Annotated in this window: 40 protein-coding genes; 6 read left to right on the top strand and 34 right to left on the bottom strand. The window is 67.7% G+C overall.

From position 1 onward, the window contains the following. The 3 genes from DBR20_RS19270 to DBR20_RS19260 all read right to left on the bottom strand — a co-directional run. Window positions 1-280 (bottom strand): pseudouridine synthase (locus DBR20_RS19270; protein WP_258223428.1); only part of this gene is annotated, 280 nt, incomplete at its 3' end. Between the two features lie 66 nt (window positions 281-346). Further along, window positions 347-610 carry a hypothetical protein gene (locus DBR20_RS19265; protein ID WP_108267750.1) on the bottom strand — a complete coding sequence of 88 codons (264 nt, stop codon included), beginning with the start codon at window positions 608-610 and terminating at the stop codon, window positions 347-349. Between the two features lie 66 nt (window positions 611-676). Further along, window positions 677-1,534: a class I SAM-dependent methyltransferase gene (locus DBR20_RS19260; RefSeq protein WP_089237702.1), complete on the bottom strand. Its 858-nt coding sequence runs from the start codon at window positions 1,532-1,534 to the stop codon at window positions 677-679. Window positions 1,535-1,703: 169 nt separating this feature from the next. On the opposite strand from DBR20_RS19260, the gene DBR20_RS19255 reads away from it, so the two are divergent. Continuing rightward, complete coding sequence (locus DBR20_RS19255) at window positions 1,704-2,660, top strand: aldo/keto reductase (protein WP_108267748.1); 957 nt, start codon at window positions 1,704-1,706, stop codon at window positions 2,658-2,660. Window positions 2,661-2,726: 66 nt separating this feature from the next. On the opposite strand, the gene DBR20_RS19250 is transcribed toward DBR20_RS19255, so the two are convergent. Together DBR20_RS19250 and DBR20_RS19245 are read right to left on the bottom strand one after the other, a co-directional pair. Further along, a complete protein-coding gene (locus DBR20_RS19250) occupies window positions 2,727-3,632 on the bottom strand; it encodes an NAD(P)/FAD-dependent oxidoreductase (protein WP_108267746.1) in 906 nt (301 codons plus the stop codon). After that, the gene (locus DBR20_RS19245; protein ID WP_108267744.1) at window positions 3,622-4,077 is read right to left on the bottom strand and encodes an Rrf2 family transcriptional regulator; all 456 of its coding nucleotides are present in this window, start codon (window positions 4,075-4,077) and stop codon (window positions 3,622-3,624) included. The genes DBR20_RS19250 and DBR20_RS19245 overlap by 11 nt, the downstream gene beginning before the upstream one ends. A gap of 183 nt (window positions 4,078-4,260) precedes the next feature. On the opposite strand from DBR20_RS19245, the gene DBR20_RS19240 reads away from it, so the two are divergent. Continuing rightward, on the top strand, window positions 4,261-6,381 hold the full coding sequence (locus tag DBR20_RS19240) for a methyl-accepting chemotaxis protein (RefSeq protein WP_108267742.1): 2,121 nt from the start codon (window positions 4,261-4,263) through the stop codon (window positions 6,379-6,381). Window positions 6,382-6,472: 91 nt separating this feature from the next. Here the strand turns inward: DBR20_RS19240 and DBR20_RS19235 are convergent, their stop codons facing one another. After that, a complete protein-coding gene (locus DBR20_RS19235) occupies window positions 6,473-7,375 on the bottom strand; it encodes a LysR family transcriptional regulator (protein ID WP_108267740.1) in 903 nt (300 codons plus the stop codon). A gap of 105 nt (window positions 7,376-7,480) precedes the next feature. Here DBR20_RS19235 and DBR20_RS19230 point away from each other — a divergent pair, with 105 nt between their 5' ends. Continuing rightward, window positions 7,481-8,695, top strand: a complete 1,215-nt coding sequence (locus DBR20_RS19230) for an MFS transporter (RefSeq protein ID WP_108267738.1) — start codon at window positions 7,481-7,483, stop codon at window positions 8,693-8,695. Window positions 8,696-8,780: 85 nt separating this feature from the next. Then, window positions 8,781-9,590, top strand: a complete 810-nt coding sequence (gene dkgB, locus DBR20_RS19225) for a 2,5-didehydrogluconate reductase DkgB (protein ID WP_099819865.1) — start codon at window positions 8,781-8,783, stop codon at window positions 9,588-9,590. 116 nt (window positions 9,591-9,706) lie between these two features. Here the strand turns inward: dkgB and DBR20_RS19220 are convergent, their stop codons facing one another. Then, window positions 9,707-10,414: an alpha/beta hydrolase gene (locus DBR20_RS19220; protein ID WP_108267736.1), complete on the bottom strand. Its 708-nt coding sequence runs from the start codon at window positions 10,412-10,414 to the stop codon at window positions 9,707-9,709. Window positions 10,415-10,459: 45 nt separating this feature from the next. On the opposite strand from DBR20_RS19220, the gene DBR20_RS19215 reads away from it, so the two are divergent. After that, on the top strand, window positions 10,460-10,840 hold the full coding sequence (locus DBR20_RS19215; RefSeq protein ID WP_089237720.1) for a YbjQ family protein: 381 nt from the start codon (window positions 10,460-10,462) through the stop codon (window positions 10,838-10,840). A gap of 48 nt (window positions 10,841-10,888) precedes the next feature. Here the strand turns inward: DBR20_RS19215 and DBR20_RS19210 are convergent, their stop codons facing one another. Both DBR20_RS19210 and mgtE read right to left on the bottom strand, forming a co-directional pair. Next, window positions 10,889-13,615 carry a bifunctional acetate--CoA ligase family protein/GNAT family N-acetyltransferase gene (locus DBR20_RS19210; protein ID WP_108267734.1) on the bottom strand — a complete coding sequence of 909 codons (2,727 nt, stop codon included), beginning with the start codon at window positions 13,613-13,615 and terminating at the stop codon, window positions 10,889-10,891. Window positions 13,616-13,750: 135 nt separating this feature from the next. Beyond that, window positions 13,751-15,121: a magnesium transporter gene (gene mgtE / locus DBR20_RS19205; RefSeq protein ID WP_108267732.1), complete on the bottom strand. Its 1,371-nt coding sequence runs from the start codon at window positions 15,119-15,121 to the stop codon at window positions 13,751-13,753. Between the two features lie 342 nt (window positions 15,122-15,463). Between mgtE and DBR20_RS19200 the strand changes: the two genes are divergently transcribed. Beyond that, a complete protein-coding gene (locus tag DBR20_RS19200) occupies window positions 15,464-17,242 on the top strand; it encodes a monovalent cation:proton antiporter-2 (CPA2) family protein (RefSeq protein WP_108267730.1) in 1,779 nt (592 codons plus the stop codon). A 118-nt stretch (window positions 17,243-17,360) separates the two neighbouring features. Here DBR20_RS19200 and DBR20_RS19195 read toward each other — a convergent pair whose 3' ends face one another. The 25 genes from DBR20_RS19195 to DBR20_RS23475 form a co-directional block, all read right to left on the bottom strand. Continuing rightward, on the bottom strand, window positions 17,361-20,699 hold the full coding sequence (locus DBR20_RS19195; protein ID WP_108267728.1) for an ankyrin repeat domain-containing protein: 3,339 nt from the start codon (window positions 20,697-20,699) through the stop codon (window positions 17,361-17,363). Then, window positions 20,692-20,952 (bottom strand): YcgL domain-containing protein, encoded by a 261-nt coding sequence (locus DBR20_RS19190; protein WP_100462022.1) that lies wholly within the window; start codon window positions 20,950-20,952, stop codon window positions 20,692-20,694. The genes DBR20_RS19195 and DBR20_RS19190 overlap by 8 nt, the downstream gene beginning before the upstream one ends. Window positions 20,953-21,111: 159 nt before the next feature. Further along, window positions 21,112-21,552: a hypothetical protein gene (locus tag DBR20_RS19185; protein WP_025877987.1), complete on the bottom strand. Its 441-nt coding sequence runs from the start codon at window positions 21,550-21,552 to the stop codon at window positions 21,112-21,114. A gap of 37 nt (window positions 21,553-21,589) precedes the next feature. Beyond that, window positions 21,590-22,828: a beta-ketoacyl-ACP synthase gene (locus tag DBR20_RS19180; RefSeq protein ID WP_108267726.1), complete on the bottom strand. Its 1,239-nt coding sequence runs from the start codon at window positions 22,826-22,828 to the stop codon at window positions 21,590-21,592. Further along, window positions 22,828-23,559, bottom strand: coding sequence for a 3-ketoacyl-ACP reductase FabG2 (locus DBR20_RS19175; protein WP_108267724.1), 732 nt, complete (start codon window positions 23,557-23,559; stop codon window positions 22,828-22,830). Before DBR20_RS19175 ends, DBR20_RS19180 begins: the two co-directional genes overlap by 1 nt. Next, on the bottom strand, window positions 23,556-24,014 hold the full coding sequence (locus DBR20_RS19170) for a hotdog family protein (RefSeq protein WP_108267722.1): 459 nt from the start codon (window positions 24,012-24,014) through the stop codon (window positions 23,556-23,558). The genes DBR20_RS19175 and DBR20_RS19170 overlap by 4 nt, the downstream gene beginning before the upstream one ends. Beyond that, complete coding sequence (locus DBR20_RS19165; protein ID WP_108267720.1) at window positions 24,011-25,198, bottom strand: beta-ketoacyl-[acyl-carrier-protein] synthase family protein; 1,188 nt, start codon at window positions 25,196-25,198, stop codon at window positions 24,011-24,013. The genes DBR20_RS19170 and DBR20_RS19165 overlap by 4 nt, the downstream gene beginning before the upstream one ends. Then, window positions 25,195-25,749 (bottom strand): DUF3261 domain-containing protein, encoded by a 555-nt coding sequence (locus DBR20_RS19160; RefSeq protein ID WP_108267718.1) that lies wholly within the window; start codon window positions 25,747-25,749, stop codon window positions 25,195-25,197. The genes DBR20_RS19165 and DBR20_RS19160 overlap by 4 nt, the downstream gene beginning before the upstream one ends. Continuing rightward, complete coding sequence (locus DBR20_RS19155) at window positions 25,737-27,011, bottom strand: NAD(P)/FAD-dependent oxidoreductase (RefSeq protein ID WP_108267716.1); 1,275 nt, start codon at window positions 27,009-27,011, stop codon at window positions 25,737-25,739. The genes DBR20_RS19160 and DBR20_RS19155 overlap by 13 nt, the downstream gene beginning before the upstream one ends. A gap of 62 nt (window positions 27,012-27,073) precedes the next feature. Further along, on the bottom strand, window positions 27,074-29,419 hold the full coding sequence (locus DBR20_RS19150; protein WP_108267714.1) for a hypothetical protein: 2,346 nt from the start codon (window positions 29,417-29,419) through the stop codon (window positions 27,074-27,076). Further along, the gene (locus DBR20_RS19145) at window positions 29,412-30,041 is read right to left on the bottom strand and encodes an outer membrane lipoprotein carrier protein LolA (protein WP_108267712.1); all 630 of its coding nucleotides are present in this window, start codon (window positions 30,039-30,041) and stop codon (window positions 29,412-29,414) included. Before DBR20_RS19145 ends, DBR20_RS19150 begins: the two co-directional genes overlap by 8 nt. Then, window positions 30,038-30,469 carry an acyl-CoA thioesterase gene (locus DBR20_RS19140; protein ID WP_100553989.1) on the bottom strand — a complete coding sequence of 144 codons (432 nt, stop codon included), beginning with the start codon at window positions 30,467-30,469 and terminating at the stop codon, window positions 30,038-30,040. Before DBR20_RS19140 ends, DBR20_RS19145 begins: the two co-directional genes overlap by 4 nt. Beyond that, the gene (locus DBR20_RS19135) at window positions 30,456-32,006 is read right to left on the bottom strand and encodes an aromatic amino acid ammonia-lyase (RefSeq protein ID WP_108267710.1); all 1,551 of its coding nucleotides are present in this window, start codon (window positions 32,004-32,006) and stop codon (window positions 30,456-30,458) included. Before DBR20_RS19135 ends, DBR20_RS19140 begins: the two co-directional genes overlap by 14 nt. Further along, window positions 31,996-32,937 (bottom strand): acyltransferase, encoded by a 942-nt coding sequence (locus DBR20_RS19130; RefSeq protein ID WP_108267708.1) that lies wholly within the window; start codon window positions 32,935-32,937, stop codon window positions 31,996-31,998. Before DBR20_RS19130 ends, DBR20_RS19135 begins: the two co-directional genes overlap by 11 nt. Window position 32,938: 1 nt before the next feature. Next, window positions 32,939-33,709, bottom strand: a complete 771-nt coding sequence (locus DBR20_RS19125; RefSeq protein WP_108267706.1) for a glycosyltransferase family 2 protein — start codon at window positions 33,707-33,709, stop codon at window positions 32,939-32,941. Further along, window positions 33,699-35,384 carry an AMP-binding protein gene (locus DBR20_RS19120; RefSeq protein ID WP_108267704.1) on the bottom strand — a complete coding sequence of 562 codons (1,686 nt, stop codon included), beginning with the start codon at window positions 35,382-35,384 and terminating at the stop codon, window positions 33,699-33,701. Before DBR20_RS19120 ends, DBR20_RS19125 begins: the two co-directional genes overlap by 11 nt. Continuing rightward, complete coding sequence (locus tag DBR20_RS19115) at window positions 35,377-35,928, bottom strand: hypothetical protein (RefSeq protein ID WP_089238175.1); 552 nt, start codon at window positions 35,926-35,928, stop codon at window positions 35,377-35,379. The genes DBR20_RS19120 and DBR20_RS19115 overlap by 8 nt, the downstream gene beginning before the upstream one ends. Window positions 35,929-35,950: 22 nt before the next feature. Then, window positions 35,951-36,208, bottom strand: a complete 258-nt coding sequence (locus DBR20_RS19110; protein ID WP_025878014.1) for an acyl carrier protein — start codon at window positions 36,206-36,208, stop codon at window positions 35,951-35,953. 16 nt (window positions 36,209-36,224) lie between these two features. Beyond that, the gene (locus tag DBR20_RS19105; RefSeq protein WP_005411610.1) at window positions 36,225-36,482 is read right to left on the bottom strand and encodes a phosphopantetheine-binding protein; all 258 of its coding nucleotides are present in this window, start codon (window positions 36,480-36,482) and stop codon (window positions 36,225-36,227) included. Then, entirely contained in the window at window positions 36,469-37,266 is a 798-nt protein-coding gene (locus tag DBR20_RS19100) for a lysophospholipid acyltransferase family protein (protein ID WP_108267702.1), read from the bottom strand. The genes DBR20_RS19105 and DBR20_RS19100 overlap by 14 nt, the downstream gene beginning before the upstream one ends. Continuing rightward, the gene (locus tag DBR20_RS19095; RefSeq protein WP_108267700.1) at window positions 37,259-38,005 is read right to left on the bottom strand and encodes a beta-ketoacyl synthase chain length factor; all 747 of its coding nucleotides are present in this window, start codon (window positions 38,003-38,005) and stop codon (window positions 37,259-37,261) included. The genes DBR20_RS19100 and DBR20_RS19095 overlap by 8 nt, the downstream gene beginning before the upstream one ends. Window positions 38,006-38,234: 229 nt before the next feature. Beyond that, a complete protein-coding gene (cydB, locus tag DBR20_RS19090) occupies window positions 38,235-39,248 on the bottom strand; it encodes a cytochrome d ubiquinol oxidase subunit II (RefSeq protein ID WP_089237760.1) in 1,014 nt (337 codons plus the stop codon). Between the two features lies 1 nt (window position 39,249). Continuing rightward, a complete protein-coding gene (locus tag DBR20_RS19085; RefSeq protein WP_108267698.1) occupies window positions 39,250-40,647 on the bottom strand; it encodes a cytochrome ubiquinol oxidase subunit I in 1,398 nt (465 codons plus the stop codon). Between the two features lie 246 nt (window positions 40,648-40,893). Beyond that, a complete protein-coding gene (locus DBR20_RS19080) occupies window positions 40,894-41,109 on the bottom strand; it encodes a hypothetical protein (protein ID WP_108267696.1) in 216 nt (71 codons plus the stop codon). After that, on the bottom strand, window positions 41,106-41,463 hold a 358-nt coding region (locus tag DBR20_RS23475; RefSeq protein WP_258223427.1), incomplete at its 5' end, for an RNA polymerase sigma factor. The genes DBR20_RS19080 and DBR20_RS23475, both read right to left, overlap by 4 nt.

Here is a 41,463-nt window from a genome sequence, read left to right as displayed (position 1 = left end):
GCACCACACCATCACGCAGCTGCTGCAGCTGCTCGTCGCTGGGCGTGCCTTCCACCTGCACCCAGTAGAGCTTGTCCGCCTTGTGCTTCGGGTCGGTCAGTTTGTGCGCCAGCGTGCCGTTGTCGGTCAGCAGCAGCAGGCCTTCGCTGTCATGGTCGAGGCGGCCGGCAGCGTAGACGCGCGGCGGCAATCCGAAGCCGGCCAATGTAGGCCGCGGCGGCATGCTGCGGTCGGTGAATTGGCAGAGCACGTTGAACGGCTTGTTGAAGGCAATCAGCATCGCGGGGACGGCGGATGGGGTGGTGCATTGTCCCATTCCCGCGCAGCGGCCGCGATCATCGGCGTGTCAGCCGAATACCTGCCACTTCAGCATGAAGGACACCAGCACCAGGGCGATGCCACAGGCACTGACGATGTTCGCCCGGCGCCGTCCAGTGCCCTGCGTAGGAAGGGCCTGCTTGGCGGCACGCTGCTCCAGCACGATGCCCAGCGCCAGTAGACCGAAACCTGCGGCACCCGCCAGGTCATAGGCATTGCCACCGTAGAAGATGTAGTCGATCAGGCGGATCGCCACCAGCACCGCGACAATGACCAGCAACAGCTTTTTCAAGATTCCGCTCCATGGAAGTGCGACCGGGTGGCGCCGGGCATCAGCCGACGCCACCGCTGCGATACGTTACGGCTTCACGAAACGCAGGGTCATGCGGTCGCTTTCACCGATGGCCTGGTACTTGGCGTCGTCCGCCTTGTCATGCTGGTTGGTCGGCGGCAGGGTCCACACGCCATTCGGATGGTCCTTGGTATCGCGCGGATTGGCATTGACCTCGGTGCGCGCGTCCAGCTTGAAACCGGCGGCCTCGGCCATCGCGATCACCTGCTGCTGGCCCACATAGCCGGTGTCGTCAGCGTCAGCCACGTCGGCCTTGGCGCGGTGCTCGACCACGCCGAGCACGCCGCCCGGCTTGAGCACGTTGAAGAAGCCCTGGAACATGCCCTGCGCCTGGCCGGCCTTGCGCCAGTTGTGCACGTTGCGGAAGGTCAGCACCACATCGGCCGAGTTGGCTGCACCGAACACCGGCTTGGCCGGGTCGTAGGCAACCACGGCGGTCTTGTCGAACTGTGCCGGTGCGGCGGCGTACTTCTTTTCCAGGCTGTCGCGGCTGCGCTGCTGGTAGTCGCGGCCGCGGCCTTCAGCCACGGCCTGCGGATCGACCACCGCGGCGATGTAATGCCCCTTGTCGCGCAGCAGCGGCGCCAGGATTTCCGAGTACCAGCCATTGCCGGGCGTGATCTCGATGACGGTCTTCTCCGGCGCCACGCCAAAGAAGCCCAGCGTCTGCGCAGGATGACGGAAACCGTCGCGCTTGACGTTGGCCGGGTCGCGGGTCGAGGCCTTCACCGCCGCATCGATCGCTGGCGACACCTGGATCTTTGCCGGGGCGACCGTGGCCGGCGCAGCGAATGCGGGAACGGCGACCAGCAGCGCCGAGGCAAGCAGCACGCGGCAACCACGCAGGGATGAGGCAGCAATCATCGGGGCGACTCCAGCGGAAGATGCGGCGAGACTAGCAGCCGCCGCGCCGCAGGTGTTCACAAAACGTTAGCCGCGTGCGCGTCGCGGAACACAGTTTTGTGGTCAGCGCCGCAGCGCGGTCACACATCGCGTTCTATCCTGAAGGACTTCCCCCAAGGAGTCCGTGCCCATGACGGCAATCCGCGAACTGGGCCGTTCCGGCCTGCATGTAGCTCCGCTCGCCTTCGGTGGCAACGTATTCGGCTGGAGCGCCGATGAGAAGGCCAGCTTTGCGCTGCTGGATGCCTTCGTCGATGCCGGCTTCAACCTGGTCGACACCGCCGATGTGTATTCAGCGTGGGTGCCGGGCAACCAGGGTGGCGAGTCGGAGACGCTGCTCGGCAAGTGGTTCGCGCGCAGCGGCAAGCGCGACAAGGTGGTGCTGGCGACCAAAGTAGCCAAATGGGCCGAGCGGCCCGGCCTCACCCCGGACAACATCAATGCGGCCGTCGAAGACTCGCTGCGTCGCCTGCAGACCGATGTGATCGATCTGTACCAGGCCCACGAGGACGATGAATCCACGCCGTTGGAAGCTACCCTGGCCGCGTTCGGTCGCCTGATCGAGGCAGGCAAGGTGCGCGCGATCGGTGCGTCCAACTACAGCGCCACGCGCCTGGCCGAAGCACTGAAGGTGTCCACCGACTACAAGCTTCCGCGTTACGAAACCCTGCAGCCGGAGTACAACCTGTACGACCGCGCCGGCTACGAGAAGGAGCTGGAGCCGCTGGTGCAGCGCGAGCAGATCGGCGTGATCAATTACTACGCACTGGCCAGTGGCTTCCTCAGTGGCAAGTACCGCACGCCGGACGATGCCGGCAAGAGCAGCGCGCGCGGCGCCACTGTGGTCAAGCGCTATCTGAACCCGCGCGGCCTGCGCATCCTGCAGGCGCTGGATGATGTGGCCAGCAAGCACAACGCCACTGCCGCGCAGATCGCGCTGGCCTGGCAGATCGCACGGCCGTCGATCACCGCACCGATTGTCAGCGCCACCAGCGTCGAGCAGCTGCACGACCTGCTGGCGGCGGCGAACCTCGCGTTGAGCGTGCAGGACGTGGCGCAACTGGATGCGGCCAGCGTGGAAGGCTGAGGAAGGACGGTGCCGACCAACATCGGCACCGTTCAGTAGATCCACGCCACGCGTGGATGCAGTAGCTCAACGCGGCAGACTGTCTTCGCCGACCAGCGCATGGTGCACGCCGATACCCGCACGCACCCCTTCAGCCATGGCCAGGGTAATGTTGCCGACCGTGGTTGCATCACCGGCCGCATGGACGTTCGGCAGCGAGGTCTGTTTCATCATGTCCACCTCGATCAGCACGCCCAGCGGACTTTCCACCAACGCGCAGCCCAGTTGCTGTACCAGCGGCGTGGCCATCGCCTGGCCGGCAGGCACGAACAGCGCACGCTGGGCGATGCGCCGGCCATCGGCCAGCTCGACCTCCAGCCAGGTGGGCTGATCGCCCTGCACGCCCACGACCGGCGTGGTTTCGATCTGCACGCCGCGCTGCTGCATGGCGGCCAGCTCCTCGTCGCTGATCGGCAGGCCCTGGCTGAAGAAGGTGACGTTGCCCCAATCGGCGAACAGCGGCGCCTTGCCGGCCGACATCGGATGGCCGCCGAGCAGGCCGATCGAACCGCCACCCACTTCGTAACCGTGGCAGTACGGGCAGTGCAGCACGGTGCTGCCCCAGCGTTCGGCCATGCCGGGCAGTTCGGGCAGCTGGTCGGCGATGCCGGTGGCCAGCAGCAGCTTGCGCGCAGTCAGCACCTGGCCGTCGGCGGTATGCACCTCCACACCCTCGGCGCTGGCCGTGGCCCGCACGGCTTCGGCATTCAGCCAGCGCACGGTCGGGTAGTCCAGCAACTGCTGGCGTGCGTTCTTCAGCAACTCGGCGCCACTGATGCCGTCCATGCCCAGTACGCCGTGCGAATGGCTGGCAAAGCGGTTTCGCGGCGAACCCGCGTCGATGATGGTGACCGGCCGGCGCGCACGCGCCAGGATCAGACCGGCGGCGATACCGGCGTAGCTGCCGCCGACGATGAGGACATCAGGATTCATGGTGACCTTCCAGGGAACGGTGATGGGCAAGATGGCGGGCGAAGTCGGCGCCGAGCTGGTCGAGGGTGGTTGCCTGCAGCCGCTGCTCGAGCAGGCGCTGTGCTTCGCGGGCACTCTCCAGCAGGGCCTGGTTGACCAGCTGCTGGATCGGGCAGCCGCCCATGCCTGCGCGGGTACCGACCTGGACCATCGGTGGTGAGCCAATGGCCTGGTAGACGTCGTGCAGGGTGATCGCTGCCGCATCGCGGGCGAGCTGGCTGCCGCCACCGTGGCCGCGCGTGCTGCGGACCAGGCCGGCCTTGTGCATCTGCGCCAGCAGGCGGCGGATCACCACCGGATGGGTCGGCAGGCAGGTGGCCAGCTGTTCGGAGGTTCGCGGCCCGTGCTGGCCGATCAGATGGGCGATCACGTGCAGGGCGTCGGAGAGCGGATTCGCGGATTTCATGTAACTACGTTAGTTACATTTAAACCGGCTGTCGAGAGTCTGCTTTCGTTCCATATGGACACATTTGTCCTATGAAACACATTCTTCACATCGTTAAACAGAACGGGAATGTGACACGCATCGCACTTCAGAGCCCTCTAGGACGGTCGATACCGCATCGCACCCCTTCCGAGATTCCGTCCCATGAAAGCCTCTTCCCATGCGCCGCGGCTGCAGTCGAAGCTGCTCGGTGCCGTTTCTGTTGGTCTGGCCGTTGTCCTGTTGTGCGCCTTGGCGGGCTTGGCGTCTGCCTGGTTGAAGCTGTCCACCGAAGTGCCCCCGGAGGTCGCCCACAGCCGCGACGCCGAGCGCCTGCAGCGTGAGTTCCGCGGGCAGGTGCAGGAATGGAAGAACGTGCTGCTGCGCGGTCACGATGACGCGTTGCGCCAGCACCACCTGCAGGCCTTCGACAGCGAAGGCCGCCTCGTTGCCGAACTGGCCAAAGGCCTGGCCGCCAGCCCCGATGCGCGCACGCGGGAACTGGCTCAAGCGTTTTCCGGCCTGCATGCTCAATTGCAGCTGGACTACCACGCCGCACTGCAGGCCTTCGCAGATGCCGGCTACGATCCTGCGGCCGGCGATTCACTGGTGCGTGGCAAAGACCGACCGGTGGCGACCGCACTGGATGCGCTGGGTACGCAGGCCACCCAGGTGGCCGAAGCCGCGGTGACCGCGCGTTCGCAGCAGGCACGGCAGACGCTGGTGCTGTGCGCCGCGCTGACCATTGGCGCGGCCGTGCTGCTGTTGATCGGTCTGGGCTGGTGGCTGCGGCGTGCCGTGGTGCAGCCGGTGCTGGCCGTGGAAGCGGCCGCGCGTGCGGTCGCTGCCGGCGATCTCGACTACCACGTGCAGGTGCGCAGCCGCGACGAGATCGGTCGCCTGGCGCAGGCGATGCAGGCCGTGCAGAACACCGTGCGCGGCGTGCTCGACGCACAGACCGCGATGGCCAAGGCACACGATGCCGGCACGATCAGCCACCGCATGGACAGCAGCGCCTTCCCCGGCGCCTACGGCACGATGGTGGCCGATACCAACACCCTGGTCGACGCGCACATCCAGGTGAAGATGCGCGCGATCGCGATCATGGGCCGCTATGCGGTGGGCGACCTCAGCCTGGACATGGAGCGTCTGCCGGGCGAAAAGGCGGTGATCACCCAGGCACTGGATGCAGTCAAATCCAACCTCGGCGCGATCAACAGCGAGATTCGTCACCTGGCCGAAGCTGCTGCCGCAGGCGACTTCAGCCAGCGCGGCGACAGCGCGCGCTTCGAGCATGATTTCCGCGCGATGGTCGATGGCCTGAACCGGTTGATGCAGACCACCGAACACAACCTCGGCGACGTCTCGACCATGCTGCGTGCCATTGCCGATGGTCGCCTGGGTGCACGCATGCAGGGCGATTTCCAGGGCGTGTTCGCGCGCATTGCCGGCGATGCCAACACCACGGCGGCACAGTTGGCCACGATCGTCACCGACATCAAGCACGCCTCGGGCAACATCCACACCGCCGCCGCCGAGATTGCCGCCGGCAACAACGACCTGTCGCGCCGCACCGAACAGCAGGCGGCGAACCTGGAAGAAACCGCTGCATCGATGGAAGAACTGACTTCCACGGTGCGCCAGAACGCCGAACATGCACGGCAGGCGAACCAGCTGGCGATCGGTGCACACAGCGTGGCCTCGCACGGCGGTGAAGTGGTCGGCCAGGTCGTGGCGACGATGGACGCGATCGAAGGCTCCTCGCGGCGGATCGCCGACATCATCAGCGTGATCGACGGCATCGCATTCCAGACCAATATCCTGGCGTTGAATGCGGCGGTGGAAGCGGCGCGTGCCGGCGAGCAGGGCCGCGGCTTTGCGGTGGTCGCCAGTGAAGTGCGTACGCTGGCACAGCGGTCGGCGGCAGCGGCCAAGGAAATCAAATCGCTGATCGAGGCATCGGTGGAACAGGTTGGCCACGGTGCGCAGCGTGTGCGCCAGGCCGGCGACACCATGGCTGAGATCGTCGCTTCGGTGCAGCGCGTGACCGACATCATGGCTGAGATTTCGGCTGCCTCGCAGGAGCAGTCGGCCGGCATCGAGCAGGTCAGCCAGACCATCATCCAGATGGACGGCACCACCCAGCAGAATGCCGCGCTGGTGGAAGAAGCGAGCGCGGCGGCACGCAGCCTGGAACAGCAGGCCAACCGGTTGATCGACTCTGTGGATGTGTTCGATCTGTCGACCACGGCCGCAGCTAAGGACGCGCTGGCGCGCGCGGCGTGATCCTTTGCAGGCAGCCGAGCATGGGCTCGGCTCTACACCGGGCCGTCGATCGTTCCGGGCTCTGTAGAGCCGAGCCTACGCTCGGCTCACATCAACGCAGGTAGTCGCTCTGCGCCATCGCTTCACCCAGGTAATCCAGGAACGAGCTGATCCGTGCCGATACGGCCGTGTTGCGGTAGTAGACCGCATGGATCGGCTGGTACACATCCAGCGTCTGTGCGGCCAGCACCGGTACCAATGTGCCGGCCGCACGATCACGTTCGGTCACGAAGTCGGACAGGCAGGTGATGCCCACGCCTTCCACCGCCAGCGTGCGCAGCGTCTCGCCGCTGGACACCGCGATATCCGGGCGCACAAGCAGCTGCCCGTCGGCATCGCCCGGCAGCGGCCAGCGGTTCAGCGATTCCGGTTCGTTGAAGCTGAGCAGCGTGTGCTGGCCCAGCGCCGCCACGCTGGCCGGTTCCCCGTGCGCGGCCAGATAGCCCGGGCTGGCCAGCACCTGCAGCCGGCAGCGCCCCAGAGCCCGCGCATGCAGCGTGGAATCAGCCAACGGGCCGATGCGGATCGCCAGGTCGGTACGCCGTTCCAGCAGGTCGATGTAGCGCTCGGAACTGTTCAACTCCAGCTGCACGTCCGGATAGCGTGCGCGGTAGCCGGCCACCAATGGCGCAATCACGTGCAACACGAACGGCATCGCCGCATCCACCCGCAGCCGGCCAGCCGGGCGCTCGCGGCGCGCGGCCATCTGCTCCTCGGCCGATTCCACTGCATCGATGATCGCCCGCGCATGACGCAGGTAGGCCTCGCCCTCGGCGGTCAAGTGCAGGCGGCGGGTGGTACGGGTCAGCAGGGTCGTACCCAGCTTGTCCTCCAGCCGGCCCAGCGCGCGGCTCACGCCTGAAGGCGTCTGCCCCAGCTGCTCGGCGGCGGCGCTGATCGAACCGCTGTCGATCACCGCCAGGAAGGCTTGCATTTCGTCGAGGGTGGTTTTCATGACGCCATTATTGACCACCAGGCAAGAGTGATTGGCGTGAAGACCGGTTTTTCGGCAAAGGTCGGCCGCGCACACTGCGCCCCTTCCTTCGCTCTGGACACTGTCATGATCCGTGGCATTCCGCTCGCCCTATTGGCGCTGACCCTCGGCGCCTTCGCCATCGGCACCACCGAATTCGTCATCGTCGGCCTGATCCCGACCATCGCCGCCGACCTGCAGGTCAGCCTGCCGTCGGCCGGCCTGCTGGTCTCCCTGTATGCGCTCGGCGTGGCCGTCGGCGCACCGGTGCTGACCGCACTCACCGGCCGTGTGCCGCGCAAGACCCTGCTGGTCGCGCTGATGGTGCTGTTCACCCTCGGCAACGTCATCGCGTGGATGGCACCGGGTTACACCTCGCTGATCGTCGCCCGCATCCTCACCGGCCTGGCCCACGGGGTGTTCTTCTCCATCGGCTCGATCATCGCCACCGCCGTGGTGCCGAAGGAGAAGGCCGCCAGTGCCATCGCCATCATGTTCACCGGCCTGACCGTGGCGCTGGTGACCGGCGTACCGCTGGGTACCTTCATCGGCCAGCACCTGGGCTGGCGCGCCACGTTCCTGGCCGTGGCCGGGCTGGGCGTGATCGCGCTGCTGGGCGCCCTGCTGTTCGTGCCGCGCGGCCTGGCACAGAGCGCGCCGGCCACCTTCCGCCAGCAGCTGGGCGTGCTTGCGCAGCCGCGCCTGCTGATGGTCTACGCCATCACCGCACTCGGATACGGCGGCACCTTCCTGTCCTTCACCTACCTGACGCCGATCCTGCAGGACGTCACCGGCTTCTCGGCCAACGCGGTCAGCCTGGTGCTGCTGGTGTATGGCGTGTCGGTGGCGATCGGCAACCTGTGGGGCGGGCGCATGGCCGACCGCATGGGGCCGGTGCCCGCGCTGAAGCGCATCTTCGCGCTGCTGGCCGTGGTGCTGCTGGTGATGACCTTCACCGCCCACAACACCTGGTTGATGCTGCTGACCGTACTGGCACTGGGCGCGGTGGCATTCGGCAATGTCCCCGGCCTGCAGGTGTATGTGGTCAAGCAGGCACAGCGCTACGCACCGCAGGCCACCGATGTGGCCTCGGGCCTGAACATCGCCGCGTTCAACATCGGCATCGCGTTGGGTGCGTCGCTGGGCGGCCTGGTGGTCGAGCACATCGGCCTGATGCACACGCCGTGGCTGGGCGCGCTGGTGGTGGTCGGCGCGTATGGCCTGACCGTACTGAGTGGCCGCCTGGACCGTCGCGACGGCATCGATGATCGCGCCGACGGCATCACCGTTGCGGCGCATTGATGAGCGCAATGCACCGTTGCCGGCATGCACACGGCCCCTGCCCTACCCTTTGTGATCACCTCCTTCCCCCGCTTTGGAGTTCCCCATGACTGTCCCCGCTTTCGGCCTTGGCACCTTCCGCCTGAAAGACCAGACCGTGATCGACTCGGTGCGCAACGCACTGGACGTCGGCTACCGCGCCATCGACACCGCGCAGATCTACGGCAACGAAGCCGAGGTCGGCCAGGCCATCGCCGAGTCCGGCGTGCCGCGTGACGAGATCTACCTGACCACCAAGGTGTGGATCACCGAGTTCAAGCGCGATGCGCTGCTGGCAAGCCTGCGCACCAGCCTGGAAAAGCTGCGCACCGACCATGTCGACCTGGCGTTGATCCACTGGCCGTCGCCGAACGACAAGGTCGACACGCCGATGGAGGAGTACCTGACCGCGCTGGCTGAAGCCAAGGCACAGGGGCTGACCCGCGAGATTGGCATCTCCAACTTCACCATCGCCCAGACCCGCAAGGCGATTGAGATCCTCGGTGCCGATGCGATCGCCACCAACCAGGTCGAGATCCATCCGTACCTGCAGAACCGCCTGCTGGTGAAGTTCCTGCAGGACAACGGCATCCGCGTCACCGCGTACATGAGTCTGGCCTATGGCGAGGTGATCAAGGACCCGGTGATCCAGGCCATCGCCGGCCGCCACCAGGCCAGCCCGGCGCAGATCGCGCTGGCGTGGGCGCTGCAGCAGGACTACGCGGTCATTCCGTCGTCGACCAAGCGCGAGAACCTGGCCAGCAACCTGGAAGCGGCAGCGATCCGCCTGACCGAGGACGACATGGCGCAGATCGCCAAGCTGGACCGCGGCCATCGCCTGGCCAATCCGGAAGGGATTGCGCCGGCCTGGGATTGATCCCAGCGTCGGGCACGGGCAGGTTTTGGTAGATGCCGACCTTGGTCGGCACTTACCTCTCGTCGATCGATGAAACACCGTGCCGACCAAGGTCGGCACCTACCAGAAGCGTGGGTTCAGCCCTCGCCCTGCAACAGCCACGCCCGCATCGCCGCACTGACTTCATCCGGCTTTTCCATCGGCGCCAGATGCCCGCAATCGGGCACCACCACCAGCTGAGAGTGCGGCGCCAACGCGTGCATTTCCTCGCTCACCGCCAACGGCGTGATGCGGTCGTTCGCACCACAGACGATCAGCAGCGGATCGCGGTAGCTGGCCAATACGTCGTGGCCATCACGGCGCTCCAGCGCGCTCTGCCGCAGGAATACCTCCGCACCCAATCGCGCGGTCATGTCGCGTACGCGCTGCACCAGCACGTAGTCGTCCAGCCGCGAGGCATCGATGTAGCTGCGCATCAGCACATCGCCAAAGCCATGGAATTTCCCCGGCAGGCGCACGCTGGCGCGCTGGCTGCGGCGTTGTTCGGCACGTTCCGGGGAGTCGGCATGGATCGAGGTGTCGATCAGGGCCAGCTGCATCACGCGCTCCGGCGCGGTGCGCAGGATCTGCTGGGCGACGAAGCCACCCAGTGAGAAACCGGCAAGCGCGAATCGCGGGGGCGCCTGCGCCAGCACGTCCTCGACCACCGCCTGCAGGGTCTCGCCCCGGGTCTGGTCGCCCACGGTGCAGTCGGCGATATCGGCCAGGTCGGCCAGCTGCGCGCGCCAGAGTTCGGCATCGTTGAGCAGGCCGGGGAGAAGGAGCAGGGGAATACGGTCGGTCATGGCGGTATTGTGGCGCCTTCAAACCCACAAGACGACCAGACACCCATGGCCGATCCCTACAACAGCGGCACTCCCACCACCTCCGCAGCGCGCTTCGACGATTCGATGGTGACCACTGCCTTCGAGCTGCCCGGCTACCGCATCGCGCGCAACCTGGGCGTGGTGCGTGGCATCACCGTGCGCTCGCGCTCGATCGTCGGCAACTTCCTCGGCGGTATCCAGACGATCTTCGGCGGCAACATCACCATCTACACCGAGCTGTGCGAACAGGCGCGCGAGGAAACCTATCGCGACATGGTCAAGCACGCGCGGCAGCTGGGTGCCAACGCGGTCATCGGCATGCGCTACGACGCCACCGATGTGATGACCGGGCTGACCGAAGTGCTGTGCTATGGCACGGCGGTGGTGGTCGAGCCGCTGCGTTGAATCCGATGTTCCGCCGGGCATGGCCCGGCGCTACCGACAGGATAACGGTCACGCCACCGGCGGCACTTCGGGCACTTCCACCTGCTGCACCGGCAACGTCACCATCATCACCGTCGGATCGTCCGGATCCAGCCGGGTCTTGAAGCCCAGGCTCTGGCACATCGCCAGCATGGTGCTGTTCTCGCGCAGCACCTGGCCTTCCACCACGTCCAGGCCCAGCCATTTGGCGTACTCGATCATGATCGCCATCAGCCGCCAGCCGATGCCATGGCCCTTCAGGTCCGAACGGATCAGGATGCCGTACTCACCGCGGTGATAGTCCGCATCGGCATGCAGTCGCACCGCACCCAGCATCTCGCCGGTGCGCGGCTCAATAGCCACCAAGGCGATCGAGCGCGCGTAGTCCAGCTGGGTCAGGCGGGCGATGAACTCGTGGCTGAAGTGCTTGACCGACTGGAAGAAGCGCAGGCGCAGATCCTCATCGCTGACGCGGGCGAAGAACGCGCGGAACAACGCGTCATCTTCCGGCCGCACCGGGCGTACGAACGCGCGACCGCCGTCGGACAGTTCGATGGTGCGCTCCCATTCCTTCGGATACGGGAAGACGGCGAAGCGCGGATGGCCACGGCCCTTGTGCAGGATGCGCGACGGCGCAACCGCCACGCGCGCGTCCAGCGCCAGGATGCCCTTGCTGTCGACCAGCAGCGGGTTGATGTCCAGCGTGCGTACTTCGGGAATGTCTGCTGCCAGCTGCGCCAGCTTGACCAACGCCAGCGCCAGCGCGCGCTCGTCGGCCGCCGGCACATCGCCGTAGGCCTTGAGGATGCGTGAGGCCCGGGTCTGGCCGATCAGCTCGTGGGCCAAGCGCAGGTCCAGCGGCGGTAGTGCCAGTGCCTTGTCGTTGATCACTTCCACCGCCGTGCCACCACGACCGACCACGATCACCGGGCCGAACGTGGCGTCGTCGGCGATGCCGACGATGAGCTCGCGCGCCTTGGGGCGGACGATGGTCGGCTGCACCAGCAGACCGTCGATACGCGCGTCCGGTCGCAGCTGTCGCGCACGGGCAAGGATCGCCTTGGCCGCGCTCTGCACCGCAGGCAACGTCGCCAGGTTCAGGCGCACGCCATCCACTTCGGATTTGTGCGGAATATCAGGTGACAGGATCTTCAGTGCGACGGTCGCACCACGCTCCAGCAGCGGCTGCGCCAGGTCCATCGCCTCGTGTGCATCGCGTGCGTGCATCACCGGCGCAGAGGGGATGCCGTAGGCCTTCAGCAGTTCATGGGTGGCCAGTGGATCCAGCCAGCCTTGACCGTTGGCCAGCGCGGCCTCGACCAGCGCACGTGCACGTACGGTGTCCACGCTGAAGTCCTGCGGCAGGCTGGGCGGCGTTTCCATCAACGCGTTCTGCGCTTCGCGGTAACGCACCAGATGCTGGAAACCGCGCACGGCCTCGGCTTCGGTGGGATAGGTCGGCACGCGTGCTGCATTGAGGGTGGCGGTGGCCTGGTCGTCGTTGCCCAGCCACACAGCGAACACCGGCTTGTCACGGTGATGACGCGGGCGCAGGCCGAGCGTGCGGGTCAGCGCCTGCGCGGCGTCGGCCGAGGAGGTGAACGCCGTAGGCACGTTGACCACCAGCACCGCATCGTTCTCGTTATCGGCCAGCAGCGCCTCGATGGCTGTGGCATAGCGATCACCATCGGCGTCGACCACGATGTCGACCGGGTTGCTGCGCGACCAGCCCTGCGGCAGTACCGCATCGAGCTTCTGCACGGTGCTGTCGGACAGTTGCGCCAACGTGCCATGCAGGGCGATCAGCTGGTCCACCGCCAGGTGGCCGACGCCGCCGCCGTTGCTGAGGATGGCCAGGCGACGCCCGGGGAAGGTACCCAGGCGGCCCAGCGACTCGGCTGCGGTGAACAGTTCGTCCAGCGCACTCACCCGCAGCAGGCCGGCACGGTTGAATGCCGCGCCGTAGACATCATCGGCGCGCGCCAGTGCCTGCACGTGGGTATCGGCGCTGCCCGGCTGCACCCGTTCGGCACGCCCGGACTTCACCACCACCACCGGCTTGGCACGCGCAGCAGCACGTGCGGCCGACATGAACTTGCGGGCGTCCTTGATCTGCTCGACGTAGAGCAGGATGGCGCGCGTGCGGTAGTCGGTGGCGAAATAGTCCAGCAGGTCGCCGAAGTCCACGTCCATGGTGTCGCCCAGCGAAACCACGGCAGAGAATCCCACGGAGCGCGCCACGCCCCACTCCACCAGGGCGGCAGCGATCGCCGAGGATTCGGAGATCAGCGCGAGGTCGCCGGCCTGCGGGAAATGCGCGGCGATGCTGGCATTGAGCCGTGCATGCGGTGCGATCACGCCCAGGCAGTGCGGGCCGAGGATGCGCAGGCCATGCGCGCGCGCGGCGGCCTCCACCTGTGCCCACGGCGAACCCGGGCCCTCACCCAGATGCGCGGTGAGGATGATCGCAGCCTGCACGCCGCGTTCGGCGGCGGTGCGTACTACCTGCGGCACGATCGCCGCCGGCGCGGTGATCACCACCAGTTCCGGCACCCAGTCCAGGTCCTTCAACCGCTTCACCGTGCGGATGCCATCGATCTCGGCGTGGCGCGGATTGATCCATGCCACCTTGCCGGGGAAGCCGGTGCCACGCAGGTTGCGCATCACTGCGCGGCCGGCCGAGCGCTCACGCGGGCTGCCGCCGATCACCGCGACCGACTGCGGACGGAACACGGACTGCAGGTGGTAGGTACTCATGTGCCTACGTTACACGCACCTGCGCGGTGGCGGCATGATCGTGCGCAGGAACCTGGCATCGCATCCACGCATGGCGTGGATCTACTAGGGCTGCCAGGACCAGTAGATCCACGCCATGCGTGGATGACGCCCCCGTTACAGCAGGGTGCCGTGCAGGATGATCGCGGCGATGCTGAAATAGATCACCAGGCCGGTCACATCCACCAGGGTGGCGACGAACGGGGCCGAGGCGCTGGCCGGGTCGAAACCCAGCCGCTTGAGGATGAACGGCAGCATCGACCCGGACAGCGAACCGAAGGTAACGATGCCCACCAGCGCGGCGCCGATGGTGATCGCCAGCAGGATCCAGTGCTTGCCGTAGTCATGGAATCCACCGAGCTGCCAGATCACGATGCGTACGATGGCCAGGCAGCCGAGGATGGCGCCGAGCACCATGCCGGTGGGCACTTCGCGCAGGGCGACCTTCCACCAGTCGCGCAGGCGCAGCTCGCGCAGGGCCAGGCTGCGGATCAGCAGCGAGGTCGCCTGCGAACCGGAATTGCCACCCGAGCTCATGATCAACGGAATGAACAGCGTCAGCACCACCGCGCGCGCCAGTTCGTCCTCGTAGTGCTGCATCGCGCTGGCGGTCAGCATCTCGCCCACGAACAGCACGCTCAGCCAGCCGGCGCGCTTGCGCAGCATCTCGAAGAAGCTGATCTGCATGTACGGCTTGTCCAGCGCTTCCATGCCGCCGAACTTGTGCGCGTCTTCGGTGGACTCTTCGATCAGTGCATCGAGGATGTCATCGACGGTGACGATGCCGAGCATGTGCTGCTGCGCGTCCACCACCGGAATCGCCAGCAGATCGTGGCGGCGGATCAGTCGTGCCACGTCTTCCTGGTCCATCTGCGCATCCACCATCACCGGCGGATTGACCTGGGCCACGTCCAGGATCGATTCCTCCGGCAGGCCGGTGATCAGCCGGCGCATGGTCACCACCTGCTGCAGCCGCTGGCTGGCCGGGTCGAGGACGTAGATCGCATACACGGTCTCGCGCGTGCGCTCGACCTGGCGGATGTGCTGCAGGGTCTGGGCCACGGTCCAGGTGGCGGGCACGGCGACGAACTCGGTGGTCATCAGCGCACCGGCGGTGTTCGGCGGGTAGCTCAGCAGCTTCTGGATGGTCTGTCGGGCTTCGTTGCCCAGCAGCGGAATCAGGCGCGCACGTTCTTCTTCATCCAGCTCGTGGACGATGTCGGTGGCACGGTCGTCGGCCATCAGCCCCAGCAGCGCGGCGGCGCGTGCTGGTGGCAGCGCGGCAACCAGTTCGCCACTGCGGTGCAGCTCCGGCGCCTCCAGCATCTTCACTGCACGCGGCAACGACAGCGCGGCCAGCGTCTCGGCGGCGCGCTCCAGCTCGAGCGTATTGAGGAATTCCACCGCGTCGGCGGTGTTGTAGTTCGCCAGCGGTGCCGACAATGCTGCGGCATCGGCCACCGGACGCAGCAATTGCTTCTGGTTCATGGTGATTCGCCTTCATGGGGTGCGACATCGCGCAACGCCAACGCAGGCAAACCGTCCCGATGTCAGGCGGTGGCCATCGCTGGCGTCGACCGAGGTCGACTTCTACTGTCGCTGGACATGGGTTGGGAACTCCGCAAGGGTGTACTGACGGACATGCCGGCAGCGGCGGGCAGTCTGGACCTGCGGTCGGTGCAGGTCAACCCGCGGTCGGTGACCGGGCAAGCGGCCCACTGCCGTTCTCGTGCGTACACAGCCGCGCGCGCATAATGGCCAAGTGGCATCCGCCGCGCTTCCCCCCGCCGAACGGACGCACAGCCGGCCTCCCGATGACCAGGTATTCCCATGCATAGCGGTGGTCTGGAACTGGCATTGGTGCTGCTGCTGGCCGCGGTGATCGCGGTGCCGGTGTTCAAGAAGTTCGGCTTCGGCGCGGTGCTGGGCTACCTGGCGGCCGGCGTGGTGCTGGGGCCGGATGGCCTCGGCTTCGTACAGGACGCCGACCGCATCCTCGGCGCAGCCGAGATCGGCGTGGTCATGCTGCTGTTCGTGATCGGGCTGGAGCTGTCCCCTGCCCGGCTGAAGGTGATGCGGCGCTCGGTGTTTGGTGCGGGCGCGGCGCAGGTGGCGCTGTCCGGGCTGGTGCTGGGCGGCCTGCTGCTGCTCGATCACTTCCAGTGGAAGAGTGCGCTGGTGGTGGGCGTGGCGCTGGCGCTGTCGTCGACCGCGGTCGGCCTGCAGCTGCTGTCCGAGCACAAGGCGATCAACAGCGACCATGGCAGGCTGGGGTTTGCCATCCTGCTGTTCCAGGACCTGATCGCCATTCCGCTGCTGGCCGCGATTCCGCTGCTGGGCGGGGTCAAGAACGAGACGCTGCGCTGGGAAGATGCGGCCGTCGCGCTGGGCGCGCTGGCAGTGGTGATCCTGTTCGGGCGGCCGGTGCTGCGCCGCCTGTTCGGCATCATCGCGCGCACCCGCAGCCCGGAAGTGTTCACCGCCACCGCCTTGCTGGTGGTGCTGGGCACCGCCTGGTTCATGCAGGAGGCCGGCCTGAGCCCCAGCCTGGGAGCATTCCTGGCCGGCGTGCTGCTGTCCGATTCGGAATTCCGGCACGAGCTGGAATCGCAGATCGAGCCGTTCAAGGGATTGCTGCTGGGCCTGTTCTTCATCGCCGTGGGCATGGGCATCGACCTGGACCGCATCGCCGCCGAACCGTGGATGATCGCCGCGGGTGTGGCGATCCTGCTGGTGGTGAAGTTCAGCCTGCTGTACGCCATCGGCCGCATCGCCAAGCTCAGTTCCCGGCAGTCGCTGCTGCTGGGCAGCGTGTTGTGGCTGGGCGGCGAGTTCGCCTTCGTGGTGTTCAACGAAGCGCAGCGCGCGCACCTGCTGGGCAATGCCAACCATGACCGGCTGGTAGCGATCGTCGGCCTGTCGATGGCGATCACCCCGTTGCTGATGATCGCCCTGCTGCGCCTGCTCGGCCAGGAGAAGGCCGCGCCACGGCAGGCGGCGGAGGCCGACAAAGTGGCGCCGGACAATCGCCCGAAGGTGCTGATTGCCGGCATGGGCCGCTTCGGCCAGGTGATCGCGCGCCTGCTGACCGCGCAGAAGGTGCCGTTCGTGGCGCTGGAAGCGAACCCGGACACGGTGGCCGACCTGCGCCGCTTCGGCAACCAGTTGTACTACGGCGACCCGACCCGGCCGGAGATGCTGCGCGCCGCCGGTGGCGAGCACATCGACGTGTTCGTGATCACCGTGGACGACCCGGAAACCAACCTGCGCGCGGTGCGCATGGTGCGCCGCCTGTACCCGGACGCGACGGTGCTGGCACGCGCACGCAACCGCCAGCATGCGTGGCGGTTGATGGACATGTCGGCCGAGCCGTTCCGTGAAGTGTTCGGTACCAGCCTGGAAATGAGCGGGCGCGTGCTGACCGCGCTTGGCGTGGCCCCGAACGTCGCCGAGCGCCATGTGCAGCAGTTCCGCGAACACGACGAGAAACTGTTGCGCGACCAGTACCTGGTCTACGACGACGAGGCGGCGGTGATCCAGACCTCGCGCGATGCGCGCAACGACCTGATGCACCTGTTCGAAGCGGACGCGGAAAGCGAAGACAAGTAGATCCACGCCATGCGTGGATGCTTCTCTGTTTCGCCGCACGATCATCCACGCATGGCGTGGATCTACTGAAAGCATCCTGCCGACCAACGGTCGGCACCCATCCAATGGGGGCCGACCTTCAGCCGTTGTCGCGCAGGAACCTGGCCATCGACGATACGCCCGGCACGCGCGGCTCGAACTCGGCGGCGACGTCGATGAAGCCGCGCATCACCGCGATCTCGCGCGGGCTGCGGTTCAAGCCGTCGCGCGCTTCCGGATCGGCACCGGCGCGCAGCAGGCGCTGCACCAGCAGCGGCAACCCGTGCAGGGCGGCCAGGTGCAACGGGCCGAAGCCACGCGGGTCGCGCACATCCAGGCTCACGTCTTCATCCAGCAGGCGCTCGACAGCGGCCATCACCACCTGCTCATCGCAGGCGGTGCCCGGTTCGGCGCGCGCACCCATCAGCAGCAGCAACGGCGTAACCGCACCGGCGGCGGCCTGGTCCGGTTCTGCACCGGCCAGCAGCAGGGTGTCGAGCAGCGCCAGCAGGCGCGAACGATCGCGCGCACTGAAGCCATACAGGGCTGCGCAGTGCAGCGGCGCCAGCTGCTGGGCATCGCCGGCATGCACGTCGGCACCGGCAGTGAGCAGGCGCGCCACGATGTCCGGCAGCCCCAGTGCCGAGGCCAGCATCAGCACGGTGACCCCGCCTGGCAGGCGATGTTCGAGCTGCGCCCCGGCGTCGAGCAGGGCCGAGACGATCTCGACCTGGCGCATGCTGACCGCCGCCGACAACGGCGTCGCACCACTGGCAGCGGCATGCTGCGGATCAGCACCGCGCGACAGCAGCAGGTCGACCACGGCCAGATGGCCACCGCCGGCAGCACGCAGCAGCGCGGTGCAGCCCTGCGCATCGACGGCGTCGATGGCAAAGCCCAGATCATTCAAACGACGCACGGCATCGACGTCGCCGGCCATCGCGGCGGCCGGCAGATCGCCTTCGCGCAGAGTCCTGCGCGGAAGCGGCCAGACCCGCCAGTCCAGCCAGTCAGCCAGATCGCGACGACCGATCGACAGCGCCACGCCCAGCGGCGTCTGCCCATCGGCAGCACGCGCTTCGGGCGAGGCACCGTGCTGCACCAGCAGCTTCAGGGCACTTTCGCGCGCCAGTGCGGTGGCCAGATGCAGCGCGGTCATGCCATGGCTGTCGCGTGCTTCACGGTCCACGCCAGTGGTGAGCAGGGCCTGCTGCAGGCGCAGCCAACCCAGGCGCACCGCCAGTGACAGCGGCGGATCACCGGCCGGCGAGGCAGCAAACGGGTCGGCGCCACGCTCCAGCAGTTCCAGCGCCAGCTGTTCCAGGCCACGCGCCGCCTGGTCGTGCTGCGCACAGGCGGCCAGGAAACGCGCGAGGCCACCACGGCCAGCCGGCGACAGGCCATGCTGCAGCATCACCTGCAGGGCCGGCACGGCATCGATACCGCGCGACAGCAGCGCGAACATCGGTGTATCGGTACAGGCGTCACGCACGTACGGATCGGCACCATGGGCGAGCAGCCAGTCGACCGCACGCGGCTCCAGCGCCAGCTCCGGGTCGAGCAGCAGGCCACCCAATTCTTCCGGCTGGCACAACCTGGCCAGCGCGGCCATGCCATCGGTATTGCCGAACCCCAGCGCCTCGCGCAACAGGGTCAACGGCGGGCGATCGGGCAGCAGGCCGCTGGCACTGGCCGTCTCACCGCGCTCGGCCAGGCCATCGCTGACGGCGGCAGGCAACGGGTAAGACGGGTCCAGCAGAGCCACGATCGCCCAGCGACCGGCTTCGGCGGCGTAGTCCACCGCACGTCGACCGGCCGGATCGCTGCCGTCGGCGGCGATGCCCAGTTCCAGCAGGCGCTTGATCAACAGCGGCGAAACGTCCTCGGCCATCGTTGCCAGCAGCACCGCGTTGCGGCCATCGGTGTCGACAGCAACCAGGTCGGGCTTGTGCGGTAGCAGGTGCTCGACCACGGCGGCGCGGCCGGCACGTGCAGCTTCCAGCCACGGAGTACGGCCCAGTGCGTCGCGCGCTTCCAGGTTGGCACCGGCGGCAAGCAGCACGCCGATGATGTCCACGTGGCCGGCCAGTGCCGCTTCGTGCAGCGCGCTGCGGCGCTGGCGGTCACGCGCGTCGGCACGTGCCTTGTGCTTGAGCAGCAGCTGCACGCCGGCCGGATCATCGTCTTCGGTGGCGGCCGCAGCCAGCAGCACCGGGGTGCCGTCAGCCGGTTCGCTGCGGGCGCCGCGCTCCAGCAGGAAGCGCGCCAGGCGCCAGTTGCCGACCTGGCAGGCCACTGCCAGCGGCGACCAGCCATCACGGTTCAGTGCGTCGACTTCAGCCGCTGCATCGCGCAGCAGCGCGGCCACGCCCGGGTCGGAACTGCGGGCGGCATGGTGCAGGGGCGTATTGCCCTCACTGTCCGTGGCGCGCGAATCGGCACCATTGGCCAGCAGGGTCATCACCGCTTCCGGACGCCCATGCCAGCTGTCGCGGGTGGCGGCCAGCAGCGGGGTCATGCCGCGATGCGGCGCGTTCACATCGACGCCGCGGCCGATCAACTCACGCAGCAGGCGCAGGTCCGGCAGGACAGCGGCGAGCACCGCCAGGCTGCGCTGGTCGCGCCAGTTCGGGTCAGGCAGGGAATACGGATCGGCGCCGGCCTGCAGCAGCTGCAGCGCACGGTCGATGCGGCCGTGGCGTGCGGCTTCGTACAGGGCCGGGGTCAGCTCCTGCGGCGCCAGGGCTTCCAGCGGCGTGGTGTCCACGACCGCGCTGAACAGCGTTTCGCGATCGACCGGCAGTTCAGCGCCAAGCGGGCTGCGCAGCGAGACCAGCGGCGCCGGTGCAATGCGCTGCAGCAGCAGATGCAGCAGTGGCGACAGCAGCAGTACTGCCAGTGCCGACGGCCAACGTGCGCTTTCCGGTAGCAGGTCCGGCCAGGTCGGCAGTACCACCAGTGCCGCCAGGGCCATCACCAGTGCCGCCGCGCCAAGGCCACGCCAGGCGCTGAGGTCACGGCCGGCCAATGCCTGCCAATGCTGGACCAGGCCACCATCGAGACGCTCGACATCGTTCCACAGCGGCCAGGTGCGCCAGGCCGCCAGCAGGCCGGCGCTGACCAGCACGCTCAGGCCCAGCACCGCGGCCAGGCTGCCGCTGTCGCGCAGCGCAGCCAGTGGCCAGGCCAGCAGCAGGGCCAGCAGCAACGGCGCGGCGGTCCACAGCGCCAACAGTGCCGGCAGGTCCTGGCGGGCGATCACCTTGGGTGGCAGCAGCGCGCGGCTGCGCCGCCACCACGAAATCCCCAGCGCGAACGCCGGTTGGGCCAGGGCCGCCAGCACCGCGCCGGGCAGGCCACCCAGCGCAGAACCCAGCGCCAGCAAGGCACCGAGGGTGAAGGCCAGCGACAGGGCGCGGGATCGGGAAAGCTCAGTCATAGTGGCGCAGCATCATGCTGCTCACCGACGGTGGCACCTGTAGATAGAACCCGCGCTCGGTCAGTTCGCTGCGCACCTTGGCCGGATCGGCCTGGGCCAGCTGCCGCTGCGCGTCCAGGGTCACTTCCAGCACGAAGACGAGCGCACCCAACGACGCAGACAGCGGCGCAGGCAAAGCGCTGAAGTCATCGCGTCGGGCGAGATAGACGTAGGTGTCCGGCTTGAGTTGGCTTTTATAGACGTAGGCGTGCATGTCCACGGGACGATAACCCGGGAAGAGCCGTGATTGTGTCGGAAAGCCGACACCGGGGAAAGCCGTCACGCGACGATGGCGGCGTGATCGACGGCGTTTCCCCGGTGAGGTTCAGCAATGTGGCGAGGCCGTTCAGCCAGCGCCACCGTTCCGCCGCGCTTACTTGACCTTGGCGTAGGTGCCCTTCAAGGCCACGCCAGCGACGAAGGTGCCGGCCCAGCACTCGTAGTTGGTCGCGCTCTTGAACTCGTTCTTCTTGTAGTAGCTGACGATGTCGACCACGGCGTTGGCGCCGCGCGACTTGGCACCGTCCTGCAGCGCCAGCAGCGCCGACAGCGCGACCCAGTTGCAGGCCTCGACGTCGCTCTTGTTGGCGGCATTGGTCTTCTTGTTGGTCACGTCTTCGCCCAGGCGCTGCTGCACGCTGACCGGCTGGCCGGCCAGGTAGAAGCGCACGCTGCCGTCGATGCCGGCATCTTTGGCGGCCTGCGAACTGATCAGCTCGCGCAGGGACTGCTCGACGCGGGTATCGCGCGCCGAAGCGGTGGAAGTCAGGGCCAGCAGCGCGGTGGCAGTGGCGATCAGCAGGGTGCGGCGCATCGGAACGTCTCCTTGTTGAGGTGCGGGTACGGCGGGATCACGCGGTCCAGCGACGGAACACCAGCGAGGTGTTGATGCCGCCGAAGGCGAAGTTGTTGCTCATCACGTACTCGGCCTGCAGGTCGCGGCCTTGCCCGGTGATGAAGTCGAGCTGGCCGCAGCGCGGGTCCACCTCGACCAGGTTCAGGGTCGGCGCGAACCAGCCGGCGCGCATCATCTCGATGCTCATCCAGGCTTCGAACGCACCGCAACCGCCCAGCATGTGACCGACGTAGCTCTTCAACGAGCTGATCGGCACGCGGCTGCCGAACACCTGGGCGGTGGCCTGGGTCTCGGCGATGTCGCCGTGGTCGGTGGCGGTGCCGTGGGCATTCACGTAGTCGATCTGCGCAGGTTGCAGACCGGCGTCTTCCAGCGCCAGGCGCATGGCCTGGGCCATGGTGTCGGCGCTGGGCTGGGTGACGTGCTGGCCGTCGCTGTTGGTGCCGTAGCCCACGATCTCGGCAAGGATGGTCGCGCCGCGTGCCTGCGCGTGCTCCAGATCCTCCAGGATCAGCGTGCAGGCGCCCTCGCCCAGCACCAGGCCGTCACGGCCGGCATCGAACGGGCGCGGGGTGGTGTGCGGTGCATCGTTGCGCGTGCTGGTTGCGAACAGGGTGTCGAACACGGCCGCGGCGGTGGCGTCGAGCTGCTCGGCGCCACCGGCCACCATCACCGTCTGCTTGCCGCTGCGGATCGCTTCGTAGCCCGCGCCCACGCCCTGGCTGCCCGACGTACAGGCACTGGAGGTGGTGTAGACACGCCCGGACAAGCCGAAGAACACGCCGATGTTGACCGGCGCGGTGTGGCTCATCATCTTCAGGTAGGTGGTGGCGCTGATGCCGTCGGTGGTGAACTCATGCAGCATGCGACCGAATTCGCCGGTGGCCTCGTGGCTGCCCGACGATGAGCCGTAGGCCACGCCGGTGCGGCCACTGCGCAGCACCGGGTGCTCGAACAGGCCCGCCTCACGCAGGGCGACCTCGGTGGCGCGCACCGACATGATCGCGACCTTGCCCATCGAGCGGGTGGTCTTGCGGTTGTAGTTCGGCGGCAGCTCGTAGTCCTGCGCGGGCGCGGCCAGCTTGGTGTTCAGGCCCGCATACACATCCCATTCCGGCATCGAACGCACCGCGTTGCGGCAGCTGCGCAGATGGGCCTGGATGGTCGGCCAGTCGTGGCCGAGCGGACTGATGGCGGCGGCACCGGTGACCACCACGCGACGATCGGCAGCCATCAGATCATCCCTCCGTTGACCGAGATCACCTGGCGGGTGATGTACCCGGCCGGCTCGGACAGCAGGAACGCGACTGTGGCCGCCACTTCCTCGGGACGGCCGACGCGGCCGGCCGGGATCAGCTTCAATGCGTGTTCGACCACTTCTTCGTTGAGCATGTCGGTCTCGATCAGGCCCGGGGCCACGCAGTTGACGGTAATCTGGCGGCTGGCCAGCTCCAGCGCCAATGCCTTGCTGGCACCGATGATGCCGGCCTTGGCTGCACTGTAATTGACCTGGCCACGGTTGCCGGCCACGCCGGACACCGAGGACAGGGTGACGATGCGGCCCGGCTTGCGCCGCCGCACCATCGGCATGATCAGCGGATGCAGCACGTTGTAGAAGCCGTCCAGGTTGGTGTGGATCACCTGGTCCCAGTCGTCCTCTGACAATGCCGGGAAGGCGCCGTCACGGGCGATGCCGGCATTGCACACCACGCCGTAGTAGGCGCCATGTGCTTCCACGTCTGACTCCAGCGCGGCACGTGCGGCGGAACGATCGGCCACGTCGAAGGCCAGCACGCGGGCCTGCTGGCCCAGTGCCTGGATCTCGTCGGCCACTGCCTGTGCTTCCTCCACACGGCTGCGGCAATGCACCACCACGTCGAAGCCATCGCGCGCGATACGCAGCGCAATGGCCCGGCCGATGCCCCGGCTCGCGCCGGTCACCAGCACGCTTCGATTCCCTGTCATGCCTGTCCACTCTCCAGATAGGCCATCGAGTCGGCCGGTTCGAACACCGACACGTTGGCAACCGCCCATTCTTCTTCGCCTGCCAGGATGCGGCAGGCGAACATCCCTAATCCATTGTCGCCCAACAGTTCGCAACGCGCCTGTACCTGCAGGCGGGTGCCGCTGGGGAAGCTGCTGCGCGTGCTGGTGTAGCGCCGGCTGCCGAGCAGGAAGCCCAGCTGCGGCGGGTTGCCGGCCGTACGCGCACGGCAGCCGGCCCAGGCGGCGATGGCCTGGGCCATGTATTCGATGCCGACCCAGGCCGGGACCGCACCGTCTTCGATGAACAGGCCGGCCTCGGGCACCACCAGTTCCGCCTCGATGCCCTCCTGGTCCCAGCGCAGGATGCGGTCCAGCAGGCACATGTCCTGGCGGTGCGGCACCACCTCTTCGATGGCATACAGCGGCATGTTCATCGGCGCTCCAGTGCCAGCACGGCATTGCTGCCGCCGAAGGCGAACGAATTGCTCAGCACCCGCCGCGGCAGCTGCGGCAGGAAGGTCGCCGGGGCGACCAGCGGCAACGCCGGCAGCGCCGGATCGGCCACGCCGTCCCACCAGTGCGGCGGCAGCTGCTGCTGCGGGTTCTCGGCCAGCAGGATCCAGCACAGCGCCGCTTCGATCGCACCGGACGCACCCAGCGTGTGGCCGGTCAGTGGTTTGGTCGAACTGGCGGGCACATCGGTGCCCAGTACCTGCGCCACGGCGTGGCTTTCCATCGCGTCGTTGTGGCCGGTCGCCGTGCCATGCAGGTTCACATAATCCACTTCCGAAGCTGCCCAGCCAGCGCGCTGCAACGCCTGCTGCAGGGCATCGATGGCGCCCAGGCCCTGCGGGTCCGGTGCGGACATATGGTGCGCGTCGGCCGACTCACCCCAACCGGCCAGGCTGACCGGACCCGGCTCGCGGGTCAGCAGGAACAGCGCGGCGCCCTCGCCGATGTTGATCCCGCAGCGATGCTGCGAGAACGGGTTGCAGCGCACTGCGGAGACCGATTCGAGTGCGCTGAATCCGGCGACGGTGAACCGGCACAGGGAATCGGCACCACCGGCGATGACCGCATCGACAATGCCCGAACGCAGCATGCGCGCAGCCGACATCAACGCCTTGGCGCTGGACGAGCAGGCCGTGGACAGCGTCCAGGCCGGGCCCAGCGCACCGCTGCGCTCCCGCACGAACTGCGCGGCGGTGCCCATTTCCTGCTGTGCGTAGTCGAACCCTTCGGGCCAATGGCCATGTTCGGCGCGGGTACGCAGTGCCTGCTCGGATTCACCGATGCCCGAGGTACTGGTGCCCAGCACCACGGCCACGCGCTCGGCACCGTAGCGGCTGATGGCATCGGCAACGGCCGGCGCGATCTGCGCCAGGGCCACGTCCAGCAGCGCGTTGTTGCGGCCACGCAGGGACACCGGCAGTGCTTCCAGCGTCGGCAACGGGCTGTGCACTTCGCCCAGCGCCAGGGTGCGACCTGGCAGCAGGGTGGCGTTGTCGCTCAGCCCGCCGGGCACATCGGCAAACAGCGCAGCCGCCACCGCGGCGCGGCCGTCACCCAACGCGCAGACCACGCCGAGGTCGTTGAGGAAAATGGGCGCGCTCTTCATTGCTGGCCGGCCATGTCGATCGATTCGATGCGCAGGGTGTAGCCCTCGGCGCGGTTGTCCAGTTGCGCGCTGCCATCGGCCAGGCGCTGCAGCTGCAGCCACACGGTGCCGTCGCGCGACAGGCTGCGCTGGCGGCCGTCATCGATCACCTGCCAGCCGGCCGGCAGCGCGGCGGCAATGGCGTCGGTCGGCCACAGCGCGAACTGCAGGTCGTCCAGCACGCGTTCGGCGCGTACCTGCGGCGGCAGCCACGGTGCACGCTGCTGGGTCAGCTGCTGGCCATCCCACTGCAGGCGCACGCCGGTCTGGCCCATCGCCTGCACGGCCAGCCGCACCTGCTGCGCGTCAGCCTCCAGCAGCGCGTCCAGATCACGCTCGTGGCTGCCGAAGCGGAAGTGCAGCTGCTGCTGCAGGGCCAACGGCGCCGGCAGGCTGGACGGTGCCAGCCGCAACGGCGGCAGTTCGACCAGCGGCCGCGGCATGCGGCTGGCACAGGCGGCCAGCAGCAGGCACAGCAGGACCGCAGAGAGGCGGGCAATCAGGCGCTGCACAGTTCCTCCAGCACACGCATGCGGCGGCCACTGTCGTCGGCCACATACGGATTGTTGGTGTCCCAGGCGTAGCCGGCCAGGATGGAGCTGATCATGTCGCGCACCTGCGGCTGCTGGTCGGGGTGGTAGATGATCTTCTGGAAGCCGCCCTGGTACCAGCTTTCGACGAAGCGGCGGAAGGTTTTCACGCCGGCACGCAGCGGAATCGAGAAGTCGCTTTCCCAGTCAACGGTCTCACCCGCGTAGCGGCGCTTCAGGCATTCGCTGGCCAGCTGCGCGGATTTGAACGCGATGGTGACGCCGGAGGAGAACACCGGATCGAGGAACTCGCCGGCGTTGCCCAGCAGCGCATAGCCCGGGCCCCACAGCGAGCTGACGTTGGCCGAATAGCCGGTGATGCGGCGCACTGGCAGCACCGCCCATTCGGCGTTGGCCAGCAGCGAGGTCAGGTTCGGGTCCTCGCCGACGATGGCCTGCAGCTTCTGCAGATCGTCGCCTTCGTAGCGCTCGAAGAATGACGGCTCGGCAACCACGCCCAGCGAGCAGCAGCCGTTGGAGAACGGGATCGTCCAGTACCAGACGTCGATGTGCTCGGGATGGGTGGTGATCAGGATCTTGTTGCGGTCGAAATCCGCTTCGGCCGGGATGTTGTCGCGCACGTGGCAGAAGATCGCGCCACGCACCGGGAAGTTGGACGGCGATTCCAGGTCGAGCAGGCGCGGCAGCAGGCGTGCGAAGCCGGAGGCGTCGAGGATGAAATCGGCTTCGATGCGGTACTCGCTGCCATCCGGGCGGCGCACGTTCACCACCGGCTGTTCGCCCGGCTCGACCGCCAGCACTTCATCGCCGAAACGCAGGGTCGCACCCATGCGCTCGGCGCCACGCGCCAGCACGTTGTCGAAGTCGGCGCGCTGCACCTGGTAGGTGGTGCCCCAGCCCGGCGAGAACTTCTTCCTGAAATCGAACGCGGTACGCGCTTCCCCGTGCACGAAGGCCGCGCCGTTCTTGTACTGGAAGCCCGCCTCGACCACGTCCTGCAGCAGACCCGCTGCTTCGATGTATTCCATGCTCTGCGGCAGCAGGCTCTCACCGATGGAAAAGCGCGGGAACTGCTGGCGTTCCAGCATCAGCACCTTGCGGCCCTGCTGGCGCAGCATCGCCGCGGCCACCGAGCCGGCCGGGCCGGCGCCGATGATCAGGATTTCGGTACGTTCCACGTCTTCGTGGCTGGAAAAATCAGCGGCATCCACAGCAGTAGTCATCGGTGCGTCCTTGTTGCTCGATCAGGTGGAAAGGCGGAGGAATCGGAATGAAGCGTGCCCGCTCAGGCCGGCGGAACGTCATGCGGTGGCGGCCGGAACAGCGGCGAAATCAGCCAGACCAGGCCGATGCCGAACAGCAGGGTGAGCCCGAACGCGCGCAGCGCCGGTGTCTGCGAAAGACCCAGCAGGCCGAATGACAGCCAGGTGCTGGCCGCACCCACGCATACCGCCAGCCAGGCACTGGCGTCGCCGCGGTGCTCGATCAGGAAGATGCCGTAGTCGATGCCCATGCCCAGCAGCAGCATCAGCGCCAGCACGTTGAACAGCTGCAGCGGCTGGCCGAACAGGCCAAGCAGGCCCAGGGTGAGCGCACCGGCCACCAGGGTGGGGGCGAACACGCGCCAGGCCTGGCGCCGATAACGCAGCCACAGGGCGCCGAACACCAGCGCGATGCCGACCAGCAGCAGGCCGCCCATCAGCTTGCGGTAATGGCCCAGCAGCTGCGAGAAGTCAGCGGTGCGGTCGACCCAGCGCACGCCGTTCAGGCCTTCGGCGGCACCGCGCAGGGTGGCCAGCGCATCGGCACGCGACAGGTCATCGACCATCACCACGCTGATCATCTGCCCGCCTACGTTGCCCACCCACAGGTGGCGGAACGGCTGCGACGCGGGCGAAGCGAGGAAGGCCTCTGCGCTCAGCGGCGCCGCCGCGAATGCAGGGCGCTGCAAGGGCTCACCCACCGCTTCGCCGACGGCGGCCAGCACACCCGGTTCCACCCGGGCGGTCAGCGCCGCATCGGCCTGCTGTCGAGCGGGCGACGGCAGCCAGTCGCTGATCGCACGGTACCCGCCGATGCGCTTGTCGTTGGTCAGTTCGCGCAGGCGCGTGGTCAGCGCTTCTTCGCGCTGCAGCAGTTGTGCGGCATCGCTGCCCTGCACCAGGTAGAACTGCGCCGGGCTGGGCATGCCCAGCAGCTGGCTGAGGCGGATCTGCTGGGCCATCAGCGCCGGCGGCGACGACTGCAGGCTGCGCAGGTCGTCGTTGCTCTGCAGGCGGGCGATGCCGATGGCCGACACCAGCGCGGCCACGCCGAGGAAGATCGCCACCGGGCGACGCCCGTGCAGGCGCGGGAAACGCTCCAGCGTATTGCCCAGCCACTGCGCGAAGCGGGTGGTACGGATCTCGCCACCGTCCAGCCACGGGAACCAGAAGATCACCGTGAGGAAGGCCGCAGCCAGACCAACCACCGAGAACAACGCCATCTGCCGTAGGCCGGGGAACGGCGCCAGGCCCAGTGCCAGGTAGGCCAGCGCGCTGGTCAGCAGGGCAAGCCACAGGCCCGGCAGCAGGTGCCGCAGCAGCTTCCAGCGGCGGTCGGCCGGCTCGGCCTGGCGCGAAGCAAACCAGTGGATGCCGTAGTCCTCGGCCACGCCGACCAGCGAAGCACCGAACACCAGGGTCAGCACATGCACCTTGTCGAACACGAGCACGGTGACCGCCAGCGCCACACCACAACCGATCAGCAGCGAGGCGGCGACCAGCAGGATCGGCCGCAGCGAGCGGAACGCCAGCCACACCAGCAGCAGCACCGCCGCCAGCGAGCCCCAGCCGATGGTGTTGATCTCCTGGTTGGCCTGCACGGCGGCCGCTTCGGCATGCAACGGCACGCCGGCATGCAGGATCTCCAGATCCGGCGCAGCGGCCTTGGCCGCCTGTCCGGCGCGTTCGAGCAGGCCATCGAGATGGCGCTCGCCATCAAGCCTGAAAGCCGAGCCCGGTGTATCGAACTGCAGCGCCGCCCAGTGCTTGCCCTCGGCCTCCAGCAGACCATCATCGCCCAGGCGCAGCCCGGAGCCCTGGGCCTGCTGCTGCCACCACTGCGGCCACAGCGACAGCGGATCCTGCCGCCACTCGGTCAGGCGCGGCGCGCCCATCGGTCCGTACAGCGCACCCAGCGCCTGTTCGGCCAGGGCAGCGGGTTCGGCCTGCTGCAGCTGCTCGCGCTGGGCCGGGGTCAACAGGCGGTCGCGGTACGGTGCATAGAACGCACGCGCGTCATCGAACCAGCCTTCGATCGAACCACTGGGCACCAGCAGCGCGCTGTCGGCATCACTGGCCATTGCCGCAGCGAACGCTGCCTGCGCGCGCTTGGCGGCGGCACCGTCGGTGCTGCCGAGCAGCACCACCACCTGCCGCGAGCTGCCATCGGCGATGCGCCGGGTGACGTCGCTGAGCAGACGGTCGTGCGCGTCCTGCGGCAGCAGGGCGAGGATGTCGGTATCGATCCGTGATTCCTGGCTCCACAGGCGCCACTGCTGCGCGCCCAGCACCAGCAACAGCAGCAGCCAGGCGATGCCCAGCCAGTGCCACCAGCGACGCAGGCGATCCGGCGCGGCGCTGTCACTCAAAGCGGCGCGCCTCGTCGACGTTCAACGTGGCCGGCGCTTCGCTCAGCGCAGTGAACTGGATGCGGGTGCGATCCTGGTTGGCTTCGACGATCTCGACCTGGCGCACGTAACGGTCGCCCTGCAGCGTCAGCGACTGGAAGGCCTTGGCCAGCATCGCCGATTTCGGCGTCAGCTTCAGTTGCCATCCCTGCCCTTCACGCGTGGCCTCGACATTGAACTGGCTGGACAGTGCCTGCACGTCGCCGCTCATCAACGCGAACATGATCGCGTTGACCGAGCGCATCGCCGGCTGCTGGCGCGCGTCCAGTTCGACGCGGGTGCTGCCATCGCGCTGGCGGCTGAGGATGCGGTCGGCGGTGACCACCACCTCGGACGGGAATGGCTTGAGCGTGGACCAGATCACCCCATGCTTGCGCGCGACCACGAACTGGCCCTGCGAACGCAGCGGGTTCTTGAAACCACTGACCTGCTTTTCCTGGGTGAACTGCCCGCGCAGCACGTCCGGCCGGGCGACGGTCTGGGTGATGGCATCGACGGCGGGATCAGCGGCCTGCAGCAGCGGCGCGGCAACCAGCAGCAGCGCGCACAGCAGCACGCGCGGAAGACGAAGGGATCGGATCACGGGGCAGGCACTCCAAGACGCTGCCACAGCACCGGCGGGCACTGGTACAGCATTTCCTTGCTGGCCGCGTCGACCGCGACCTGGATGGTCATCGCGCGGGTCAGCACCTGGCCGCTTTCCGCATCGAGGATCTCGTATTCGATCTTCAGCCGGTTCTCCCACTCGACGATGCGCGAGCGCACGCGCAGCGCCTGGTTGAACAGCAGCGGCCGCACGTACTTCACCCGTGCGTCGACCACCGGCCACAGGTAGCCCGATTCGAGCATCTGCGGATAGTCGTAGTCGTAGCGTTTCAGCAACGCACAACGGGCGATCTCGAAGTACTTGAAGTAGTTGCCATGCCAGACCACGTTCATCGGATCGCAGTCATGGAATGCGGGGGCCAGCTCGATTTCGCCGACCAGTTCGTTGCCTTCATTCACCGACATACAGCTCCCAGCGTTGCGCGCGGATCTCCACCAGCAGTTCCCGCAGTTCGCGATCCAGCGCGCGGTCTTCTTCGACCAGGGCGATGCGCTGCCCCAGGTCGGCGTACATGTCGGCCAGACTGCCATGCAGCTGCGCGTTCATGCCAACCCGTTCGCGTAGCGCCAGCCCCTGGCGGGCGGCGATCAGCATGGCCGCCACCACCTGTTCAGTCAGTTCGATCACGCGCAGGCAGTCGCGCGCGGCGATGGTGCCCATGCTGACCTTGTCCTGGTTATGGCATTCGGTGGAGCGCGAGAACACGCTGGCCGGCATGGTCTGCTTCAGGGCTTCGGCAGTCCACGCCGAAACGCTGATCTGCAGCGCCTTCAGGCCATGGTTGATCGCCGCACGCGGGCCGGTCGCCGCCGACAGGTTGGCCGGCAGGCCATGGTTGTAGCGGGCATCGACCACCAGCGCCAGCTGCCGGTCGAGCAGGTCGGCGATGTTGGCCACGGTGTTCTTCAGCGTGTCCATCGCCAGCGCGATGTGACCGCCGTAGAAGTGCCCACCGTGCAGGATGCGCTCGCCGTCGGCATCGATCAGCGGGTTGTCGTTGGCGCTGTTCAGCTCGGTTTCGATCAGCTGGCGCAGGAACGGCAGGGTGTCTTCCAGCACGCCGATCACGTGCGGCGCGCAGCGCAGCGAGTAGCGGTCCTGCAGGCGCTGCTCGTTGCGCGGCGGGCGCTCGCTGTGCAGGTCGCTGCGCAGGCGCGCAGCAATGCGCGACTGCCCCGGGTGCGGCTTGGCGGCGAACAGGGTTTCATCGAAGTGGTGTGCGTTGCCGTCGCTGGACAGCACGTTGAACGCGGTCAGGCGCGTGGCCATGCGCGCCAGGTAGTCGGCGCGCTGCCAGGCCAGGCAGGCCAGGCCGGTCATCACCGCCGTGCCGTTCATGATCGCCAGGCCTTCCTTCGGCCGCAGCTTCAGCGGGGTCATGCCGATCTTCGCCAGCACCTCGGCCGCCGGCTGTACGCGGCCGTCGTGCAGTACCTCGCGCTCACCGCACAGCACCGCCGCCACGTACGACAGCGGGGTCAGGTCGCCACTGGCGCCGACCGAACCTTCGGCGGGAATCAACGGCAGCACATCGTGCTGCAGCAGCGTGGCCAGGCCTTCCAGCAGCGGCACGCTGACGCCGGACATGCCGCGTACCAGCGAAGCCAGGCGCGCAGCCAGCACGGCACGGGTCTCGGCCGGGTCCAGGTAACGGCCCAGGCCGCAGCCATGGTAGGTGTACAGGTGGTGCGGCAGCTCGGCGACCAGTGCCGGCGGAATGTTCACCGTGCACGAATCGCCGTAGCCGGTGGTCACCCCATAGATGACGCCATCCTCGCGCAGCAGGCGGTCGAGGAAGTCGGCACCACGCTGGATATGGGCGCGGAACGCCGGCACATCGCTCAGCGCGGCCTCGCACGTGCGCTGGGCCAGGGCGACCACGTCTTCGATGGTCAGCGGTGCATCGCCAAAACGGCACACGGGTACGGCGTCAATCGTCATGAGGAGCCTGATCCCAGAAGGGGAAGAAATTGAACCAGTCCAGCGGGGACTGGATGACTTGGAGTTCCAGCCAGTGCGCGAAGCGCTGCGCCTGTTCGGCCAGTGCGGCATCGCGCGATCCGCGCGGCAGCACCACGCGCTCGGCGAATTGTTCGAATGCCACCCGATAGCCGTCGCCCTGGTGCAGGCACGACATCGTGTAGACCGGGCAGCCCAGCGCGGCCGCCAACACGTAGGCGCCGATCGGGAACGGCGCACGGTGACCGAGGAAATCGGCCATCACACTGCGCCCGCCCTGCACCGGCACGCGGTCGCCGACGATGGCCACGAAACCACCGGAGGCGACCTTTTCGGCGAGCATCACAGCCGTAGCCGGGCTCATTTCGGTGACTTGCACCAGCTCAACGGCGGCCAGCGGGTCCAGCCGCTGCAGCAGGCGGTTGAAACGCTGCGCATGCGCGGTATGCACCAGCACGGTGATGCGGAAACCGGGCACCTGCTCGGCCAGCACCTGGCACAACTCCAGGCAGCCGATGTGCGCGGTGAGGATCAGCCCGCCTTCGCGGCGTGCGATCTTGCCCAGCACCAGGTCGCGCTGCAGGTGGATACGCTCGGGCGGATAGCGGCCGCCGAGGCCCAGAATCTTGTCCAGCATCGTGTCGGCGAAGCTGAAGAAGTGGCGCAGGCTGTCGCGCCGGGTCGGCGCATGGCCCAGCGCACCGGTATGCGCCTGCAACCGCTGCAGGTACTGCATCGAGGCCCGGCGGCCGACGCGGTTGCCGAGCCAATGGCAGGCCACCACCGGCCATACGCACAGGCGGAACGGCCAGCGCCCGAACCAGCGGTGCACCCAGCACAGGAACAGCACGCCAACCACCGAGGTGGACTCGCCGATATCGGCCCAGTGCGGGGCGTTCTGCGCGCGGCTCATCTCAGCCCTGCCCCTGCAGCCGGCGCCACAGCAGGCGCGGCGCACGCCAGAGCATGCCGAAGAACAGCCGGGTATGCATGCGGCTTATGCGCACGTTGTCGCGCCACACATCGAAATGCGAAACCCCGTCGGCGGGATAGGTCACGCGCGTGGCCAGGTGCTCGACCGGTACCCGCCGCCAGTACAGGCGGACCATCACTTCGGTGTCGAAATCCATGCGCCGGCCGATGGTCTCTTCGCCGATCAGGCGCAGCACCGGCGGCAGCGGGTACACGCGGAATCCACACATGGTGTCGCGCAGGTGCAGCGACAGCGTGTTGATCCACACCCAGATGTGGGTGGCGTAGCGACCATACAGGCGCGCCTTCGGTACGCTGGCATCGTAGGCGGGAATGCCGCAGATCACCGCGTCCGGGCGCGCGCGTGCGGCATTGATGAAACGCGGCAGGTCGCCGGTATCGTGCTGGCCGTCGGCATCGATCTGCAGCACGTGGGTGTAGCCACGACGCTGCGCTTCAGCGAAACCGGCCAGCATCGCACCGCCCTTGCCCTGGTTCACGTCCAGCCGCAGCAGGTCGACGCCCGCTCGCTGTGCCAGTTCCCGCAGCACCCGCGCGCAGGAGGGCTGCGAGCCATCGTCGACCAGCAGGCAGGGCAGGCCCGCGGCCTGCACGCCATCGACCACCGCGCCGATGGCGTGTTCGTGGTCGTACACGGGAATGACCACCAGCGGCGCGAACGCGCCGCCAGCGGTGGCCGGCTCAATGCGCATCGGCGAAGACCACCCTGCCGCTGGCGTGCACGCCATGCACGGAGGTATAGCGGAACGTCAGCACGCCGCGTTCGGCGTCCCACTGCAGTTGCAGGGTCAGCTCGTCGCCGGGGCGGGCCACGCGCTGGAACTTCACTGCATCCATGCGCTGGAAACCGGTCGGCAGCACGAAGGCCTGGCGACCGAAGCGCACCGCCCAGTCCAACTGGGCCACGCCGGGCAGGATCGCCGCCTGCGGGAAGTGGCCCTGGAACGCGCGCAGCGCGGGGTCCAGCGTCATCCGCAGGGTGGCCTCCGCCTCTTCGCGACAGTCCCAGACCGGCACCGGCATCAGCGGCTGGAACAGCGCAACCAGCGCGGCCTGGGTGACCTTGCCCTGGGCATTGATCGGCAGCGATTCGACCAGCCGCCAGCGGCGCGGCCGGGTGACCGCATCATGGCCCTGCGCCAGCCGCGCGCCCAGCCGCTGCCCCAGCGCACGCCGTGCGCTGTCACCGGCACGTGCCAACGCCGGGTCGGCCGGCACCACCACGGCCGCCAGCTGCTCGCGCTGGCCCTGCAGGACCAGCACGCGCACGTCCTCGACTTCGGGATCCTCGCGCAGCGCGCGCTCCAGTGCGTCCAGCGAAACGCGCCGTTCTTCGATCTTGACGATGCGGTCGGCACGGCCCAGCAAGCGGAAGCGGCCATCGGCCAGTGCTTCCACGCGATCCTGGGTGCGCCACCAGTCCGACGTCTCCAGGTGCGGCGAGGCGACCGCCAGACAGTCCTCCTCGATCCGCCACTGCACGCCCGGCAACGGCTGCCACGGCGGCGCATCGGTGTCCCAGCGGCGCCAGGCGATGCCGCCGGTTTCACTGCTGCCGTAAACCTCGGTGGGCGCCACGCCCAACCACTGGCGGACCTGGCGCGCTGCGTCCTCCGGCAGCGGGCCGCCGGAGGAAAACACCGCGCGCAGGCGACCGTGCAGGCTGGCCCAGTCGAGCTGCTCGGGCAGGCGCTTGAGATGGGCCGGGGTGGCGACCAGCACCGTATCGGTACCGGCCAGCGCGCCCACCAGGTCTTCGTGGAAGAAACGCCGGGGCTGGATCGCACGGCCGGCGGCCAGCGGCCACAGCACGCGGAACAGCAGGCCATAGATATGCTGGTGGGACACGGTGCCATGCACCTGCGCGCCGTCCAGCTGGGCGCCGAAGGCGGCCTGCAGCGCATCGACCTCGCGCGCCAGCTGGTCCAGCCGCTTGCTGATCGCGCTGGGCTGGCCGGTGCTGCCGGAGGTGAACACGCACAGTTCGCAGGCGCGCTCGTCCAACGGCTCCAGCGGCGCATCGTCGGCGACGGCGGTAGCCTGCAACGGCTGGTAATCGGCCGACAGGTCACCTGCAAAACCACTCACCTGCGGCTGCAGCGCCTGCAATGTCGCGGGCAGGTTGTCGGCGGCCAGGAACACCCGCTTGCCGGCATGCCAGGCACCGAACAACGCTGCAGCGAAGGCCACGGTGTCATCGAAGTAGAGCGCCCAGTCACGGCCTTCGGCAGTGCTGAAAGCGTCACGCCAGGCCAGTACGCGCAGGCGGAAGGCGACGTGGTCGACGGCGATGCCATCGCAGACACCGATGTCGCGGCCGGGCTGCGCCGTGATCAGCAGCCGATCCAGGGCGATCCAGTCAGCCATGCGCGTGCGCTGCCTTGACCCGACGCCGTACCAGCCATTCGCCCCCGAACAACAATCCCATCATCACGTACGCCAACAATCCGTTGTAGAGCATCCAGACCCGGTCCGACGCATACAGCGCGGTGAGCAGGGCGAGACCACCATTGAGAACGAAAAAGCCGCACCACACCTGGGTGACGCGACGGGTATAGATCACCGCGAACGGTGGCAGGTCCGGCTCCTGCAGGCGCGCCAGGCGCTCCACCAGGGGCGGACCGAAGCGCAGGCTGGTGGCGAACACCGTCAACATCACCACGTTCACCAGCGCCGGGTACAGCTTCAGCGGCAGCGCCTGGTTGAGCACGGTGGCCAGCCCGGCCAGCAGGCCTGCGCCGGCGGCGGCGGCCCACCACAAGGGCTGGCGGGTGCTCAGCGCGCGCAGCAGGGCCAGCGCGAACAGCAGCAGCGCCAGCCAGCGCGGCTCGAAGCGGCCCATCGCCGCGTAGACCAGCACCGGATAGGCAAGCGAAATCGCTGCCACCACGACCATGCGTGCCCGTGCCATGGTCGCGGCGTCCGTGCTGCTGTCAGGCAGCGGCCTGACCGGGCAGCAGGCCATGCACGACATCAACGATGTCCTGCACGGTGCGCACGGCCTTGAACGCTTCAGGCTGCAGGTTGCGGCCGAGCAGCGGCTTGAGCTGCACGATCAGGTCCACGGCATCGATGCTGTCGATGTCCAGGTCGTCATACAGGCGCGACTCCGGGCTGATCCGCGCCGGCTCGATCTCGAAGCTGTCGGTCAGGATGCGGACGATGCGCTCGAACAATTCATTCTTGGTCATGGCAGTTCCTGGCGCCTTACGACTGGCGGGCGGCGACGAACTCGCCGAGCGCGCGCACGCTGGAGAAATGGCGACGGGTTTCTTCCGAGTCGGCCGAGAGGCTGACACCGTACTTCTTCTGCAGCGCCAGGCCCAGTTCCAGCGCATCGATCGAGTCGAGGCCGAGGCCTTCCACGAACAGAGGCGCGGTCGGATCGATGTCCTCCGGGGTGATGTCCTCCAGTGAAAGCGAGGAAATGATCAATTCCTTGATCTCGTGCTCAAGTGCTTGCACGGGTCGGATCTCCAGACAGGTCGAAATAACGAGTGAGGTGGTCGGTGACGCGACGGGCCGCCAGGGCATCCCCCCTTGGCGAGTCATCTTCGGCCAGAAACGGCGCGATCGGGATATCTTCGCCGATCTGCAGCTGAACGTGAAAACGACGTGAGGGCACACGATACCACTTCTGGCCCTTGGTCAACGTCGGCGGGGTGCAGGTGATGCGCACCGGGGTGATGTCCAGGCGCCCGCGCACGGCGATGTTGGCCGCGCCGCGCTGCAGCCGCAGCGGCTGCCCGGGCACGCTGCGGGTGCCCTCCGGGAAGATGACCAGGGTGCCACCGGCATGCACGGCCGCCGCGCAGTCATCGACCAGGCCAGCGCCGTCGTCATTGGAGATGTAGCCCGCCGCGCGCACCGGGCCGCGCATGAACGGGTTGCAGGCCACCGCCCGCTTGACCACACAGTCAGCGTTGGGCAGCAGGGCGATCAGGCAGACCACGTCGATCAGGGTCGGGTGGTTGGCCAGCACCAGCAGGCCGTCGCGCTGCAAGCGTTCGCGCCCTTCGACCTGCAGGGTCATCACCCCCAGCCGGCACATCAGCCACACATGGCTGGCGAAGGCACGCTGGACCAGCCGGCGGGCCCGGCGGCGACGCGCAAGCGGGTCGGGCATCAGCAGCAGCACCGGCATCACCAGCACGCCCAGCAACAGACCGCCGACGCCAAACGCGGCGAAGCTGAAGCCGGTGCCGAACACCCGCCAGGCATGATCGAGGCGGCGCAGCGCCTCAGCCACGGCGCCGCCAGGACCAGCGCTGGCCTTCGGTCACGTGCTGCAGCAGCGGGTCGCCGGCCAGCAGGAAGCGATGCAGGTCCAGCGCATGCGGCAACAGGCCCGGAGCGGTCGGATCGACGTCGTCGGCGACCTGCCAGGACAGCGAAAGATCGGTGGCACCGGCGGTGCCGGCGGGTGCCAGACGCCAGCACCAGGCAAAGAACGGGTCGGGTTCGTCGGCGAATTCTGCGTAAACGTCGGGCAATGGTGACTCATACACCACGATCCGCACTTCACTGGCACCATCACCGAGCAGGCCGACGGCCTCCAGACAGGCCGCTTCCACCGTCGACTGGCCGGCGGACAACGCCAGGTAGTTGCCACGGTGGCCGCGGGCGATCGAATACAGCGCGGCGATCGCGTTGTGCACCGACAGGCCGAAGCCGGTGGGCGACAGCGGCTGATCGGCCACCAGCGAGCCCAGCAGGTCCATCGAACGGGCGACATCGCCATGGCGGCTGGCGAACACCAGCGGCACCTGGCTGTCAGCGCCCTGTCCATCCTCGCACCAGCACGCGGCCTGGATCGCCATGCGGCCCAGGCGCTCGATACGGCGGCGCTGCATGGCCGGAATCTCGGCCAGCGCCGGCGTGTCCTCGCCCTGCGGCAGGAACGGCGACCCGGCCCAGCCCATCCATTGGCTACGCTCGGTCAGGCCAGGCGCCCAGGCGGCCCAGTCGACAACGGAAAATTCGATCATTACCGGTGATGTTTCAATGGGCGAACGAGAGTCTCGAGCCATTACGGCGACACGCGGCTGCCCCCCATTCCTGCAGCCATGCATCCGTCCAGGACGTCGCCGGCTGCCCCCCTGGCTGCCGGAAAGGAGCGCACGCTAGCACGTCCGACACAGGGATGACATGTTTCACAAAACACAACGGGGAGCGGTCAGCGACCGCCCCCCGCGTGGACTGAACCAGCGAACGGATTCAGTGGTAGCCGGCGTCGGCGCGCACCTTGCCGCGGAACACCCGGTACGACCAGGCCGTGTAGCCCAGGATCACCGGCAACAGCACCACCAGCCCGACCAGGGTGAAGCTGAGCGACGAGGCCGGCGCGGCGGCCTGCCACAGGGTCATCGACGGCGGCAACAGGTACGGCCACATGCCCAGCACCAGGCCAGCGAAGCCAAGCACGAACAAGGCCAGGCTGAGCAGGAACGGCGGCAGGTCGCGACGCGGGTGGGTGGCGCTGCGCCACAGCGCGATGGCCACCGCCAGGGTCAGCAGCGGCACCGGCGACAACCACCAGAAGTTGCCGTCGCTGAACCAGCGGTCCATCAGCCGCGACTGCAGGAACGGCAGCCAGCTGCTGACCAGGCCCATCGCCGCGATCACCGCCACCACCAGCGGCCGGGTCATCTGCCGGGCCAGCGCCTGCACGCGCCCTTCGGTCTTCAGGATCAGCCAGGTACTGCCCAGCAATGCGTAGCCGGCCACCAGCGCGGCACCGGTCAGCATCGCGAACGGGCTGAACCAGCCGAACGCGCCGCCCTGGTACACGCCATCGACCAGCGGCAGGCCCTGCACCAGCGTGCCGAGGATCACGCCCTGGGCAAAGGTGGCCAGCAGCGAACCGAGGCCGAACGCCACGCTCCACAACCGCCGCGAACGGTGCGCCTTGAAACGGAACTCGAAGGCCACGCCACGGAACACCAGCGCCACCACCAGCAGCAGCACCGGCAGGTACAGCGCCGACAGCAGCACCGCGTAGGCCTTCGGGAACGCCGCCATCAGGCCGGCGCCACCGAGCACCAGCCAGGTCTCGTTGCCGTCCCAGATCGGCGCGGCGGTGTTCATCATCAGGTCCAGCTGTTCCTCGTCCTCGGCGAACGGAGCGAGGATGCCGATGCCGAGCACGAAGCCGTCCAGCACCACGTACATCAGCACGCCGAAGCCGATCACCGCGAACCATGCCACCGGCAGCCAGGTCATCAGGTCCATGTCAGCGCTCCTCCAGCGGTTCGTCGGCGGCCGACAGCGGCCGCGCCGGGGTGTGGCTGCCATGGTCCAGCGACGGGCCTGCGTCGTACGGCTGCGGGCCATGGCGCAGGATCTTCACCAGGTACCAGATGCCCCAACCGAACACGAAGGCGTAGCCGACCACGTACACCGTCAGCGACAGCGCGGTCATCCACGCGCTCTGCGGGCCCACCGCATCGGCGGTGCGCAGCACACCGTAGACGACCCACGGCTGCCGTCCCATCTCGGTAACGAACCAGCCCGATATCAGCGCGATGAAGCCACTGGGCAGCATCCAGTTCCAGCCGCGCAGCAGCCACGGCGAATCCAGCAGCTTCTTCCGCCACAGCTGGATGGCCGAGACCCAGGCCAGCACCAGCATCAGCGTGCCCAGCCCGACCATGATGCGGAAAGCGAAGAACACCGGCGTCACCGGCGGCCGCTCGCTGGCCGGCACCGACGTCAGCGGATCGAACGTACCGTCCAGGGTGTGGGTGAGGATCACGCTGCCGAGCTTGGGAATGGCCACCTCGAAATCGTTGCGCTCTTCCTTCTCGTTGGGCAGTGCGAACACCACCAGCGGCACGCCCTCGCCCTCCTTGGTCTCATGCCAGTGCGCTTCCATCGCCGCGATCTTCATCGGCTGGTGCTTGAGCGTGTTCAGGCCATGCATGTCGCCGACGAAGATCTGCAGCGGCACGGTCAGCGCAGCGAACGCGACGGCGGCGATCAGCATCCGCCGACCCGCTTCCACGTGTTGGCCACGACGCAGGTACCACGCACCGACGCCACCGATCACGAAACAGGTAGTGATGAACGAGCCCAGCGCCATGTGCGCCAACCGGTACGGGAAGGACGGGTTGAACACCACCTGCCACCAGTCGACGGGATGGACGATGCCGTTGACCATCTCGTAACCGGCCGGCGTATGCAGCCAGCTGTTGGACGAGAGGATCCAGAACGTGGAGAACAGCGTGCCCAGCGCCACCATGCAGGTGGACAGGAAATGCAGGCGCGGCGACACCCGGCCCCAGCCGAACATCATCACCCCGAGGAAGCTGGCTTCCAGGAAGAACGCGGTCAGCACTTCGTAGGTCAGCAGCGGGCCGATGACCGTGCCGGCCACTTCGCTCAGCCGCGGCCAGTTGGTGCCGAACTGGAAAGCCATGACGATGCCGCTGACCACGCCCATGCCGAACGAGACCGCGAAGATCTTCTGCCAGAAGAAATACAGCTCGCGCCACACAGGCAGCTTCGTGCGCAGCCAGCGCCATTCGATGAAGGCCAGCCAGCTGGCCGTGCCGATGGTGAAGGCCGGGAACAGTACGTGGAAACTGATGACGAATCCGAACTGGATCCGCGACAACAACAACGCGTCCAAGGGACGCCTCCTGCCAGGTGCCGGTGGGATACCAGACCACTTTAGGTGGATATTGTTAAAACGGGATGCGACCGGGTGACGCGCTGCTTCACTTTGTCGCAGGTCGAGAAGGCGCAGCCGACATGGCGCGGCGCTACCGTTTAACCGCTCTGGTAGCTGCCAACCTTGGTTGGCACACACCCAAGCGCCGACCAAGGTCGGCATCTACCAACAGCGATTGGAACGGCCCATCACCCGGCGGGCGCCTCAGCGCCAGAAATACCAGACGCCCCCCGCCACCAGCGCCCCCAGCAACACCACCTGCACCACCACATAGCCCACGCCGCTGTCGCGCGATTCGGAGCTAATGCGCTTCCGCAGCGCGTCACTCACATCCGGCGTCTCTTCCTGCTGCGCCTGCTCACGCAACGCCTGTGCCAGCGCGCGCTCTTCCGCATCGCGAGAATCGGTCGGTCGGTTCACAACAGCTCTCCGGCGGTGGCATGCCGCACCAGTTCCTGCTTCAGGACCTGGCGCGCACGGTACAGGTGGCTCTTGATGGTACCGCGGGCCAGGCCGGTCACCTGTTCGATCTCGGCCAGATCGAAATCCTCCAGGTAGTGCAGGCCTACGATCAGGCGCTGCGGCGCACTCAATCGTTCCAGCGCCGCGCCGAGGTGACGGCCGGCCTGCAATGTCTCGCTGAGTTCGGAAGGACCCGGACCCTCGTCACCAACCCCGAGTTCCTCGGGCGCTTGCACCGCCACCATCCACTGCGCTTCCAGCCGCCGCCGCCGCAGGTACTGCAGCGCGGTGGTGTAGGCCACGCGCGAAATC

Source organism: Stenotrophomonas sp. HMWF023 (genome assembly GCF_003060985.1).
GTDB lineage: Bacteria > Pseudomonadota > Gammaproteobacteria > Xanthomonadales > Xanthomonadaceae > Stenotrophomonas > Stenotrophomonas lactitubi.
The sequence above is the reverse complement of the archived record's forward strand: the minus strand, read 5'-3'. Positions and strand labels throughout refer to the sequence as shown.

What these genes read in the sequence shown, in the direction of transcription:
- DBR20_RS19135 (WP_108267710.1), bottom strand. Translation starts at nt 32,006, where the DNA reads ATGACGATTGACGCCGTACCCGTGTGCCGTTTTGGCGATGCACCGCTG.
- DBR20_RS19130 (WP_108267708.1), bottom strand. Translation starts at nt 32,937, where the DNA reads ATGAGCCGCGCGCAGAACGCCCCGCACTGGGCCGATATCGGCGAGTCC.
- DBR20_RS19255 (WP_108267748.1), top strand. Translation starts at nt 1,704, where the DNA reads ATGACGGCAATCCGCGAACTGGGCCGTTCCGGCCTGCATGTAGCTCCG.
- DBR20_RS19245 (WP_108267744.1), bottom strand. Translation starts at nt 4,077, where the DNA reads ATGAAATCCGCGAATCCGCTCTCCGACGCCCTGCACGTGATCGCCCAT.
- DBR20_RS19215 (WP_089237720.1), top strand. Translation starts at nt 10,460, where the DNA reads ATGGCCGATCCCTACAACAGCGGCACTCCCACCACCTCCGCAGCGCGC.
- DBR20_RS19175 (WP_108267724.1), bottom strand. Translation starts at nt 23,559, where the DNA reads ATGACAGGGAATCGAAGCGTGCTGGTGACCGGCGCGAGCCGGGGCATC.
- DBR20_RS19180 (WP_108267726.1), bottom strand. Translation starts at nt 22,828, where the DNA reads ATGGCTGCCGATCGTCGCGTGGTGGTCACCGGTGCCGCCGCCATCAGT.
- DBR20_RS19220 (WP_108267736.1), bottom strand. Translation starts at nt 10,414, where the DNA reads ATGACCGACCGTATTCCCCTGCTCCTTCTCCCCGGCCTGCTCAACGAT.
- DBR20_RS19170 (WP_108267722.1), bottom strand. Translation starts at nt 24,014, where the DNA reads ATGAACATGCCGCTGTATGCCATCGAAGAGGTGGTGCCGCACCGCCAG.
- cydB (WP_089237760.1), bottom strand. Translation starts at nt 39,248, where the DNA reads ATGGACCTGATGACCTGGCTGCCGGTGGCATGGTTCGCGGTGATCGGC.
- DBR20_RS19200 (WP_108267730.1), top strand. Translation starts at nt 15,464, where the DNA reads ATGCATAGCGGTGGTCTGGAACTGGCATTGGTGCTGCTGCTGGCCGCG.
- DBR20_RS19110 (WP_025878014.1), bottom strand. Translation starts at nt 36,208, where the DNA reads ATGACCAAGAATGAATTGTTCGAGCGCATCGTCCGCATCCTGACCGAC.
- DBR20_RS19195 (WP_108267728.1), bottom strand. Translation starts at nt 20,699, where the DNA reads ATGACTGAGCTTTCCCGATCCCGCGCCCTGTCGCTGGCCTTCACCCTC.
- DBR20_RS19165 (WP_108267720.1), bottom strand. Translation starts at nt 25,198, where the DNA reads ATGAAGAGCGCGCCCATTTTCCTCAACGACCTCGGCGTGGTCTGCGCG.
- DBR20_RS19250 (WP_108267746.1), bottom strand. Translation starts at nt 3,632, where the DNA reads ATGAATCCTGATGTCCTCATCGTCGGCGGCAGCTACGCCGGTATCGCC.
- DBR20_RS19230 (WP_108267738.1), top strand. Translation starts at nt 7,481, where the DNA reads ATGATCCGTGGCATTCCGCTCGCCCTATTGGCGCTGACCCTCGGCGCC.
- DBR20_RS19095 (WP_108267700.1), bottom strand. Translation starts at nt 38,005, where the DNA reads ATGATCGAATTTTCCGTTGTCGACTGGGCCGCCTGGGCGCCTGGCCTG.
- DBR20_RS19120 (WP_108267704.1), bottom strand. Translation starts at nt 35,384, where the DNA reads ATGGCTGACTGGATCGCCCTGGATCGGCTGCTGATCACGGCGCAGCCC.
- dkgB (WP_099819865.1), top strand. Translation starts at nt 8,781, where the DNA reads ATGACTGTCCCCGCTTTCGGCCTTGGCACCTTCCGCCTGAAAGACCAG.
- mgtE (WP_108267732.1), bottom strand. Translation starts at nt 15,121, where the DNA reads ATGAACCAGAAGCAATTGCTGCGTCCGGTGGCCGATGCCGCAGCATTG.
- DBR20_RS19185 (WP_025877987.1), bottom strand. Translation starts at nt 21,552, where the DNA reads ATGCGCCGCACCCTGCTGATCGCCACTGCCACCGCGCTGCTGGCCCTG.
- DBR20_RS19190 (WP_100462022.1), bottom strand. Translation starts at nt 20,952, where the DNA reads ATGCACGCCTACGTCTATAAAAGCCAACTCAAGCCGGACACCTACGTC.
- DBR20_RS19235 (WP_108267740.1), bottom strand. Translation starts at nt 7,375, where the DNA reads ATGAAAACCACCCTCGACGAAATGCAAGCCTTCCTGGCGGTGATCGAC.
- DBR20_RS19140 (WP_100553989.1), bottom strand. Translation starts at nt 30,469, where the DNA reads ATGTCGGTGAATGAAGGCAACGAACTGGTCGGCGAAATCGAGCTGGCC.
- DBR20_RS19125 (WP_108267706.1), bottom strand. Translation starts at nt 33,709, where the DNA reads ATGCGCATTGAGCCGGCCACCGCTGGCGGCGCGTTCGCGCCGCTGGTG.
- DBR20_RS19210 (WP_108267734.1), bottom strand. Translation starts at nt 13,615, where the DNA reads ATGAGTACCTACCACCTGCAGTCCGTGTTCCGTCCGCAGTCGGTCGCG.
- DBR20_RS19115 (WP_089238175.1), bottom strand. Translation starts at nt 35,928, where the DNA reads ATGGCACGGGCACGCATGGTCGTGGTGGCAGCGATTTCGCTTGCCTAT.
- DBR20_RS19260 (WP_089237702.1), bottom strand. Translation starts at nt 1,534, where the DNA reads ATGATTGCTGCCTCATCCCTGCGTGGTTGCCGCGTGCTGCTTGCCTCG.
- DBR20_RS19240 (WP_108267742.1), top strand. Translation starts at nt 4,261, where the DNA reads ATGAAAGCCTCTTCCCATGCGCCGCGGCTGCAGTCGAAGCTGCTCGGT.
- DBR20_RS19155 (WP_108267716.1), bottom strand. Translation starts at nt 27,011, where the DNA reads ATGACTACTGCTGTGGATGCCGCTGATTTTTCCAGCCACGAAGACGTG.